This is a genomic window from Stenotrophomonas sp. a6, assembly GCF_030913325.1.
Classification (GTDB): Bacteria; Pseudomonadota; Gammaproteobacteria; order Xanthomonadales; family Xanthomonadaceae; genus Stenotrophomonas; species Stenotrophomonas maltophilia.
Genome location: NZ_CP133161.1, coordinates 3,800,648 through 3,856,326, shown reverse-complemented (window position 1 = coordinate 3,856,326; position 55,679 = coordinate 3,800,648). Strand labels below are relative to the sequence as shown.

At 66.8% G+C, this 55,679-nt stretch carries 51 protein-coding genes (2 of these 51 running past the window's edge); 33 read left to right on the top strand and 18 right to left on the bottom strand.

Annotation, left to right across the window (positions count from 1 at the left end; translation table 11 throughout):
* Together Q9Q79_RS17675 and Q9Q79_RS17670 are read right to left on the bottom strand one after the other, a co-directional pair.
* On the bottom strand, positions 1 to 156 hold the 5' portion of the coding sequence (locus tag Q9Q79_RS17675; RefSeq protein ID WP_065183197.1) for an ABC transporter ATP-binding protein. It extends 570 nt beyond the left edge of the window; 156 of the gene's 726 nt are visible here — the first part of the coding sequence; its start codon is at positions 154 to 156; its stop codon lies beyond the left edge, outside the window.
* A 42-nt stretch (positions 157 to 198) separates the two neighbouring features.
* Positions 199 to 1,476, bottom strand: coding sequence for an efflux RND transporter periplasmic adaptor subunit (locus Q9Q79_RS17670; protein WP_012481314.1), 1,278 nt, complete (start codon positions 1,474 to 1,476; stop codon positions 199 to 201).
* Between the two features lie 203 nt (positions 1,477 to 1,679).
* Between Q9Q79_RS17670 and glmS the strand changes: the two genes are divergently transcribed.
* Positions 1,680 to 3,518, top strand: coding sequence for a glutamine--fructose-6-phosphate transaminase (isomerizing) (glmS, locus tag Q9Q79_RS17665; RefSeq protein WP_012481313.1), 1,839 nt, complete (start codon positions 1,680 to 1,682; stop codon positions 3,516 to 3,518).
* A 446-nt stretch (positions 3,519 to 3,964) separates the two neighbouring features.
* Entirely contained in the window at positions 3,965 to 4,396 is a 432-nt protein-coding gene (locus tag Q9Q79_RS17660; protein WP_005411115.1) for a CBS domain-containing protein, read from the top strand.
* A 67-nt stretch (positions 4,397 to 4,463) separates the two neighbouring features.
* On the opposite strand, the gene Q9Q79_RS17655 is transcribed toward Q9Q79_RS17660, so the two are convergent.
* Together Q9Q79_RS17655 and gloA are read right to left on the bottom strand one after the other, a co-directional pair.
* Positions 4,464 to 4,892, bottom strand: coding sequence for a VOC family protein (locus Q9Q79_RS17655; protein ID WP_099524328.1), 429 nt, complete (start codon positions 4,890 to 4,892; stop codon positions 4,464 to 4,466).
* 94 nt (positions 4,893 to 4,986) lie between these two features.
* Positions 4,987 to 5,505: a lactoylglutathione lyase gene (gene gloA / locus Q9Q79_RS17650; protein WP_049397110.1), complete on the bottom strand. Its 519-nt coding sequence runs from the start codon at positions 5,503 to 5,505 to the stop codon at positions 4,987 to 4,989.
* Between the two features lie 125 nt (positions 5,506 to 5,630).
* Between gloA and Q9Q79_RS17645 the strand changes: the two genes are divergently transcribed.
* Complete coding sequence (locus Q9Q79_RS17645; RefSeq protein ID WP_005411112.1) at positions 5,631 to 6,743, top strand: PLP-dependent cysteine synthase family protein; 1,113 nt, start codon at positions 5,631 to 5,633, stop codon at positions 6,741 to 6,743.
* Between the two features lie 138 nt (positions 6,744 to 6,881).
* Here the strand turns inward: Q9Q79_RS17645 and Q9Q79_RS17640 are convergent, their stop codons facing one another.
* Positions 6,882 to 7,286, bottom strand: a complete 405-nt coding sequence (locus tag Q9Q79_RS17640) for a hypothetical protein (RefSeq protein WP_049461475.1) — start codon at positions 7,284 to 7,286, stop codon at positions 6,882 to 6,884.
* Between the two features lie 170 nt (positions 7,287 to 7,456).
* Here Q9Q79_RS17640 and Q9Q79_RS17635 point away from each other — a divergent pair, with 170 nt between their 5' ends.
* The gene (locus Q9Q79_RS17635; RefSeq protein WP_049461473.1) at positions 7,457 to 9,487 is read left to right on the top strand and encodes a M3 family metallopeptidase; all 2,031 of its coding nucleotides are present in this window, start codon (positions 7,457 to 7,459) and stop codon (positions 9,485 to 9,487) included.
* 103 nt (positions 9,488 to 9,590) lie between these two features.
* On the opposite strand, the gene Q9Q79_RS17630 is transcribed toward Q9Q79_RS17635, so the two are convergent.
* From Q9Q79_RS17630 to Q9Q79_RS17620, 3 genes are all read right to left on the bottom strand, one after another.
* Positions 9,591 to 10,394, bottom strand: coding sequence for an SDR family oxidoreductase (locus Q9Q79_RS17630; RefSeq protein WP_099561707.1), 804 nt, complete (start codon positions 10,392 to 10,394; stop codon positions 9,591 to 9,593).
* A complete protein-coding gene (locus Q9Q79_RS17625; RefSeq protein ID WP_060380790.1) occupies positions 10,391 to 10,957 on the bottom strand; it encodes a DUF1415 domain-containing protein in 567 nt (188 codons plus the stop codon). The genes Q9Q79_RS17630 and Q9Q79_RS17625 overlap by 4 nt, the downstream gene beginning before the upstream one ends.
* 101 nt (positions 10,958 to 11,058) lie before the next feature.
* Positions 11,059 to 11,541, bottom strand: a complete 483-nt coding sequence (locus Q9Q79_RS17620) for a YajQ family cyclic di-GMP-binding protein (RefSeq protein ID WP_005411107.1) — start codon at positions 11,539 to 11,541, stop codon at positions 11,059 to 11,061.
* A 126-nt stretch (positions 11,542 to 11,667) separates the two neighbouring features.
* On the opposite strand from Q9Q79_RS17620, the gene Q9Q79_RS17615 reads away from it, so the two are divergent.
* The 3 genes from Q9Q79_RS17615 (at position 11,668) to Q9Q79_RS17605 (ending at position 14,459) form a co-directional block, all read left to right on the top strand.
* Entirely contained in the window at positions 11,668 to 12,564 is an 897-nt protein-coding gene (locus Q9Q79_RS17615; RefSeq protein ID WP_005411106.1) for a DMT family transporter, read from the top strand.
* 201 nt (positions 12,565 to 12,765) lie between these two features.
* On the top strand, positions 12,766 to 13,773 hold the full coding sequence (locus tag Q9Q79_RS17610) for a methionine ABC transporter ATP-binding protein (RefSeq protein WP_005411105.1): 1,008 nt from the start codon (positions 12,766 to 12,768) through the stop codon (positions 13,771 to 13,773).
* Positions 13,770 to 14,459, top strand: a complete 690-nt coding sequence (locus tag Q9Q79_RS17605) for a methionine ABC transporter permease (protein WP_005411104.1) — start codon at positions 13,770 to 13,772, stop codon at positions 14,457 to 14,459. The genes Q9Q79_RS17610 and Q9Q79_RS17605 overlap by 4 nt, the downstream gene beginning before the upstream one ends.
* Positions 14,460 to 14,529: 70 nt before the next feature.
* Here the strand turns inward: Q9Q79_RS17605 and Q9Q79_RS17600 are convergent, their stop codons facing one another.
* Positions 14,530 to 15,132, bottom strand: a complete 603-nt coding sequence (locus Q9Q79_RS17600; RefSeq protein WP_005411103.1) for a lipocalin family protein — start codon at positions 15,130 to 15,132, stop codon at positions 14,530 to 14,532.
* 128 nt (positions 15,133 to 15,260) lie between these two features.
* On the opposite strand from Q9Q79_RS17600, the gene Q9Q79_RS17595 reads away from it, so the two are divergent.
* Both Q9Q79_RS17595 and Q9Q79_RS17590 read left to right on the top strand, forming a co-directional pair.
* A complete protein-coding gene (locus tag Q9Q79_RS17595; protein ID WP_049397116.1) occupies positions 15,261 to 15,587 on the top strand; it encodes a hypothetical protein in 327 nt (108 codons plus the stop codon).
* Between the two features lie 69 nt (positions 15,588 to 15,656).
* Positions 15,657 to 17,753 (top strand): prolyl oligopeptidase family serine peptidase, encoded by a 2,097-nt coding sequence (locus Q9Q79_RS17590; RefSeq protein WP_049419040.1) that lies wholly within the window; start codon positions 15,657 to 15,659, stop codon positions 17,751 to 17,753.
* A 128-nt stretch (positions 17,754 to 17,881) separates the two neighbouring features.
* On the opposite strand, the gene Q9Q79_RS17585 is transcribed toward Q9Q79_RS17590, so the two are convergent.
* On the bottom strand, positions 17,882 to 19,075 hold the full coding sequence (locus Q9Q79_RS17585; protein ID WP_171039730.1) for a pyridoxal phosphate-dependent aminotransferase: 1,194 nt from the start codon (positions 19,073 to 19,075) through the stop codon (positions 17,882 to 17,884).
* 220 nt (positions 19,076 to 19,295) lie between these two features.
* Here Q9Q79_RS17585 and Q9Q79_RS17580 point away from each other — a divergent pair, with 220 nt between their 5' ends.
* The 8 genes from Q9Q79_RS17580 to hslU all read left to right on the top strand — a co-directional run bounded on the left by Q9Q79_RS17580 (position 19,296) and on the right by hslU (position 26,860).
* The gene (locus Q9Q79_RS17580) at positions 19,296 to 21,407 is read left to right on the top strand and encodes a S9 family peptidase (protein WP_180872573.1); all 2,112 of its coding nucleotides are present in this window, start codon (positions 19,296 to 19,298) and stop codon (positions 21,405 to 21,407) included.
* A gap of 54 nt (positions 21,408 to 21,461) precedes the next feature.
* Positions 21,462 to 21,887: a YbaN family protein gene (locus tag Q9Q79_RS17575; RefSeq protein ID WP_024957059.1), complete on the top strand. Its 426-nt coding sequence runs from the start codon at positions 21,462 to 21,464 to the stop codon at positions 21,885 to 21,887.
* A gap of 161 nt (positions 21,888 to 22,048) precedes the next feature.
* Positions 22,049 to 22,321: a lipoprotein gene (locus tag Q9Q79_RS17570; protein WP_005411097.1), complete on the top strand. Its 273-nt coding sequence runs from the start codon at positions 22,049 to 22,051 to the stop codon at positions 22,319 to 22,321.
* Positions 22,314 to 23,165 carry a diaminopimelate epimerase gene (gene dapF, locus Q9Q79_RS17565; protein ID WP_033834522.1) on the top strand — a complete coding sequence of 284 codons (852 nt, stop codon included), beginning with the start codon at positions 22,314 to 22,316 and terminating at the stop codon, positions 23,163 to 23,165. The genes Q9Q79_RS17570 and dapF overlap by 8 nt, the downstream gene beginning before the upstream one ends.
* Positions 23,162 to 23,836 carry a DUF484 family protein gene (locus Q9Q79_RS17560; RefSeq protein WP_005411095.1) on the top strand — a complete coding sequence of 225 codons (675 nt, stop codon included), beginning with the start codon at positions 23,162 to 23,164 and terminating at the stop codon, positions 23,834 to 23,836. The genes dapF and Q9Q79_RS17560 overlap by 4 nt, the downstream gene beginning before the upstream one ends.
* Before the next feature lie 13 nt (positions 23,837 to 23,849).
* Positions 23,850 to 24,746, top strand: a complete 897-nt coding sequence (gene xerC, locus Q9Q79_RS17555) for a tyrosine recombinase XerC (RefSeq protein WP_005411094.1) — start codon at positions 23,850 to 23,852, stop codon at positions 24,744 to 24,746.
* Positions 24,747 to 24,831: 85 nt separating this feature from the next.
* Positions 24,832 to 25,383, top strand: a complete 552-nt coding sequence (gene hslV / locus Q9Q79_RS17550; protein ID WP_005411093.1) for an ATP-dependent protease subunit HslV — start codon at positions 24,832 to 24,834, stop codon at positions 25,381 to 25,383.
* 103 nt (positions 25,384 to 25,486) lie between these two features.
* Positions 25,487 to 26,860 (top strand): ATP-dependent protease ATPase subunit HslU, encoded by a 1,374-nt coding sequence (hslU, locus tag Q9Q79_RS17545; protein ID WP_005414521.1) that lies wholly within the window; start codon positions 25,487 to 25,489, stop codon positions 26,858 to 26,860.
* 96 nt (positions 26,861 to 26,956) lie between these two features.
* On the opposite strand, the gene Q9Q79_RS17540 is transcribed toward hslU, so the two are convergent.
* Both Q9Q79_RS17540 and smeT read right to left on the bottom strand, forming a co-directional pair.
* Positions 26,957 to 27,949 carry a Gfo/Idh/MocA family oxidoreductase gene (locus tag Q9Q79_RS17540; protein ID WP_049461456.1) on the bottom strand — a complete coding sequence of 331 codons (993 nt, stop codon included), beginning with the start codon at positions 27,947 to 27,949 and terminating at the stop codon, positions 26,957 to 26,959.
* Positions 27,950 to 27,994: 45 nt separating this feature from the next.
* Positions 27,995 to 28,654 carry an efflux transporter SmeDEF transcriptional repressor SmeT gene (smeT, locus tag Q9Q79_RS17535; RefSeq protein ID WP_005411090.1) on the bottom strand — a complete coding sequence of 220 codons (660 nt, stop codon included), beginning with the start codon at positions 28,652 to 28,654 and terminating at the stop codon, positions 27,995 to 27,997.
* 224 nt (positions 28,655 to 28,878) lie between these two features.
* On the opposite strand from smeT, the gene smeD reads away from it, so the two are divergent.
* From smeD to smeF, 3 genes are all read left to right on the top strand, one after another.
* Positions 28,879 to 30,063 carry a multidrug efflux RND transporter periplasmic adaptor subunit SmeD gene (gene smeD, locus Q9Q79_RS17530; RefSeq protein WP_005411089.1) on the top strand — a complete coding sequence of 395 codons (1,185 nt, stop codon included), beginning with the start codon at positions 28,879 to 28,881 and terminating at the stop codon, positions 30,061 to 30,063.
* A gap of 12 nt (positions 30,064 to 30,075) precedes the next feature.
* A complete protein-coding gene (gene smeE, locus Q9Q79_RS17525) occupies positions 30,076 to 33,198 on the top strand; it encodes a multidrug efflux RND transporter permease subunit SmeE (RefSeq protein ID WP_005411088.1) in 3,123 nt (1,040 codons plus the stop codon).
* Positions 33,199 to 33,290: 92 nt separating this feature from the next.
* The gene (gene smeF, locus Q9Q79_RS17520; protein ID WP_012481298.1) at positions 33,291 to 34,691 is read left to right on the top strand and encodes a multidrug efflux RND transporter outer membrane subunit SmeF; all 1,401 of its coding nucleotides are present in this window, start codon (positions 33,291 to 33,293) and stop codon (positions 34,689 to 34,691) included.
* 83 nt (positions 34,692 to 34,774) lie between these two features.
* Here the strand turns inward: smeF and Q9Q79_RS17515 are convergent, their stop codons facing one another.
* The 4 genes from Q9Q79_RS17515 to Q9Q79_RS17500 form a co-directional block, all read right to left on the bottom strand.
* The gene (locus tag Q9Q79_RS17515; RefSeq protein ID WP_005411086.1) at positions 34,775 to 35,197 is read right to left on the bottom strand and encodes a low affinity iron permease family protein; all 423 of its coding nucleotides are present in this window, start codon (positions 35,195 to 35,197) and stop codon (positions 34,775 to 34,777) included.
* Between the two features lie 67 nt (positions 35,198 to 35,264).
* Positions 35,265 to 35,600, bottom strand: a complete 336-nt coding sequence (locus Q9Q79_RS17510; RefSeq protein WP_005411085.1) for a hypothetical protein — start codon at positions 35,598 to 35,600, stop codon at positions 35,265 to 35,267.
* Positions 35,601 to 35,675: 75 nt separating this feature from the next.
* The gene (locus tag Q9Q79_RS17505) at positions 35,676 to 35,936 is read right to left on the bottom strand and encodes a hypothetical protein (RefSeq protein ID WP_005414515.1); all 261 of its coding nucleotides are present in this window, start codon (positions 35,934 to 35,936) and stop codon (positions 35,676 to 35,678) included.
* Positions 35,937 to 36,134: 198 nt separating this feature from the next.
* On the bottom strand, positions 36,135 to 36,587 hold the full coding sequence (locus Q9Q79_RS17500; RefSeq protein ID WP_005411083.1) for a nucleoside deaminase: 453 nt from the start codon (positions 36,585 to 36,587) through the stop codon (positions 36,135 to 36,137).
* A gap of 80 nt (positions 36,588 to 36,667) precedes the next feature.
* Between Q9Q79_RS17500 and ubiE the strand changes: the two genes are divergently transcribed.
* The 4 genes from ubiE (at position 36,668) to Q9Q79_RS17480 (ending at position 41,033) form a co-directional block, all read left to right on the top strand.
* Positions 36,668 to 37,429 carry a bifunctional demethylmenaquinone methyltransferase/2-methoxy-6-polyprenyl-1,4-benzoquinol methylase UbiE gene (gene ubiE, locus Q9Q79_RS17495; RefSeq protein WP_005411082.1) on the top strand — a complete coding sequence of 254 codons (762 nt, stop codon included), beginning with the start codon at positions 36,668 to 36,670 and terminating at the stop codon, positions 37,427 to 37,429.
* A gap of 193 nt (positions 37,430 to 37,622) precedes the next feature.
* Complete coding sequence (locus Q9Q79_RS17490) at positions 37,623 to 39,551, top strand: M1 family metallopeptidase (protein ID WP_150359287.1); 1,929 nt, start codon at positions 37,623 to 37,625, stop codon at positions 39,549 to 39,551.
* 127 nt (positions 39,552 to 39,678) lie between these two features.
* On the top strand, positions 39,679 to 40,410 hold the full coding sequence (locus Q9Q79_RS17485; RefSeq protein ID WP_043035519.1) for a lipoprotein: 732 nt from the start codon (positions 39,679 to 39,681) through the stop codon (positions 40,408 to 40,410).
* Positions 40,398 to 41,033 carry an HAD family hydrolase gene (locus Q9Q79_RS17480; protein WP_114618227.1) on the top strand — a complete coding sequence of 212 codons (636 nt, stop codon included), beginning with the start codon at positions 40,398 to 40,400 and terminating at the stop codon, positions 41,031 to 41,033. The genes Q9Q79_RS17485 and Q9Q79_RS17480 overlap by 13 nt, the downstream gene beginning before the upstream one ends.
* A gap of 319 nt (positions 41,034 to 41,352) precedes the next feature.
* Here the strand turns inward: Q9Q79_RS17480 and Q9Q79_RS17475 are convergent, their stop codons facing one another.
* Positions 41,353 to 42,291 (bottom strand): carbohydrate kinase family protein, encoded by a 939-nt coding sequence (locus Q9Q79_RS17475; RefSeq protein ID WP_005411078.1) that lies wholly within the window; start codon positions 42,289 to 42,291, stop codon positions 41,353 to 41,355.
* A 283-nt stretch (positions 42,292 to 42,574) separates the two neighbouring features.
* Between Q9Q79_RS17475 and Q9Q79_RS17470 the strand changes: the two genes are divergently transcribed.
* The 9 genes from Q9Q79_RS17470 to Q9Q79_RS17430 all read left to right on the top strand — a co-directional run bounded on the left by Q9Q79_RS17470 (position 42,575) and on the right by Q9Q79_RS17430 (position 54,534).
* Complete coding sequence (locus Q9Q79_RS17470; protein ID WP_005411077.1) at positions 42,575 to 43,621, top strand: rod shape-determining protein; 1,047 nt, start codon at positions 42,575 to 42,577, stop codon at positions 43,619 to 43,621.
* 121 nt (positions 43,622 to 43,742) lie between these two features.
* Positions 43,743 to 44,924: a rod shape-determining protein MreC gene (gene mreC / locus Q9Q79_RS17465; protein WP_114618226.1), complete on the top strand. Its 1,182-nt coding sequence runs from the start codon at positions 43,743 to 43,745 to the stop codon at positions 44,922 to 44,924.
* The gene (mreD, locus tag Q9Q79_RS17460; protein ID WP_005411075.1) at positions 44,921 to 45,406 is read left to right on the top strand and encodes a rod shape-determining protein MreD; all 486 of its coding nucleotides are present in this window, start codon (positions 44,921 to 44,923) and stop codon (positions 45,404 to 45,406) included. The genes mreC and mreD overlap by 4 nt, the downstream gene beginning before the upstream one ends.
* 3 nt (positions 45,407 to 45,409) lie before the next feature.
* The gene (gene mrdA / locus Q9Q79_RS17455; protein WP_114618225.1) at positions 45,410 to 47,485 is read left to right on the top strand and encodes a penicillin-binding protein 2; all 2,076 of its coding nucleotides are present in this window, start codon (positions 45,410 to 45,412) and stop codon (positions 47,483 to 47,485) included.
* On the top strand, positions 47,482 to 48,594 hold the full coding sequence (gene rodA / locus Q9Q79_RS17450; RefSeq protein ID WP_005411073.1) for a rod shape-determining protein RodA: 1,113 nt from the start codon (positions 47,482 to 47,484) through the stop codon (positions 48,592 to 48,594). Before mrdA ends, rodA (Q9Q79_RS17450) begins: the two co-directional genes overlap by 4 nt.
* A gap of 136 nt (positions 48,595 to 48,730) precedes the next feature.
* Positions 48,731 to 49,825 (top strand): rod shape-determining protein RodA, encoded by a 1,095-nt coding sequence (rodA, locus tag Q9Q79_RS17445; protein WP_201861709.1) that lies wholly within the window; start codon positions 48,731 to 48,733, stop codon positions 49,823 to 49,825.
* Positions 49,826 to 50,805: 980 nt separating this feature from the next.
* Positions 50,806 to 51,951, top strand: coding sequence for a lytic murein transglycosylase B (gene mltB / locus Q9Q79_RS17440; protein WP_012481291.1), 1,146 nt, complete (start codon positions 50,806 to 50,808; stop codon positions 51,949 to 51,951).
* On the top strand, positions 51,948 to 53,216 hold the full coding sequence (locus tag Q9Q79_RS17435; RefSeq protein WP_099527898.1) for a septal ring lytic transglycosylase RlpA family protein: 1,269 nt from the start codon (positions 51,948 to 51,950) through the stop codon (positions 53,214 to 53,216). The genes mltB and Q9Q79_RS17435 overlap by 4 nt, the downstream gene beginning before the upstream one ends.
* Positions 53,217 to 53,316: 100 nt before the next feature.
* Complete coding sequence (locus Q9Q79_RS17430; protein ID WP_099527897.1) at positions 53,317 to 54,534, top strand: D-alanyl-D-alanine carboxypeptidase family protein; 1,218 nt, start codon at positions 53,317 to 53,319, stop codon at positions 54,532 to 54,534.
* Between the two features lie 348 nt (positions 54,535 to 54,882).
* Here the strand turns inward: Q9Q79_RS17430 and Q9Q79_RS17425 are convergent, their stop codons facing one another.
* Positions 54,883 to 55,679: the 3' portion of a lipid A deacylase LpxR family protein gene (locus Q9Q79_RS17425; protein WP_005411068.1), read on the bottom strand. 262 nt of this gene lie beyond the right edge of the window; 797 of the gene's 1,059 nt are visible here — the last part of the coding sequence; its start codon lies beyond the right edge, outside the window; its stop codon occupies positions 54,883 to 54,885.

The following is a 55,679-nucleotide window of genomic DNA, read 5'->3' as shown; positions in this document are numbered from 1 at the left end:
GATGTTGAGGAAGGTGGTCTTGCCGGAGCCGGACGGGCCGGTGACCGCGACGAACTCACCTTCCTTGACCTGCAGTTCCAGCGAGCGCAGTGCGTGGGTTTCCACCTGTTCGGTGCGGAAGACCTTGGCGACCGAACGCATTTCGAGCATGTACATGGGGTGTCCTCTCTCCAGGATTCAGGTATTAGGTATCAGGTATCAGTTGACGGAGACGCGTTCGGCGTCCTTGAACAGGTCGCTGCCGGAGACCACGATGCGGTCGCCCGGCTGCACACCCGACTTGATTTCCACTTCGCCCAGGCTGCTGACGCCCAGTTCCACCGGACGGCGCACGGCGGTGCGGCCATCCATCACGTAGGCCATGCCGTTGCCCTGTTCGACGAACGGGCCACGCTCGACCTTCAGCACGTTCTTGCGGGTATCGAGCAGCACGCGCACCGACATCCGTTGGCTCTGGCGCAGGCCTTCCGGCTGCGCGCTGGCAAAGCGCACGCGCGCGTTGACCTCACCGTTGACCACTTCCGGCGACACCGCGCTGATCTCGCCCGGGAAGGGCTGGCCGTTGCCACCGGTCAGCTGTGCGGGCATGCCGATCGCCAGGTCGCGGGCGAAGCTCTCCGGCACCTTGATCTCGACTTCGAACTTGGACAGGTCGACCACGCCCAGCACCGGGGCATTGGCGGCCAGGTTGGTGGACTGTACCGCCTGCACCTGGCCGACCTGGCCATCGAACGGGGCACGCAGCGTCAGCGCATCGACCTGGCGCTGTACTTCGGCCACCACCGCCTTCTGGCGATCGGCCAGCAGGCGCTTGTTGCGGGCATCCAGGTCCGCGCCCTGGCTCTGCAGGCGGGCATCGGTGGTGGCGTTGGCCAGGGTGATGTCGGCCTTCTTCAGCGAGTCCTTGGCCTTGGCCAGGTCGATCTGCGGCACCGCCCCGCCGTCGTAGCCGCGCTGGTAGCGCTGCAGGTCGCGGTCGGCGGCCTGCCGTTCGATGGTGGCCTGGTCGGTTTCCTTGCGCGACTTGGCGCGGGCCAGTGTGGCGTCCAGCGCGGCACGGCTGGCCTCGGCCTCCAGGCCGGCCAGGGTGGCCTGTTCCTGGGCCAGCTTGCTGCGCAGTTCGGGGCTGTCGATGACCGCCAGCTCCTGCCCCTTCTTCACCACGTCACCGGCGACCACCTTCAGGTCCACGGTGCCCGCAGAGATGGCATACAGGACCGGGCTGTTGGCGGCGATCACGCGGCCGTCGGCGGCGATGTCACGGACCAGGTCGCCCCGCTTCACTTCGGCGATGCGCACGCGGCTGCTGTCGAAGGAACGGCTGGCGTTGGACCAGGCGTGCACGGCCCAGCCGATGCCGGCGAGCAGGGCGATCGTGCCCAGCGCCGGCCAACGGTAACGGAGCCAGTTGGCGCGCGGAGCGCTGGCCGGAGTGGAGGAAACGATCTGGTCCTGGGCGGAAGTGTCGCGGATCATCGGGTGCGTGCCTGACGGTGGTAGCCAGTACCAAGCACGTAGCGTGCCAACTTTAATTCCTTATGGGTCAATGAGTTGGGGCGTGATGTGAAGTGTCCGGGTGTCCGCGGACACCTTTCCGGACACTTTCATTAAGCGGACAGGAGGGGGAGCGCGGGCACGCAGGCTAGAATGCGACGATCGTCTTCAAGGAAACGCGTGACATGTGTGGAATCGTGGGTGCGATCGCTGATCGCGACGTAGTGCCGGTGCTGATCGAAGGCCTGAAGCGGCTGGAGTACCGTGGTTACGATTCCTCCGGCATCGCGGTGATCGACCAGGGTGAGCGCCGCGATGTACGTCGCGTGCGTCGTACCGGTCGTGTGTCGGAAATGGCCACGGCGGCCGAGGCCGAGGGCTTCAACGCGGTGCTGGGCATCGGCCACACCCGCTGGGCCACCCATGGGGGCGTCACCGAGGCCAACGCGCATCCGCACATCAGCCATGGCGTGGCGCTGGTGCACAACGGCATCATCGAGAACCACGAAGAGCAGCGCGAGAAGCTGCGTGCGCTGGGCTACACCTTCGAGTCGCAGACCGACACCGAAGTCATCGCACACCTGATCCACCATCACCTGAAGAGTGGTGACGACCTGCTGGTGGCGCTGCAGCATACGGTGAAGGAGCTGACCGGTGCCTACGCACTGGCCGTGGTCAGCCGCGCCGAGCCGGAACGCTTCGTCTGCGCGCGGATGGGCTGCCCGCTGCTGATCGGCCTGGGCGAGGGCGAGAACTTCGTTGCTTCCGACGTCTCGGCGGTGATCTCGGCCACCCGCAAGGTGATTTTCCTGGAAGAGGGCGATACCGCCGAGATCCGTCGCGATGGCGTGCGCATCTTCGACGAGCACGACCGGCCGATCGAGCGCGACGTGCATCTGTCCGATGTGTCGCTGGCATCGCTGGAGCTGGGCCCGTACCGCCACTTCATGCAGAAGGAGATCCACGAGCAGCCGCGCGCGCTGGGCGACACCATCGAGGCGGCGATCGACGCCGGTGGTTTCCCGGCCGGGCTGTTCGGCAAGAACGCCGAAGCGGTGCTGTCGGGCATCGAGGGTGTGCAGATCATCGCCTGCGGCACCAGCTACTACGCCGGCCTGACCGCGCGCTACTGGATCGAAGCCATCGCCGGCCTTCCGTGCAGCGTGGAGATCGCCAGCGAGTACCGCTATCGCGCGGCCTACGCGAACCCGAAGCATCTGATCGTCACCATCTCCCAGTCCGGCGAAACGCTGGATACGATGGAAGCGCTGAAGTACGCCAAGTCGCTCGGCCACAAGCACACGCTGTCGATCTGCAACGTGCCGGAAAGTGCGATTCCGCGCGCCAGCGAACTGGTGTGCTACACCCGTGCCGGTGCCGAGATCGGCGTGGCCTCGACCAAGGCCTTCACCACCCAGCTGGCGGCACTGTTCCAGCTGACCGTGGTGCTGGGCAAGCTGCACGGCCGCATCGACGCGGCGCAGGAAGCGGACTACCTCGAGCAGCTGCGCTTCCTGCCGGGCAGCGTGCAGCACGCATTGAACATGGAGCCGCAGATCGCTGCCTGGGCCGAGCGTTTCGCACGCAAGAGCAGCGCGCTGTTCCTGGGCCGTGGCCTGCATTACCCGATCGCGCTGGAAGGCGCGCTCAAGCTCAAGGAAATCTCCTACATCCACGCCGAGGCCTACCCGGCAGGCGAGCTGAAGCATGGCCCGCTGGCGCTGGTGGACGAGGACATGCCGGTGGTGGTGATCGCGCCGAACGACAGCCTGCTGGAGAAGGTGAAGTCGAACATGCAGGAAGTGCGCGCGCGTGGCGGTGAACTGTTCGTGTTCGCCGACCAGGACAGCAACTTCAACGAGTCCGAAGGCGTGCACGTGATCCGTACGCCGCGTCATGCCGGCGTGCTCAGCCCGATCGTGCACACCATTCCGGTGCAGTTGCTGGCCTACCACACCGCGCTGGCGCGCGGCACCGACGTGGATAAGCCGCGCAACCTGGCCAAGAGCGTGACGGTGGAGTAACACCCGTCAGCTCGGTTGGAGGTTGCAAGCGAAGGGGGCCGTGTGGGCCCCCTTTCGTTTGTGCCGGTGGCAGCGGCAAGTGGGACAGTCACAGGGTGTTCTGTCCACCGTCGGCAGCAGGCAATCAATCTTTAACGCGTGGCATCGCGTGTATTCAGCGGCGGTTTCAGCCGCGGTGCCATTCTCTGGATCGTCGGTTGGTTCCCACGACGAACTGTCCCATCGATGCCGGTAGTGACCGATGGTCGCAGTCGTAGAATCGATTTGACCGAGGTCCGGGTTGAGCGGTTGAACCCACCTCGTTCGCGTTGCAGCACGTCGTCTGCCGATCCATTCCAAGCGGCAGCCGGGTGCGCCAGACGTGCGCTGAAAGGTCTGTTCCCGGGGAGGGGGCGTATCGGAAGAGCACACTTTTTGACTTCAGTGACCTGCACCAGGAAACAAGAATGAACGTCCGCGAACTCCTGCAATCCAAGAAAGAAGCTGTCATCACCATCGATGCCGAAGACACCATTGGTGCCGCCGCCCACAAGATGAGCGCGAACAGGATCGCTGCACTGGTGGTGATGAAGGACGATGCCCCGGTCGGCATCATTTCCGAGAAGGACATCGTGCGTACCCTGGCCGACGACGGCCCGCAGGCCGGCCGCCGGGTGATTTCCAGCCTGCCGTCCACCGGCCTGGAGGGCATCGCCCCGGAGGCCACCCTGAAGCAGGCCATGTCGTTGATGACGTACTCGCGGCGCCGTCATCTGATGGTCACCGAAGGCACTCGTCTGGTCGGCATCCTCAGCCTGGGCGACATCGTGAAGAACCTGCTGGGCGAGCTGGAGCTGGAAAAGGCCGTGCTGCAGGACATCTACATGGCCGCCCACTGAGGGCTGCAGAGCTGGAAGCAGAGAAGCCGGGCATTGCCCGGCTTCTTCGTTCACGGCATCGGTGAAATCAGAAAGTGACCTTCACCGAGTCGGCGCTGTAGTTGGCTGGGCCGTGGTAGACCACTTCGATGTTGTTGCCATCCGGGTCGAGCACGAACGCGCCGTAGTAGCCCGGGTGGTAAGGGCGTTCACCGGGCGCGCCGTTGTCGGTGCCGCCGGCGGCGATCGCGGCGGTATGGAAGGCATCGACGGTGGCGCTGTCGCGGGCCTGGAAGGCCAGATGGTGGCGGCCGGTCAGCTGGCCGGTAGCGGCCGTGCTGCTGGCGCTGGAAATGAACAGCTCATCGGCCCAGAAGTAGTCATCGCCTTCACCGGCGATCGGGATGCCGATCGTATCGAACACCGCCTGGTAGAAGCGGCGGCTGGCCGCCAGGTCGTGCACTACCAGCTGGATGTGGTCGATCAGGCGGCCACGGTGCAGTTCCATCGTTTCCATACCAACCTCGCAGAAAAAGGGGACGGAGGGGATTAAGTCGCTTCCAGCCCAATAATGCCAGAAACGACTTAATCCCCTCCGTCCCCTTTTCGGGTCAGACGTTGGCGATGATCTCGACCCAGTAGCCGTCCGGGTCCTTGATGAAAGCCAGGTTCTTCATGCGGCCGTCGGTCAGGCGCTTCTGGAAGGTCACGCCCAGATCCTCGAAGCGCTGGCAGGCGGCCTCGATGTCCGGCACCGACACGCAGATGTGGCCGAAGCCGCGCGGGTCGCTGTTGCCGTCGTGGTAGACCGCGCCGTCCTGGGTTTCGGTGCCGTGGTTGTGGGTCAGTTCCAGCACGCCCGGCAGCCCGGCCATCCACAGGCGGCGGGCGTTGTCATCTTCCGGCACCGTGACGCCAGCGGGCACGTAGGCCAGGAAGTACAGGCTGAACTGGGCCTCGGGGAAGTCGCGCTTGTCGATCAGCTGGTAGCCGAGCACGCGGGTGTAGAAGTCCAGCGAAGTGGCAATGTCCTTCACGCGCAGCATGGTGTGGTTGAACACGAAGCCGGTGGTTTCGGCCGGGGCCTGGGCGGCGACGCCGGGAACATCGCGCAGGGCGGGAATGGTCATGGGGGAGGTCCTTCAGACAGGGCCGTTGCCGGCCGGATGGCGCCATTCTACCGGCCAGCACCTGACGGCACTGCGACGTACAATGGCCGGATCGCACCGTTCCGTCCTGACAACGATTGCCCGCCATGTCGCAGCGTGAATGGGTGGCTGCCGCCATCCGCAAGATCGAAGCTGATTTCAACCGTTCCGCCGATACCCACCTGATCCCGCTGGCGCTGCCAGGGTTCGAGGGCATCGACCTGTACCTGAAGGATGAGTCGAGCCATCCCACCGGCAGCCTGAAGCACCGGCTGGCGCGCTCGCTGTTCCTGTATGCGCTGGCCAATGGCTGGTTGCGTGAAGGGCGTCCGGTGATCGAGGCCTCCAGCGGCTCGACCGCCGTGTCCGAAGCCTATTTCGCGCGGCTGCTCGGCCTGCCGTTCATTGCGGTGATCCCGGCCTCCACCTCGCCTGAAAAGATCGCCGCGATCGAGTTCCACGGCGGCCGTTGCCACCTGGTCGAACGTGCCTGCGACCTCAACTGTGATTCGGAAAAGCTGGCCCGTGAAACCGGTGGCCACTTCATGGACCAGTTCACCTATGCCGAGCGCGCCACCGACTGGCGTGCCAACAACAACATCGCCGAGTCCATCTTCAAGCAGATGGCCGAGGAGCCCAGCCCGGTTCCGGAATGGATCGTGTGCAGCCCCGGTACCGGCGGTACCGCAGCGACGCTGGGCCGCTATGTCAGCTATCGCCGGCATGACACCCGCATCCTCTGTGCGGACCCGGAAGTGTCGGTGTTCTTCGATGGCTACAAAGCCGCCGTGGCCGGTGAGCAGGACTGGCGCGGCCTGACCTGCAGCGGTGGCTCGCGCGTGGAAGGCATCGGCCGGCCGCGGGTAGAGGCGAGCTTCATCCCGACCAGTGTCGATGCGATGGTGAAGGTGCCCGATGCGCTGAGCCTGGCCGCGATGCGCCATGTCAGCCGCCAGCTGGGCCGCCGTGTCGGTGGCTCCACCGGCACCAACTTCATCGGTGTGCTGCAGGCGGCGCAGTGGATGCGCGAGGCGGGCCACCAGGGCAGCATCGTCAGCATCCTGTGCGACAGCGGCGAGCGCTACGCGCAGAGCTACTACGACCCGTCGTGGTATGCGCGCCAGGGCATCGATGTCGACGGCGCCGATGCGCAACTGGCGGCGGCGGTGGCCGGGCAGGGACTGCCCGAATTGCCGTGGTGCAGCCTGGAAGCGTTGTAACGCGGCAACGCACGGCCGGCTGTGCGTCGGCTGGGTAGAGTCGACTGTTAGTCGACTGCTCCGGGTTCAGGTCACGAAAATCCCGCGCTGCGCGCGAAAGTCGACTAACAGTCGACTCTACCCGGTCGCCGGGGCGGCTCAATATCCCGCTGCAGTGAACGCGTCCAGCACCGCGTCGCGCAGTGCATCGGGCAAGGCCTCGATGTCCATCGCGCGATCATCCAGATGCAGGCTCGGGTCCAGGATGCTCGCTCGGCCCTGGGCCAGCGCCTGCAGCCACAGCAGCACGCAGATCGCGAACTCGCGCTCATGGCCCAGCCGCAGCTGGCTGGCGCCGCGTTCGATCACCTCGAACGGGTACCACTCCTGCGCATCGTTGAACGTGCCGCCCTGCTGCAGCACTGCCTGCAACTGCTGCAGATGGCGCGGGGCGTCATCGCCGGCATCGCACAATGCGGCGATCCAGGTCAGTTCGGCCGGGCTGGCGGACAATGCCAGTGACCGGGCCGGTGAGGCGGATGCAACTGCAGCCAGACCTTCCATGTAGGGCCTCATTCGGTGCGTACCGCTGCGGACTCCCCCGCAGCCAGAGCTTCGGTGCGCGACCGTAAGGCCGACGTGAATGCCGGGCCGTGCCCCCTTGTCAGCCCCGCCTGCCAGCGCCATATCCTGCATGCTGCCCGCCTGCCGGGCCCGTACCCTGGAGATCTGCCGTGACCGTTGCCAACCCCCTGCTCGATTTTTCCGGCCTGCCGCGCTTCGAGGCCATCCGCCCCGAGCACGTGGCGCCGGCGCTGGACGTGCTGCTGGCCGAGGCCGAAGCCGCCGTCAGCGCCGCCGAGCAGCTGCAGCCGGTCACCTGGCAGACCTTCGTTGCCCCGCTGGATGACGCCACCGAGCGCCTGTGGCGCGCCTGGGGTCTGGTCGGCCACCTGCAGGGCGTGGTCAACACCCCGGAACTGCGTGAGGCCTACAACAGCAACCTGCCGCGGGTGACCCGCTTCGCCAGCGCGCTGGGCCAGAACCTGGCGTTGTACCGCCAGTACCAGACGCTGGCCGCCAGTGCCGAGGCGGCGCGCTTCGACGCGGCCCAGCGCAAGGTGCTGGACAACACCCTGCGCGATTTCCGCCTCGGTGGTGCCGAGCTGGCGCCGGAGGCGCAGCAGCGCTTCGCGGCGATCAAGGAGGAACTGTCGGCGCTGTCGGCGAAGTTCTCGCAGAACGTGCTCGACGCTACCGATGCCTGGTCGCTGATCATCGAGGACGAAGCGCGGCTGAAGGGCCTGCCGGAAGACGTGAAGGCCGCCGCGCATGCCGCAGCACAGAAGGACGGCAAGGCCGGCTGGAAACTGACCCTGCAGATGCCGTGCTACCTGCCGGTGCAGACCTGGGGTGAGGACCGCGACCTGCGCGAGATCCTGTACCGCGCCAGCGCACAGCGTGCGTCCGAATTCGGCGATGAGTCCCTGGACAACAGCGGCAACATCGATCGGATCCTCGCCCTGCGCGCTGAACTGGCCGCGCTGCTCGGCTTCGATTCGTATGGCGATTATTCGGTAGCGACCAAGATGGCGCAGGACCCGGCCGAAGTGCTGGGTTTCCTGCGTGACCTGGCCGCGCGCGCCAAGCCGTTCGCGGCCAGGGACCGGGCCGACCTGGAGCAGTTCGCACGCGAGCAGCTGGGCATCGACAGCCTGGAGGCCTGGGACCTGGCGTTCGCCGCCGACCGCCTGAAGCAGGCCCGTTACAGCTATTCCGAACAGGAAGTGAAGCAGTACTTCACCGAACCGAAGGTGCTTGGCGGCCTGTTCTCGGTGATCGAGCAGCTGTACGGCCTGCGCGTGCAGGAGGACAGCGCACCGGTGTGGCATGACGACGTGCGCTTCTTCCGTCTGGTCGATGCGCAGGGCGCGCTGGTCGGCCAGTTCTATCTGGACCTGTATGCGCGCGAGGGCAAGCGTGGTGGCGCGTGGATGGACGATTGCCGCAACCGTCGCGTGCGCGCGGACGGCAGCGTACAGACGCCGCTGGTCTACCTGGTGTGCAACTTCGGCCGCGGTGCCAACGGCAAGCCGGCGACCTTCAGCCACAACGAAGTGACCACGCTGTTCCATGAGATGGGCCATGGCCTGCACCAGCTGCTGACCCGCATCGGTGAGCTGGGCGTGGCCGGCATCAATGGCGTGGAATGGGATGCAGTGGAACTGCCCAGCCAGTTCATGGAGAACTTCTGCTGGGAGTGGGAGCACCTGCAGGCCATGACCGCGCACGTGGACACGGGCGAACCGCTGCCGCGCGGGCTGTACGAGCGCATGCTGGCCGCGCGCAACTTCCACAGCGGCATGGCCACGGTGCGCCAGCTTGAGTTCGGCCTGTTCGACATGCTGTTGCACAGTCAGTTCGAACCGGCGCAGGACAGCGTGTTGGCGCTGCTCGATCGCGTGCGTGCGGAGGTGGCGGTGAACCATCCGCCGGCCTGGAACCGCTTCCCGCACCAGTTCAGCCACATCTTCGCGGGCGGTTACGCCGCCGGCTACTACAGCTACAAGTGGGCCGAAGTGCTCAGTGCCGACGCCTATGCGGCGTTCGAGGAAGCGCCGCAGGCACTGGCCGAGACCGGTGCACGCTTCCGCGATGAGATCCTGTCGCGCGGTGGCAGCCGCCCGGCGGCGGAGAACTTCAAGGCCTTCCGTGGGCGCGCGCCGCAGATCGACGCGCTGCTGCGCCACTCGGGCATGGCGTAAACCGTTGTGGTGGGTGCCAACCCTGGTTGGCACTTCACCGCCATCCACGCATGGCGTGGGTCTACCGGAATGCCGGCCAGCGGCCGGCACCACCGAAGACAGGTCATTCGGCGTAGATCATCTGCCGGGTCATGCCGCCGTCGACGATGAAGTCCTGGCCGGTGCTGAAACCGGACAGCGACGACAGCAGGTACACCGCCAGTGCACCGATATCTTCAGGGCGGCCGACCCGGCCGACCGGATGCTGTGCGTGGTCGATGGCCGAGTACTCTGGTTCATGGCGCCGTGAGGGTGCCTGCCACGCAGTGGTACCGACCCAGCCGGGGCTGATGCTGTTCACCCGCACCGCCGGGCCGGCGCTGATCGCCAGCGCATGGGTGAAGGCCACCAGGCCACCCTTGGCCGCCGTATAGGCCTCGCTGTGCGCTTCGGATTGCCAGGCGCGGGTGGAGGCGATGTTGATGATCGCGCCCGCAGCACTGGCCGTCAGCGCTGGCAGCGCGTGCTTGCTGCACAGGAACGCGCCGTGCAGCGAGGACAGGCGGCGCTGCCACTCGTCCCAGTCCATGTCCTGCAGCAGCGTGCCGTGCGGGCCGGCGATCCCCGCGTTGTTGACCAACCCGTCGATGCGGCCGAAACGCTGCAGGGCCACGGCGATGAAGTCGCGCACGCTGGCCTCATCGGTGATGTCCAGGCGCTGGAACGCGGCGTCATCACCGCGCTGCCATTCGTCCAGGCAGGCCTGGCCGGCCTCCCTATCGAGGTCGCCGATCAGCACGCGTCCACCGGCACCGAGAACGGCCTGGGCAATACCGCGACCGATGCCGTTGGCGCCGCCGGTGACCAGCACCACCTTGCCCGACAGTGGCGCGGCCGGCCATGCGGCAATCGGCGGCACCGTGCTCACGTCAGGTCTTCGCCGCGCAGGCGACGATGCCAGCCATCCACGCCGATGCGGTCCAGGGTCTGGATGTTGCGCTCGACAATCACGTCCGGGTCCGGATACACATCCACCGCACGCGCCACGCTGTCTTCGCGCAGCAGGTGCAGGGTGGGGAAGGGCGCGCGGTTGGTGTAGTTGCTGGCGTCGTCGGCGGCCACGCCCTCGAACTGGTAATCCGGATGGAAGCTGGCCACCTGCAGGATCCCCTGCAGGTCCAGTGCCTCGATCGCCGCATCGGCATTGTCGAGGAAGTCGTTGTAGTCGAGGAAATCGGTCAGCACCTGCGGGTGCACGATCAGCGTCGTGTCGATCTGCTCGGCCGGCGTGTCGCGCAGCAGCACCAGCTCCTCGGCCAGCTGTTCAACCAGCGCTTCTGTCGTGGTCGCATCGCTGAGCACGATGCGGACCTGGTCCTTCACGTATACCGCCTTGGCGAACGGGCACAGGTTCAGGCCGATGACGATGCGCTCCAGCCACAGGCGGGTGGCGGCGATCGGGTCATCGGTGGGCAGGTCGGAATCGGTCATGGCGGGCACGTCGGCTGGCGGGGCCGACATTGTAGGCGCGTCGCTGGCAACGCGCCGTCGTACCTGCGGCTGGCAGCGCCGGGGGATTCCCGGCAGGTGGCTCAGTCGCGGAAATTGTTGAACTGCAGCGGCAGCTCGAACTTGCCGGCCTTGAGCACGGCGATGGCGTCCTGCAGGTCATCGCGCTTCTTGCCCTGCACGCGCAGCTTGTCGCCGTTGATCTGGCTTTCCACCTTCAGCTTGGCGTCCTTCAGGGCCGCCGCGATCTTCTTGGCGATCTTCTGCTCGATGCCCTGCTTGACGGTGATCTTCTGCCGGGCCTGGGCCAGGTTGGTCTCGATGTCGCCGAACTCCAGGCTGAGCACGTCGATGCCGCGCGCGGCCAGGCGAGCACGCAGGATGTCGTTCATCTGCTTGAGCTGGAATTCGGTCGGCGCGAACTGATTGATGACATCGCCGTCGCGCTCGAACTTTGCGTCCACGCCCTTGAAGTCGAAGCGGGTGGCCAGTTCGCGGTTGGCCTGGTCGATGGCGTTGGTCAGCTCGTGGGTGTCGACTTCGGACACGACGTCGAAGGAAGGCATGGGCGATGCTCCGCAGGTTTCAGTGGCGATCATTCTATCGTGCCGGCCCGCGTGCCCGCTTTCTGTGGAGCCCGGCCCATGCTCGGCGGCCGCCCTACAATCCGGTGCGGTCGGCGATAATGGGCCATGAACGTGCAACGCTCCCCTTCGCGTGCGGTGGCCTGGATGGTCGCTGCGGTCGCCTGTTTCTCGCTGATGGACGCTGGCATGAAGCAGCTGTCGGCCAGCTATCCGACCCTGGAAGTGACTTTCCTGCGTGGTGCGGCCTCGTTGCCGTTCGTGCTGGTGTGGGTGCTGGTCAGTGCCGGCCCACGTTCGCTGGTGCCGCGGCGCTGGGGCCTGCACCTGCTGCGTGGCGCGTTGGGCATGGCGATGATCGGCTGCTTCGTGTTCGCCCTGCGCGACCTGCCGCTGTCCACCGCCTACACCATCTACTTCGTTGCCCCGCTGCTGATCGCCGCGCTGTCGGTGCCGTTGCTGGGCGAGCGGGTCGGGCCGCGGCGCTGGGTCGCCATCGGCATTGGCCTGGTGGGCGTGCTGGTGGTGCTGCGGCCGGGCGTGGATGGCTTCATTTCGGTGCCCGGCCTGATGGTGCTGGCGGCGGCAACGGCCTATGCCGTGGCGGCGATCACGGTCAGCCTGCTGACCCGCACCGATACCTCGCAGTCGATGGTGGTCTGGTTCCTGGTGATCATGGCCATCGGCGCCGGCCTGCTCGCCATTCCCGGCTGGGTACCGCTGCAGCTGGCACACGCGCCTTTGATTGCCGGCATGGGCCTGGCCGGGGCGCTGGGCCAGATTGCCCTGACCAAGGCCTTCCAGCTGGGCGAGGCCTCGATGATCGCGCCGCTGGAGTACAGCGGCCTGGTCTGGGTGATCGGCTGGGATCTGGCCTTCTGGGGCCAGCTGCCGGACGGCTATACCTGGGTGGGAGCGGCGATCATCGTCGCCTCGGGGCTGTACCTGCTGCATCGCGAGCGGGTAAACCGGCAGGAACCGCCGAAGCCGCTGGATCATCCCTGAGCCCGGGGGTAGTGCCGGCCGCTGGCCGGCAACCCCTTGCGCCGGAGGGACCGCTGCAGGTGCCGGCCAGCGGCCGGCACTACCGGGGACAGTTTCTTAGAACCAAAAGGAATAACATTCTGGGCCATGGCGCGGGCGCGCGACCGCCTGCGCTGGTAGGCTGCACGCCCCCTTCCGTCACCCAGCCGGTGAGCCACGCCCGTGATCGAGTTCCAGCGCCTGCACAAATCCTATGCCGTTGCCGGCCGCGAAGTCAGCGCGCTGCAACCGTTGGACCTGACCATCGAGGCCGGTGAGGTTTTCGGCATCATCGGCCATTCCGGCGCCGGCAAGTCGACACTTATCCGCATGATCAACCGCCTGGAAGAACCCAGTGGTGGCCGGCTGCTGATCGGCGGTGAGGATGTCACCGCGCTGGACGCGGACGGCCTGCGCGCGCTGCGCCGGCGCATCGGCATGATCTTCCAGCACTTCAACCTGCTGTCCTCGCGCACGGTGGCCGGCAATGTCGCCTTCCCACTGGAACTGGCCGGCACGCCGAAGACGGAGATCGACGCGCGCGTGGCCGAGCTGCTGCAGACTGTGGGCCTCGAAGCGCATGCGCAGAAGTATCCGGCGCAGCTGTCCGGTGGCCAGAAACAGCGCGTCGGCATCGCCCGCGCGCTGGCGACCCGTCCGCAGATCCTGCTGTGCGACGAGGCCACCAGTGCGCTCGACCCGCAGACCACCGCTTCGGTGCTGTCGCTGCTGTCGAAGATCAATCGCGAGCTGGGCCTGACCATCGTGCTGATCACCCACGAGATGGACGTGATCCGCCGTGTCTGCGACCGCGTTGCGGTGCTCGATGCCGGCCAGATGGTCGAAACCGGTCCGGTCACCCGGGTGTTCCTGCACCCGCAGCACCCGACCACGCGCCGTTTCGTCAGCGAATCGGAGCATGTGGACGAGGGCACGCTGCACCGCGATTTCGATGCCGTCGGTGGCCGCATCGTGCGCCTGACCTTCCTCGGTGGCGACACCTACGAACCCCTGCTCGGCCGCGTCGCGCGCGAGACCGGGGTCGACTACAACATCCTGTCCGGCCGCATCGACCGGATCAAGGACACCCCGTATGGCCAGCTGGTGGTCGCCCTGGTGGGCGGCGACCAGTCCGCCGCGCAGGCCGCGTTCGTGGCCGCCGGCGTGCATGTTGAGGAGCTGCGTCGATGATCATCGCTACTGCCGGCGGATTCTTCCGCCACCTGGACGCGGGCAAGTGGGCCGACATCGGCCAGGCCACCATCGACACCCTGCTGATGCTGCTCGGTTCGCTGCCGCTGACCCTGGCCATCGGCCTGCCGCTGGGCGTGCTGCTGTACCTGTTCGGTGCACCGCAGATGAAGCGCCGTCCGTTCGCCTATGGCGTGCTGGCGCTGGTGGTGAACCTGCTGCGCTCGGTGCCTTTCATCATCCTGATGATCGTGCTGATCCCGGTCACCCTGTTCCTGATGGGGACGTCGCTGGGTGTACGCGGTGCGATCGTGCCGCTGGTCATCGGTGCCGCGCCGTTCTACGCGCGCCTGGTCGAGACCGCACTGCGCGAAGTGGACCGTGGCGTGATCGAAGCGACCCAGGCGATGGGAGCCACCACCTGGCAGCTGGTCACCCGCGTGCTGCTGCCGGAAGCGCGCCCGGGCCTGATCGCTGGCGCAACGGTCACCACCGTCGCGCTGATCGGCTTCACCGCGATGGGCGGTGCGATCGGCTCCGGTGGCCTTGGCGACCTGGCCTTCCGCGACGGCTACCAGCGCTCGCACACCGACGTGGCGCTGGTCACCGTGGTCCTGCTGCTGATCCTGGTGCAGCTGCTGCAGATGCTTGGCGACCGCCTGGTCGCGCATTACAGCCGCAGATAACAGAATGCCGGGCGGCGCCCGGCATCTCGTTCGGGTAGTGCCGGCCGCTGGCCGGCAATCCCACGTGCGGTCAACGCACGTTCGGTACTTCGTAACCCAGCTTCCCGACCTGCTCCGGGTGCTGCGGCACGCGCTTGAGCTTGTCGGTGTTCACCCCGTACTCGTCCCGCAGGCGTTCGGCCAGCTCCTTGTACAGGGCTTTGTCCATGTCCGGCGTACGCGAGAAGATCCAGGCCATCTCGCGGCCCGGGTAACCGATCAGTGCCCACGAGTAATCCGGTGCCACTTCCAGCACCCGCGAATGGGTAGGCACGACGCGGTAGAACCAGGTGCGCCAACCGTGGTTGCCGCTGTCCGGGTCGACGCTGGCGCGGGCACGCACTTCCTGCAGCGGTTCGCCGAAGCCATCACGGTAGCGGTAGGTGATGCCGACCTTGTGCTCGTCGCGCAGTTCGTAGTCGTTGACGCTGGCCACATGGCCACGTTCGATGAAGTTCGGCACGCGGCCGATCACGTACCAGGTGCCCATGAAGCGCTTCAGGTCGATCGGCGCATCCGGGTCGGTCGCGCGCGGGGTGCTGGCGCGGGGCGATGGCGGCTCACTGGCGGCCACGGCGGGGCCCGCCAGGGACAGGGCCAACAGCATGGCGCAGAGCGGGCGGATCGAAGTCATGCGGGAGCGGGCTCAGAAGGGCTTTGCCTGAGCATGGTCGACTGAGCGTGCGCGATCCGTCAATGGTGTCGCAACCTGTGAGAAGGGCCTTGCCCAAGCTGTGTTGCATTGTCCACCGGAGAAGCCCCATGAACGCACGTTCCGTCCGCCGCCCTGCAACTGAACGCGTCATCATTGACCGCGCCGATCCGCGCCTGCTGCGCAGCGTGCGACAGGTGGCCCTGGCCGGCCTGGCGCTGGTACTGGTCTGGCCAGCCGCGCGCGGCAGCAACGCCTGGCTGGGCTGGCTGCCGATGTGGCTGGTGGGCATGCCGCTGGTGGCCTGGTGGGCGCTGCTGCGCTTCCCTGTGCCGCGCCTGTCGTGGCTGCGGCTGGCCCGTCGCACCGGTGGACAGGCACATCGTCGCACCGCCGGGACGCCCCGCCGTCGCCGCCGCGCTACGGCCACGGCCTGACCTTCGACACGGGGGCGGCTGCAGCGATCCATGCTAGCGTTCCACGGCTTATGACTGCCTGGAGCTGCAATGTCTCGACTCGCTTCCGCCTGCCTGCTGGCTGGCATGATGACCGCTGCCTCGGTGGGGACCGCCGTGGCTGCTGAAGACACCGATCGCTACGCCTGGCTGGAGGACGTCACCGGCGACAAGCCGCTGTCCTGGGTCAAGGAACAGAACGCCAAGTCCGAGGCGCGCCTGGCGCAGACCCCGGCCTTCAGGCAGATGGAGACCAGCATCCGCGAGGTGCTCGACTCCGATGCCAAGATTCCCGCCGTGCAGAAGATCGGCGACTACTATTACAACTTCTGGAAGGACCAGCAGCACGAGCGTGGCCTGTGGCGCCGCACCACGCTGGCCGAGTACCGCAAGGCCTCGCCGCAGTGGGAGACCGTGCTTGACCTCGATGCCCTGAACAAGGCCGAGGGCGAGAACTGGGTCTGGCACGGCGCCGACTGCCTGCGCCCGGATTACAGCCGCTGCCTGATCGCGCTGTCGCGCGGTGGTGCCGACGCCGACGTGACCCGCGAGTTCGACCTGGCCAACAAGACCTGGATCAAGGACGGCTTCTTCCGTCCGGAGTCGAAGGGCGGCCTGAACTGGATCGATCGCGACACCGTATTCGTCTACACCGACTTCGGTGCCGGCTCGATGACCACCTCCGGCTACCCGCGCGTGGCCAAGCTGTGGAAGCGTGGTACGCCGATGGCCTCCGCCAGCGTAGTGTATGAAGGCAAGCCGGAAGACATGTACATCGCGGCGATGCACGATGACACCCCGGGCTTCGAGCGCAACCTTGTCAGCCGCACGCTGGCGTTCTACAACAACGAGATCTACCTGCGTGGCGACGATGGCACGCTGACCAAGATCGATGCGCCGAACTCGGCCGAGAAGGGCCTGCACAAGCAGTGGCTGACCCTGGAGCTGCGTGATCCGTGGACCGTGGGTGGCAAGACCTATGCGTCCGGTTCTCTGCTGGCGACCAGGCTGGATGACTTCCTGGCCGGCAAGCGTGAGTTCGACGTGCTGTTCACCCCGACCGCGACCACCTCGCTGGCCAGCGCCACCTGGACCAAGAGCCACCTGGTGCTGAACGTGCTGGATGACGTCAAGAACCGCCTGTCGGTGCTGACCCCGGGCGCCAATGGCTGGCAGACCAGCCGCTTCGTCGGCGCGCCGGCCTTCGGCACGCTGGGCGTGGCTGCGGTCGACAGCAACGACAGCGACGCGGTGTGGCTGACCGCCACCGACTACCTGACCCCGACCACCCTGGCGCTGGCCGAGATCGGGCAGGCCCCGGAAACGCTGAAGACCATGCCGGCCTTCTTCGATGCCAAGGGCAAGGTGATCGAGCAGCACTTCGCCACCAGCAAGGACGGCACCCGCGTGCCGTACTTCGTGGTGCACGACAAGGCGATGAAGCTGGACGGTTCCAACCCGACCCTGCTGTACGGTTACGGTGGTTTCGAGATCTCGCTGACCCCGGGCTACTCCGGTGGCATGGGCCGCGCTTGGCTGGAGAAGGGCGGCGTGTACGTGGTTGCCAACATCCGTGGCGGCGGCGAATACGGCCCGCGCTGGCACCAGGCGGCGCTGAAGCAGAACCGCCACAAGGCCTATGAAGACATGGCCGCGGTGGCACGCGATCTGGTCAAGCGCAAGATCACCAGCGCCAGTCACCTGGGCGTGCAGGGCGGCAGCAACGGTGGCCTGCTGACCGGCAACATGCTGACCCAGTACCCGGAACTGTTCGGTGCGGTGGTGGTGCAGGTGCCGCTGCTGGACATGAAGCGCTACAGCCACCTGCTGGCCGGTGCCTCGTGGATGGCCGAGTACGGCAACCCGGATACCAGCGACTGGGCGTTCATCAAGACCTTCTCGCCGTACCACCTGTTCGACGCGAAGAAGAAGTACCCGCCGGTGCTGTTCACCACCTCCACCCGCGATGACCGCGTGCACCCGGGCCACGCCCGCAAGATGGCGGCGAAGATGATCGACGCCGGCAAGGACGTGACCTACTACGAGAACATCGAAGGTGGCCACGGCGGTGCAGCCAACAATGCGCAGGCCGCACACATGTCGGCGCTGGCCTACAGCTTCCTGTGGGAGCGGTTGGGCGGTAAGTAAGCAGACAGGCAGAACGGAAAACGCCGCCCCCGGGGCGGCGTTTTTCTTTATCCGGTAGTGCCGGCCGCTGGCCGGCAACCGCATCATTCACGCATTCCCGGGTTGCCGGCCAGCGGCCGGCACTACCGTCAACGTGATCCCTGCCAACGCTGCAACCCACGCGCGATCCGTGCCACCGCCTCCTGCAACCGCGGCACTTCCTGGGTATAGGCCAGGCGCACGTGCTGGTTGGCGCGATGGAAGCCGAAATCCAGCCCGGGCGTGAATGCCACGTGCTCGGTTTCCAGGAAATGGGCGCAGAACGCCTGTGCGTCATCGGTGAATGCGCTGACATCGGCGTACAGGTAGAACGCACCCTGCGGCTCGACTTCGATGCGGAAGCCCAGCTCGCGCAGCGCGGGCAGCAGGAAGTCGCGGCGCTGGCGGAACGCTTCGCGACGCTGCTCGAAGATCGCCATCGACTCCGCGCTGAAGCAGGCGAGCGCGGCATGCTGGGCGATGCTCGACGCGCTGATGTACAGGTTCTGCGCGAGTTTCTCCAGGTCCGGCACGGCTGCTGGCGGTGCCACCAGCCAGCCCAGCCGCCAACCGGTCATGCCGAAGTATTTGGAGAAGCTGTTCAGCACGAATGCGCTGTCATCCACCTGCAGCACGCTGGGTGCATCCAGGCCATAGGTGAGGCCGTGGTAGATCTCGTCCACCACCAGGTGACCACCGCGCGCGTGCAGGGTCTTCGACAGGGCGGCCAGTTCGTCGGCGGAGAGCACGGTGCCGGTCGGGTTGGCCGGTGAGGCAACCAGCGCGCCGACGCTGTCGGCATTCCAATGCTGTTCCACCAGCGACGGTGTGAGCTGGTAGGCAGTGTCCGGGCCGACCGGCACCAGCTGTGCGCCGCCTTCAACGAGGCGCAGGAAGTGGCGGTTGCACGGATAACCCGGGTCGGCCAGCAGCCAGTGGCGGCCGGGATCGACCAGCAGGCTGCTGGCCAGCAGCAGCGCACCGGAGCCGCCGGGGGTGACCAGGATGCGTTCGGGGTCGATGTCCAGCCCGTAGTGGCTGCGGTAGAAGCCGCTGATCGCCTGGCGCAGGGCGGGCAGGCCACGTGCGGCGGTGTAGCGGGTATGGCCGGCGGCCAATGCGGCCTGGCCGGCACGCACGATCGGTTCGGCGGTGGTGAAGTCCGGTTCGCCGATTTCCAGGTGGATCACGTCGTGGCCGGCCTGTTCCAGCGCCTGCGCGCGGGCCAGCAGGGACATCACGTGGAACGGAGCGATTTCATGGCTGCGCCGGCTGTAGCCCGGCGTATGGGGCAGGGTACTCATGCAGCCCATGGTACGCCGCGCACCGGGGTCACGCGCTCTGGCAGTGCCGACCGCTGGCCGGCAACCGACCCACCCGCAGGCCGTGAGGGTGCCGGCCAGCGGCCGGCACTACCGACAGGCATGGCCACCATGACGTTCCGCAGGGTTGCCCACCGTCCTTCCGCAACCCAGACTCGGGCGCAAGGACGCCATTGCATTGCCCCTCAAGGAGCCCTATCTCATGAATTCCACCCTCTGCCTGTTGCTTGCCAGCCTGATGACCACCACTGCCACCGCCGCCACTCCGCCCGTTCCGCCGGATGCCGCCAAGCATCCGCATGTGGTCAAGGCGCCGTTCGGCGCGACCCGCAACGATGACTATTACTGGCTGCGCGACGACAAGCGCGGGAACAAGGACATGCTGGCCTACCTGCAGGCCGAGAATGCCTATGCCGACCAGCTGCTGGCGCCGCTGAAGCCGCTGGAAGACACCCTTTACAAGGAGATCGTCGGCCGCATCAAGCAGGACGATTCCAGCGTGCCGGCGCGCGAGCGTGGCTACTGGTACTACAGCCGCTTCGAAACCGGCCAGGACTACCCGATCCACGCACGCCGCAAGGGCAGCATGGAGGCCGCCGAGGAAATCCTGCTGGACGTCAACGCGATGGCTGCCGGCAAGGGCTATTTCAGCGTCGGCTCGATGGAAGTCAGCCAGGACAACCAGCTGCTGGCCTGGGCCGATGATGATGTCGGCCGCCGCCAGTACACCATCCGCTTCAAGGACCTGGCCACCGGCAAGGTGCTGCCCGATGTGATCACCGGCAGCTCGGGCGACCTGGTCTGGGCCGACGACAACCGCACCGTGCTGTATGTCGAGAACGATCCGGAAACGCTGCTGACCGTGCGCGTGAAGAAGCACGTGCTGGGCACCCCGGCCAGCGCCGACACCGTCGTATACGAAGAGAAGGACGACAGCTTCTACATGGGCATCGGCCGCACCCGCGACGATCGCTTCATCACCATCGGCGTGCACAGCACCGTGTCCTCGGAAGAGCGTTACGCGCCGGCCAGCGACCCGACCCACTTCACCGTGCTGGCGCCGCGCCAGCGCGATGTCGAGTACGACGCCGACCACTACGATGGCCGCTGGGTGATCCGCACCAATGACGGTGCGAAGAACTTCAAGCTGGTCACCGCACCGACCGATGCGACCTCGCGTGCGCAGTGGAAGGACTGGATCGCGCACGACGATGCGGTGTTCATCGAAGGCTTCGAACTGTTCGATGGCTACACCGCCATCGCCGAACGCTCCGAGGGCCTGGAACGCATCCGCCTGCTGTTCAAGGATGGCCGCAGCGACTACGTGAAGGCCGACGAGCCGGCGTACTCGATGGGCCTGGGCGACAACACCGAGGCCGATACGCCCTGGTTGCGCTACGTCTACACCTCGATGACCACCCCCACCACCGTGTTCGAACTGAACACCGCCACCGGTGAGCGCCGCCAGCTGAAGGTGCAGCCGGTGATCGGCTATGACGCGTCGAAGTACGAAACCGACCGCGTCTGGATCACCGCGCGCGATGGCGTGAAGGTGCCGGTGTCGCTGGTCTACCGCAAGGGCTACCAGAAGGATGGCAAGGGCGCGTTGTTCCAGTACGCCTATGGCAGCTACGGCATGTCGATGGACCCGTACTTCAACCAGACCGCGGTGAGCCTGCTCGACCGCGGCGTGGTGTATGCCATCGCCCACATCCGCGGTGGCCAGGAAATGGGCCGCGACTGGTACGAGAACGGCAAGCTGCTGCACAAGCAGAACACCTTCAACGACTTCATCGACGTCACCCGTGGCCTGGTGGCGCAGGGCTGGGCGGCGAAGGATCGCGTGGCGGCATCCGGCGGCAGTGCCGGTGGCCTGCTGATGGGCGCGGTGGCCAACCAGGCGCCGCAGGACTACCGCGTGATGGTGGCCCAGGTGCCGTTCGTCGATGTGGTGACCACCATGCTCGACCCGACCATTCCGTTGACCACCAACGAGTACGACGAGTGGGGCAACCCGGAGCACAAGCAGTTCTACGACTACATGCTGTCCTACTCGCCCTACGACAACGTCAGCAAGCAGGCCTATCCGGCGCTGTTCGTGGGCACCGGCCTGTGGGATTCGCAGGTGCAGTACTGGGAACCGGCCAAGTGGGTGGCCAAGCTGCGTGACAACAACACCGGCCACTACCCGATCCTGTTCCGCACCAACATGGAAGCCGGCCACGGCGGCAAGTCGGGGCGCTTCCAGCGCTACCGCGAGCTGTCCGAGTCGTACGCATTCGTGCTGCAGCAGCTGGGCATCGCCCAGCCGTGATCGCGACAGGGTGCCGGGCACTGCCTGGCACCCTGAACCGGTATCCTTGCGGCCATGAGCGCGCCAGATCCTTCCGTCCCTCGCGATGCCACCACGCCTCCGCGCGTGGTGCGTTTCCGCTGGGCGTGGTGGCTGCTGGCCTATGTCAGCCTCGGCACCGGCATCGTCGGCATCTTCGTGCCGGGCCTGCCGACCACCGTATTCATCCTGATTTCGGCCTGGGCCGCCTCGCGTGGCTCCGAGCGCCTGCACAACTGGCTGCTGCAGCATCCACGCTTCGGCCCGGCCATCGCCAACTGGCAGGCACACGGGGCGGTCAGCCGCTACGGCAAGTGGATGGCCACGATCACCATGGCGGTATGCGCCGGCATCATGCTCTGGTGCGTGCCGATTGCCTGGGTGAAGTGGTTCTCGATCGGCAGCATGACCGTGGTGGCGATCTGGCTGTGGACCCGGCCGTTGCCACCGCCGGAAGGCTGAACATGGCCCGCCCCGGGGCGGCCCGTGGGGCGGTCAGGGGGGTAGAGTCGACTGTCAGTCGACTATCGCGCGCAGCGCGGGTTTTTCACGGCCGTTGCAGGAGCAGTCGACTCACAGTCGACTCTACCAACCGCTCAGCCGCCAATGGCTATACTCGGGGCATGAAGATCCCCCATCGAAACGCCATCCTGATTCCGCTGGCAGCGGCTTCGCTGCTGTTCCTCGCCGCCTGCGGCAACAAGGGCCCGCTGGTACTGCCGCAGAAGCCGGTGCCGGTGGAAGAAACCGTCGAACCTGTTGCCGAGCCCGCTACCGAAGCGACCCCGGCGCAGACCGAAGGCAGCGGCACCCCGGCCACGACCGTGGAGCCGGCTGCACCGACCACGCAACCGGCGCCTGCGCCTGCGAAGAAGGTGGGCGGCGGGAATGAGTAAGGCCGGTTCCAAGGCCCTGCGCTTCAGCAAGATGCATGGCGCGGGCAATGATTTCGTAGTGATCGACCTGCGTGACGGCACCGCGCCGCCCACGCCTGAACTGGCCGCGCAGCTGGCCGACCGCCACACCGGCGTCGGCTGCGATCAGATCCTGACCATCGAAGCGCCGCGTGCGGAAGGCTCGGTGGCGTCGTACCGCATCTGGAATGCCGACGGCTCCAATTCCGAACAGTGCGGCAATGGCGCGCGCTGCATCGCCGCCTGGCTGGTGCGCGAAGGCAGTGCGCAGGGCGACCGCTTCGTCATCGACAGCCCGCTGGCCAGCCATGAGGTGGAAGTGCTGGGCGATGGCCAGTTCGCGGTGACCATGGGCGTGCCGGCGTTCGAGCCGGCCAACGTGCCGCTGGTGGGTTTCGCCCACGCGCGCGAGGAATACCTGCTGCCGCTGCAGGGCGAAAGCGTGCGTTTCGCTGCGGTGTCGATGGGCAACCCGCATGCAGTGATCGAAGTGGGCCTGATCGATGCTGCACCGGTCGAGCGCGTCGGTGCGCTGCTGCAGCAGCATGCCTCGTTCCCGCGCTCGGTGAACGTGGGCTTCGCCCAGGTGATGGGCCCGGCGCATGCACGTCTGCGTGTGAATGAACGCGGCGTCGGCGAAACCCTGGCCTGCGGCAGTGGCGCCTGCGCCGCTGCGGTGACCCTGATGCAGCGCGGCCGCCTGCAGCGTGATGCACGCATCAGCCTGCCCGGTGGTGACCTGCGCATCCAGTGGCCGGGCGATGGCCAGCCTGTGGTGATGGCCGGCCCGACCGCATTCGTCTTCGAAGGGGAGTGGATGGCATGACCGAAACCGTCGACAAGCTCGGGGCCCACGAAGTCGCTGCCTGGTTGCGGCGACATCCCGGCTTCCTCAAGCAGTTCCCGGACCTGGCCCTGACCCTGGTGGTGCCGCGTGACGACGGCCCGACCGCGTCGCTGGCCAGCTACCAGCTGGAAGTGCTGCGCGAGAAGAACCGCGAGCTGGCACGACGGTTGGCCGACCTGGGCGCGACTGCCCAGGTCAACGAACGCCTGGCGGTGCGCACGCACCAGCTGACCCTGGCGTTGATGAAGCAGGACAACGCCGCCGACACCCTGCGTGCGATGGCGGCCTCGCTGCAGGAAGATTTCGCCGGCGACCTGGTGCGATTGGTGGTGCACACGCCGGTGGCCGGGCTGGAACAGGCCGACTGGTTGCAGGTGATCGCCGCCGATGATCCGCAGCTCGGCCCGTTCCGCGACTGCCTGAAGGACGGCGAGCCGATCTGCGGCCGCCTGCAGCCGGAAAAGAATGCCGTGCTGTATGGCGTGCGCAGCGAGGAAGTGCAGACCACCGCGCTGCTGCCGTTGCCGGGCGTGGGCCTGATTGCGGTGGGCAGCCACGATCCGAACCGTTTCTATCCGGGCATGGGCACGCTGTTCCTGCGCATGATGGGCGACGCCCTGGTCGCCGGCCTGAAGCGCTTCCCGGGCTGAGCAGGACACGACGATGAGCGCGGTACAGGCCTTCCTGCAGCATCTGCAGGTAGAGCGGCGGATGTCGGCGCATACGCTCGATGCCTACCGCCGTGACCTGGACGCGCTGTCGGTCTGGGCCGAGCCGCGCGGTGTTGCGGTGGAGGCACTCGATGCCGACGCGCTGCGCCAGTTCGTCGCCGATGAGCACCGCCGTGGCCTGTCGGCCAAGAGCCTGCAGCGCCGCTTGTCCGCCTGCCGCAGCTTCTATGCCTGGCTGCTCAAGCACGGCCGCATCGAGGTCAGTCCTGCAGCAACGCTGAAGGCGCCGCGCGCGCCGCGCCGGTTGCCACAGGTCCTCGACGCCGATGAGGCCGTGCAGCTGGTCGAGCTGGAGCCGGAAGGTGAACTTGGCCGCCGTGACCGCGCGCTGCTGGAACTTTTTTATTCTTCCGGCCTGCGCCTGAGCGAAGTCTGCGCGCTGACCTGGCGCGATCTGGATTTCGACAGCGGGCTGGTCAACGTGCTGGGCAAGGGCAATCGGCAGCGCCGCGTGCCGTTCGGCCGGCCGGCGCGCGAAGCGCTGCAGGCGTGGCGCGCCGAAAGTGGCGGTGGTCCGGCCTCACCGGTATTTCCCGGCCGCAACGGACCGATCAGCCAACGCGCGGTGCAGATCCGCATCCGCCAGCTGGCGCAGCGCCAGGGCCTGTTCAAGCACGTGCACCCGCACATGCTGCGGCACAGTTTCGCCAGCCATATCCTGGAATCATCCGGTGATCTGCGCGGCGTGCAGGAGCTGCTGGGCCATGCCGACATCGCCACCACCCAGATCTACACCCATCTGGATTTCCAGCACCTGGCCAAGGTCTACGACGCGGCGCATCCGCGCGCGAAGCGTCGAAGCAGCAGCGAGGGCAGCGGAGAAAGCTGAACGTTGCCCGTGCGGCAGCCGGTCGCGGGTGGCTTGAAGGGCGCAGGGCAGTCCCCACCTCTGGTTCTGTCACCCCGGAGGCATCATGGACCCCAGTCAGAACCCCAACGTTTTCCACGCCACCACCATCGTCTGCGTCCGTCGCGGCGAGCACGTGGCCATTGCCGGCGACGGCCAGGTCACGCTGGGCCACACCGTGATGAAGGGCAATGCGCGCAAGGTGCGCCGCCTCGGTCGTGATGGCCAGGTGCTGGCCGGCTTTGCCGGTGCCGCCGCCGATGCCTTCACCCTGTTCGAGCTGTTCGAGGCCAAGCTGGAAAAGCACGGCCAGTTGCAGCGTGCTGCGGTCGAACTGGCCAAGGATTGGCGCACCGAGCGCCGCCTCGGAAAGCTTGAAGCCCTGTTGGCCGTGGCCGACAAGGAAACCTCGCTGATCATCAGCGGCACCGGCGATGTGATCGAACCGGAGGATGGCATCATCGCCATCGGCTCGGGTGGTTCCTATGCGCTGTCGGCTGCACGCGCGTTGATGGCACACACCGAACTGGATGCGCGCACCATCGCCAGCGAAGCGATCGGCATTGCCGGCGATATCTGCATCTACACCAACCGCAACGTGGTGGTCGAGGAACTCTGAGGGTCGCGCCGGCTGCTGGCCGGCAACCTCATGATCCCCCACACGCGTGCCTGGTTGCCGGCCAGCGGCCGGCGCGACCGACAACGAATTCGTGAGCACATCCATGTCGAAGATCGAAGTTTCCTCCGCCACCATGACCCCGCGCGAGATCGTGCAGGAACTGGACCGGCATATCGTGGGCCAGCACGACGCCAAGCGCGCCGTGGCCATCGCCCTGCGCAACCGCTGGCGCCGCATGCAGCTGGTGCCTGAGCTGCGCAATGAAGTGATGCCGAAGAACATCCTGATGATCGGCCCGACCGGCGTCGGCAAGACCGAGATCGCGCGTCGCCTGGCCACGCTGGCCAACGCGCCGTTCGTGAAGGTCGAAGCCACCCGCTTCACCGAAGTCGGCTACGTCGGCAAGGACGTCGAGCAGATCATCCGCGACCTGGCCGATACGGCAGTGAAGCTGTACCGCGAACAGGCCAAGGTGCGCGTGCGTACCCAGGCCGAGGAACGCGCCGAAGACCGCATCCTCGATGCGCTGCTGCCGCGCCGCAGCGGCGGCATCGGCTTCGATCCGGAAGTCGCCCGCAACGAACCGTCGGCGCAGGACAACGAGACCCGCATCAAGTTCCGCAAGATGCTGCGCAACGGTGAGCTGGACGAGCGCGAGATCGAACTCGACCTGGCCGCCAATGTCAGCATGGACATCATGACCCCGCCGGGCATGGAGGAAATGGGCCAGCAGCTGAAGTCGATGTTCGCCAACCTTGGCGGCGGCGCGAAGGCGCACAAGCGCACGCTGACCATCAAGGCCGCGCGACCGCTGCTGATCGAGGAAGAGGCCGGCAAGCTGGTCAACGAGGACGATATCCGCACTGCGGCGATCGAGGCCTGCGAGCAGCACGGCATCGTCTTCATCGACGAGATCGACAAGGTCGCCAAGCGTGGCGATAACGTGGGCGGCGGCGATGTCTCCCGCGAAGGCGTGCAGCGCGACCTGCTGCCGCTGGTGGAAGGCTCCAACGTGTCCACCAAGTACGGCACGATCAAGACCGACCACATCCTGTTCATTGCATCCGGTGCGTTCCACCTGGCCAAGCCCAGCGATCTGATTCCGGAGCTGCAGGGTCGCTTCCCGATCCGCGTTGAACTGGGTGCGCTGAGCAAGGGTGATTTCGTGCGCATCCTGACCGAGCCGAAGGCCGCGCTGACCAAGCAGTACGAGGCGCTGCTGGCTACCGAGGGCGTCAAGGTCAGCTTCACCGCCGACGCCATCGAGCGCCTGGCCGAAATCGCCTTCCAGGTGAACGAGCGCCAGGAGAACATCGGTGCCCGTCGCCTGCATACGGTGCTGGAGCGCCTGCTGGATTCGCTCAGCTACGAGGCACCGGACCGCGATGGCGAAAGCCTGGCGATCGACAGCGCCTACGTCGACAAGCACCTGGGTGAGCTGGTGCAGGACCCGGACCTGAGCCGCTACATCCTGTAATGCCCGTTGGGGTCGGATCCCTCGCCCCAGCGAGGGCTCTGACCCCGCCCGCTGCAACAGAAAGGGCCGCCGCAGGGCGGCCATTTTCTTGTGCGGTCAGCGCGATTGCCGGGTGCGGTAGTCCCGCAGCACCTGGTCGATCACCGCACTGGTGCGGGCGGCGCTGATGCCGGTCGAGGGCGAACGGCCGTTGCCGCGCAGCTCGTCCACGAGGGAGGCGATCAATGGCTGCTGGACCGATGGCGGGTTCGGGATGTCGAATGCCTGCATGCCCGCTTCGGTCTCCAGAACCACTGGAACGTCCTCGAAGGTGGAAAAGCGCAGCTGCCCGCGGTCGCCGGTGATCCCGACCTCATCCTGGCGGCGGAACGCGCAGAAGCTCCATTGCGCGATGCCGTGCGCCCCGCTGCCGGTACGGAAGCACATCGAGACACTGTCCTCGGCGGCGTAGGCGCCGGTCAGCGAACTGGCCAGGCCACGCACGTCGCCCAGCGGCCCCAATAGATGGTCGAGCAGGTCCAGGGTATGCGAGCCCAGATCGACGAACAGTCCGCCGCCGGCGATCGACGGATTGGTCCGCCAGAAGTCGGGCGATGCGGCATTCGCCGAATGCGGCCGATGCAGGGTAGCGCGCACGCTGCGTGGCGTTCCGATCGCGCCGCTGTCCAGCAGCTGCTTCACCTGTGCGAAGCGGGGCAGGGCACGGCGGTAGTAGGCCACGAACACGGGCACGCCGCTGCGGGCGCTGGCCGCGATGATGCGCTGGCACTCGTCGTGGTCCATGGCCATCGGCTTTTCGATGTAGACCGGCTTGCCCGCGGCGATCGCCTGCAGCGCGTACTGCATGTGCGTCGAGGGCGGCGTTGCGACGTAGACCGCGTTCACTTCGGGATCGGCGATGAGCGCATCGGCGTCGGCGTACCAGCGCGGAATCGCGTGGCGCCGCGCATAATCCTCGGCCAATCCCGCATTGCGGCGCATGACCGCTGCCACCCGTGAGCCGGGTGTGCTGGCCAGGGCGGGGCCGCTCTTCTTCTCGGTGACGCTGCCACAGCCGATGAAGCCCCACACCACGTTGTCCAGGATCACGGGGCTGTCCTCAGATGGGCGCGGCGGTGGCGGCAGCAGCGCCACTCACGCTTCGGGCAGCGGCTCGGGCACAGTGCCCGGCACGAACACGCCGTCCTTCACGTAGGCGGCCAGGGTCATGTCCAGTGCGAGCATGCCGTCGCGCTTGAGGTCCATCAGGTCCGGTTCGACCATCGCCCCGTGCAGCACGCCCAGCACGGTGGCATGCAGCATGCGCGCGGCGATCTTGGGGTCGGCGCCTTCGCGCAGCTGGCCCAGATCGCGCGCGCGGCGCAGGGCACGCTCCATCCGGTCCAGCGCATCGCGGAATCCGGCCTGCTGCATTTCGGTCAGCACCCTGGTGTCGGCCGAGGCATCGCTGCGCAGCATGATCTCCATGGTCTTGCGCAGGCGCTCGTCTTCGGACAGCTCGATGAAGGAGTGGATCATCACCGCGCGCAGGTCGTGCACGGGGGTGTCGCGCTGGTCGGTCGAGGTGCGCTCCAGTTCCTGCATGAAGGGCAGGTGCACCCGTTCGACGATCGCGGCCAGCACCTCGCTCTTGTTCTTGAAGTGCCAGTAGACCGCGCCACGGGTATAGCCGGCGCGGGCGCCGATCATCTCCAGCGTGGTACGGGCCACGCCGTGTTCATGGAAGCAGGCTTCGGCGGCGTCAAGGATGCCTTCCCGGGTTGCCTGGGTGTCCTCTTTGGTCTTGCGGGCCATGTAGGTACGAGTGCGGGTGAAACGTGGCTGAATTGTACCGGTTTACAAACAAACAAGCATGTATGTATATTTCGCTCCCATCATTCCCGTCGTGTGCGTGGCAGGCCGGTCCGGCTCCCGCTCCACCCGGGTGGGCGCTGTTCTCACGGTCTTCACCTTTACCGGTCGAAGGGTCCGCCGTATCAGCGCCGGCTGAGATCCTTTCCTTCAAGAGCCTTTCCGTCATGTTGCTGAGCCGAATCCGACCCTTTGCACTGTCGCTGGCCATCGCCGCAGCCGTGGCTGCCTGCGGCGGCCAACCCCAGGCCCCCGAGCAGGGCCCGGGTGACGTCACCGTGGTCACGCTGAAGTCCGAGACCGTGGGCCTGACCCGCGAACTGCCGGGCCGTACCAACGCCTTCCTGGTCGCCGAAGTGCGCCCGCAGGTCAACGGCATCGTTGCCAAGCGCCTGTTCACCGAAGGCGGCATGGTCAAGGCCGGCGAGCCGCTCTACCAGATCGAGGACGCCAGCTACCGCGCCCAGGCCAACAGCGCCCGCGCCCAGCTGGCCCGCGCCGAAGCCACGGCCAACGCCGCGCGCCTTAGCGCCAAGCGCATCACCGAGCTGGCCAAGGTCGACGCGGTCAGCCAGCAGGATCTGGAAAACGCCGTGGCCGCGCAGAAGCAGGCCGAGGCCGATGTCGGTGCCGCCAGGGCCTCGCTGGACGCGGCCAACGTCACCCTCGGCTATGCCCGCATCACCGCGCCGATCAGCGGCCGCATCGGCAAGTCCAGCGTTACCCAGGGTGCGCTGGTCAGCGCCGGCCAGGCCAATGCACTGGCCACCGTGCAGCAGCTGGACCCGATCTACGTCGATCTGACCCAGTCCTCGGCCGAGCTGCTGCAGCTGCGCCGCGAACTGGCTGCCGGCCGCCTGCAGGACAACCAGACGCTGCCGGTCAGCATCCTGATGGAAGACGGCAGCACCTTCGAGCACAAGGGCACGCTGGAGTTCTCTGAAGTGAGCGTCGATCCAGCCACCGGCAGCTTCGGCCTGCGCGTGAAGGTGGACAACCCGGACGGCCTGCTGATGCCGGGCACCTACGTGCGCGCGGTGATCGGCGGCGGCGTGCGCAGCGATGCGGTGCTGGTACCGATGCAGGGCATCGCCCGCGATCCGAAGGGCGACACGACCGCGATGGTGGTCGGCAAGGACAACAAGGTCGAAGTGCGCCCGGTCAAGGTCAGCCGCACGGTCGGCGACAAGTGGCTGGTCGAGGACGGCCTGAAGGCCGGCGACAAGGTCATCGTCGAAGGCCTGCAGAAGATCGGCCCCGGCATGCCGGTCAAGGCCACCGAGAAGGGCGCTGCTCCGGCCAAGCCGGCAGCGGCCGCCCAGCCTGCCGCCCCGGCCGGCGACGCGAAGTAAGCGGAGAACCCCATGGCACGCTTTTTCATCGATCGACCCATCTTCGCGTGGGTGATCGCCATCATCATCATGCTCGCCGGCGGCCTGGCCCTGTTCAAGCTGCCGGTCTCGATGTACCCCAACGTCGCACCGCCGGCGGTGGAAATCAGCGCCACCTACCCGGGTGCATCGGCCAAGGTGGTCGAGGACTCGGTGACGCAGATCATCGAGCAGAACATGAAGGGCCTTGATGGCCTGATCTACTTCTCCTCCAACAGCTCGTCCAACGGCCAGGCCACCATCACCCTGACCTTCGAGAGCGGCACCAACCCGGACATCGCCCAGGTGCAGGTGCAGAACAAGCTGCAGCTGGCCATGCCGCTGCTGCCGCAGGAAGTGCAGCGGCAGGGCATCAACGTGGCCAAGTCCAGCTCGGGCTTCCTGAACGTCATCGCGTTCGTGTCCGAGAACGGCAGCATGGACGCCAACGACATCGCCGACTACGTCGGTTCCAATGTTGTCGATCGCCTGAGCCGCGTGCCAGGCGTGGGCAACATCCAGGTGTTCGGTGGCAAGTACGCCATGCGCATCTGGCTGGATCCGAACAAGCTGCATACCTATGGCCTGTCGGTTGCGGAAGTGACCGCAGCGATCAAGGCACAGAACGCGCAGGTGGCCATCGGCCAGCTTGGCGGTGCACCGTCGATCAAGGGCCAGCAGCTCAACGCCACCATCAACGCGCAGTCGCGCCTGCAGACCCCGGAACAGTTCCGCAACATCATCGTGCGCGGTGCGCAGGACGGTGCCGAGCTGCGCCTGGGGGATGTCGCCCGCGTCGAGCTGGGTGCCGAGTCCTACGACTTCGTCACCCGCTACAACGGCCAGCCGGCCAGCGGCCTGGCGGTGACCCTGGCCACCGGCGCCAACGCGCTGGATACCGCTGCTGGTGTGAATGCCGCGCTGGAAGACATGAAGAGCTTCTTCCCGGCCGGGCTGAAGGCGGAGGTCCCGTACGACACCACCCCGTTCGTGCGCGTGTCGATCAAGGGCGTGGTGCAGACCCTGATCGAAGCGATCGTGCTGGTGTTCGTGGTGATGTACCTGTTCCTGCAGAACTTCCGCGCCACCCTGATCCCGACCATCGCCGTGCCGGTGGTGCTGCTGGGTACCTTCGGCGTGCTGGCCATGCTCGGCTTCTCGGTGAACATGCTGACCATGTTCGCGATGGTGCTTGCGATCGGCCTGCTGGTGGACGATGCCATCGTGGTGGTGGAGAACGTCGAGCGCATCATGTCCGAGGAAGGACTGTCGCCGCTCGAGGCGACCCGCAAGTCGATGGGCCAGATCACCGGCGCGCTGGTGGGCATCGGCCTGGTGCTGTCGGCGGTGTTCGTGCCGATGGCCTTCATGAGTGGCTCCACCGGCGTGATCTACCGCCAGTTCTCGGCCACGATCGTCTCGGCGATGGCATTGTCGGTGCTGGTCGCGATCGTGCTGACCCCGGCGCTGTGCGCGACCATGCTCAAGCCGCTGAAGAAAGGTGAGCACCACGTCGCCCACCGCGGCCTGGCCGGTCGCTTCTTCAATGGCTTCAACCGTGGATTCGACCGCACCAGCGAAAGCTACCAGCGTGGCGTGCGCGGCATCATCCATCGCCCGTGGCGCTTCATGGGCATCGTGGCGGCGCTGTTCGTGCTGATGGGCGTGTTGTTCGTGCGCCTGCCCAGCTCATTCCTGCCCAACGAAGACCAGGGCGTGTTGATGGCGCTGGTGCAGGCCCCGGTGGGTGCCACCCAGGAACGTACGCTGGAATCGATCGCGGCGCTGGAAAACCACTTCCTGCAGAACGAGAAGGATGCGGTGGACTCGGTGTTCTCGGTGCAGGGCTTCAGCTTCGCCGGCATGGGCCAGAACGCCGGCATGGCATTCGTCAAGCTGAAGGACTGGAGCGAGCGTGACGCCAACAATGGCGTGATGCCGATCACCGGACGCGCGATGGCGGCCCTGGGCCAGATCAAGGATGCCTTCATCTTCGCCTTCCCGCCGCCGGCCATCCCGGAACTGGGCACCGCCTCGGGCTATACCTTCTTCCTGAAGGACAACAGCGGCCAGGGCCACGAGGCACTGGTGGCCGCGCGCAACCAGCTGCTCGGCCTCGCCGCCGGCAGCAAGAAGCTGGCCAACGTGCGCCCGAACGGCCAGGAGGACACGCCGCAGTTCCGCATCGACATCGACGCGGCCAAGGCGACCTCGCTGGGGCTGTCGATCGACCAGATCAACGGCACGCTGGCCGCCGCGTGGGGCAGCTCGTACATCGACGACTTCGTCGATCGTGGCCGCGTCAAGCGTGTGTTCGTGCAGGCCGACCAGCCGTTCCGCATGGTGCCGGAGGACTTCGATCTCTGGTCCGTGAAGAACGACAAGGGTGAAATGGTGCCGTTCAGTGCCTTCGCTACCAAGCACTGGGATTACGGTTCGCCGCGCCTGGAACGCTACAACGGTGTGTCGGCCATGGAAATCCAGGGCGAACCGGCCCCGGGTGTCGCCTCCGGTGATGCCATGGCCGAGATCGAACAGCTGGCCAAGCAGCTGCCGGCGGGCTTCGGCATCGAATGGACGGCGATGTCGTACCAGGAGCGCCAGGCTGGCTCGCAGACGCCACTGCTGTACACGCTCTCGCTGATGATCGTATTCCTGTGCCTGGCCGCGATGTACGAAAGCTGGAGCGTGCCGACCGCAGTGCTGCTGGCGGCCCCGCTGGGCATCCTCGGCGCGGTGCTGGCCAATACCTTCAAGGGCCTGGAACGCGATATCTACTTCCAGGTGGCGATGCTGACCACGGTGGGCCTGACCAGCAAGAACGCGATCCTGATCGTGGAGTTCGCCAAGGAGAACCTGGAGAAGGGCGCAGGCCTGATCGAATCGATCATGCATGCCGTGCGCGACCGCCTGCGTCCGATCGTGATGACCTCGCTGGCCTTCGGCATGGGCGTGGTACCGCTGGCGATCTCCACCGGTGCCGGTTCCGGCGCCAAGCAGGCGATCGGCACCGGCGTGCTCGGCGGCATGATCGTCGGCACCGTGCTCGGTGTGTTCTTCGTGCCGCTGTTCTTCGTGGTGGTGCAGCGCGTGTTCAAGCGCAAATCCACGACGTGACCTGAAACGGTCATGCCGGCCTCAGGCTGGCGTTGTCGAAACGGTAGTGCCGGCCGCTGGCCGGCATGACCTCCTGCCATCCGGCAGTACCGATGGAAGTCATTCCCATGAAAAGTGCATCCCTGTTCCTTTCCATTGCCGCTGTGCTCGCGCTCGCCGGCTGCTCCACCCTGGTGCCGAAGAACACCGCTGTCGCCCCGGCGATCCCGGCGCAGTGGCCGGCCGAAGCCGCGCAGGGCGAGGTGGCCGATGTCGCCGCCGTCGGCTGGCGCGACTTCTTCACCGATGCGCGCCTGCAGCAGGTGATCGACCAGTCGCTGCAGAACAACCGCGATCTGCGCGTGGCCGTGCTCAACGTTGAGCGCGCGCGCGGCCAGTACCGTGTGCAGCGCGCTGATCGCGTGCCCGGCGTGGCCGTTACCGGCCAGATGCAGCGCCAGGGCACCGACGCCGGTGTCAACGAACAGTTCACCGCCGGTGTCGGCGTGGCCGAGTTCGAGCTGGATCTGTTCGGCCGCGTGCGCAATCTCAGTGAAGCCGCGCTGCAGCAGTACTTCGCCGTCGCCGCCAACCGCCGCAACGCGCAGTTGAGCCTGGTGGCCGAGACGGCCACCGCATGGCTGACCTACGGTGCCGATGCGCAGCGGCTGAAGATCGCCGATGCCACGCTGAAGACCTACGAGGATTCGCTGCGCCTGGCCGAGGCCCGCCACGAACGTGGTGGCAGTTCGGCGCTGGAGCTGACCCAGACCCGTACCCTGGTCGAGACCGCGCGTACGGACGCCGCACGCCTGCGTGGCCAGCTGGCCCAGGACCGCAACGCGCTGGCGCTGCTGGCCGGTGGCCAGCTGGATCCGGCGCTGCTGCCGGACAGCATCGAGCCGCAGCTGCTTGCACTGGCACCGCCGCCGGCCGGCCTGCCCAGCGACGTGCTGCTGCAGCGCCCGGACATCATGGCCGCCGAACACCAGCTGCTGGCGGCCAACGCCAATATCGGTGCGGCACGCGCGGCGTTCTTCCCGAGCATCTCGCTGACCGGCAGCATCGGCAGTGGTTCGAGCGAACTGTCCAACCTGTTCGACAGCGGTACGCGCGTGTGGAGCTTCCTGCCGAAGATCACGCTGCCGATCTTCCAGGGCGGCAAGCTGCGCGCCAACCTGGCCATCGCCAACGCCGATCGTGATATCGCTCTGGCGCAGTACGAGAAGTCGATCCAGGTGGGTTTCCGCGAAACCGCCGATGCGCTGGCGTTGAATGTCAGCCTGGACGAGCAGGTGAGTTCACAGCAGCGCCTGGTGGAAGCGGCCGAACAGGCCAACCGCCTGTCGCAGGCGCGCTACGACGCGGGCCTGGACAGCTTCGTGACCCTGCTTGATGCGCGGCGTACGGCCTACAACGCACAGCAGACCCAGCTGCAGGCGCAGCTGGCGCAGCAGGCCAACCGCATCACCCTGTACAAGGTGATGGGCGGTGGCTGGCACGAGCGCAGCTGAAGGACAGCCGGCCAGCGGCCGGCTCTACCTTGATGATCGATGGTAGTGCCGGCCGCTGGCCGGCATTGTCATTTCAGGACCTGCTACACCGCTTCATCGTCGCGCCGCGCTGCATGGCAGGCGCGCACCCGCGCGAGCGCATCGCCGGCTTCGCGCGCCATCTGCTCGTACTCGGCGCGGATCTCTTCCAGGCGCGCTTCGTCCAGTTCTTCCAGATCCAACAGTTCGTTGTTGGCTTCGGCCGTCGCCCGGATCAGCTCGTCCAGCTTGATCTGCATCGCGGCGGTGTCCGCGTTCTGCGTGTGCTGGATCAGGAACACCATCAGGAAGGTGATGATGGTGGTGCCGGTGTTGATCACCAGCTGCCAGGTGTCGTTGAAACCGAACACCGGGCCACTGATACCCCAGATCACCACGATCGCTACTGCAGCCAGGAAGGTCCACGGCGAGCCGGTGGCGGCCGCGGCCTTCTTGGCGATCGTATTGAACAGGTTTCGTACTTTCATCGTCGTCGTCCCACTCAGGTGACGAGGATGATCAGCAGTGGCCCGTGCAGGCGCCGTGCAGCGGCGGTCAGGCGCGCATGCGCTGCAGCCGCGGTGCCTGCAGGCTGCGCACCGGACTGCTCTGGTAGACGTGCTGCCAGCAACGGTCGACGAATTCGCGGGCCTGGGCTTCACTCAGTCGCGGCATGATCTGCAGGGCGTACTGGGTCTGGAACATCTCGTCACGTTCGGCCTCGCTGGCGCGCGGCTGGGTGATCAGCGAATCGCAGGCAAACTTGATCCACGGCACGTACGAGCCGAACGAGTTGTGCGGCAGTGCGCCTTCGGCATGTTGGCGGCGCCAGTGATCCAGCTCGGCGTCAACGTTGATGACCGGAGGAATGGTGGGGACTTCAGCGTGCATGACAATCCAGTTCGGTTGAGTGGAAAGGGAGTGGGGGTTCATCGGAGTGTGGCGTATGTGGCGGTGCATGCCGCGTCAGCGCGATGTGGAGCTGGCGTTGGCATGTCCAATCAACTGCGCGTGCTCGACGGCACCGAGATCTTCGGCCAGGGTAGCCATCGCGTTGCACAGGCGCTCGTGGTCGAGCGGATGGCGACGGACCAGCTCCAGTTGCATGCGCTGGTAGGCGGTCCAGAACAACGCGCCGCGCCGGTGCAGTGCATATTGCCGCTGCAGGCGTTCGCGGATCGGGTCGAGGATCGAGTCTGGTGCAGGTCGTACGGCGTGCGCGCACATGGCTGGCTCCGCCGGGGAAAGAAGTCCCGGTAACCCCACCCTAGGCGCGGCAGCCGGGCGGGGTGTTATCGCAGCGTGTGCACGTTGCGCAGCTGACTGTGCACTGGTTCACGGCAATGGCCGCAAACGCTGCCGGCACTAGGGCGTGCCGGCACTGAAGCGTTCATTAAACGGGTTCAACAGGACACTGCGTGGTGATCATTCACCGATGTCTTCATTCCAGATCTCCGGGTGCTGCGCAATGAAGCCGCCCAGCAGGTCCACGCATTCCTGGCTGTCCAGGTCGATCACGTTGACGCCATTTTCCCGCAACCAGTCGATGCCGCCCTGGAAGGTGCGCGATTCGCCCACCACCACGGTGCCGATGTTGAACTGGCGCACCAGGCCAGAGCAGTACCAGCACGGTGCCAGGGTGGTGACCATGATCGTGTCCTGGTAACGGCGCTGGCGGCCGGCCTTGCGGAACGCATCGGTCTCGCCGTGCACCGACGGGTCGCCTTCCTGCACGCGGCGGTTGTGGCCGCAGCCAAGCAGGCGGCCGTCGTTGTGGTACAGGGCTGCGCCGATCGGCACGCCGCCCTCGGCCAGGCCCTGGCGGGCTTCGGCGATGGCGGTCTGCAGCAGGGCCTGGTAGTCGGGCGTGGTGATCATGCGGGGCTCCGGTAAGTCGTGGCCCGCCATGATACGGGCAGGGGGTGCCGCTGGCCCCCGGCGGTGCGATAATCGGGGCCATGAGCGAATCCCCCTACAAAGCCGGTACCACCCATTTCGGGTTCCGCGACGTCGCCGCCAAGGACAAGCAGAAGCTGGTCGGCCAGGTGTTCACCTCGGTCGCGCGCAACTACGACCTGATGAACGACCTGATGAGCCTGGGCGTGCACCGGGCGTGGAAGCGCTACTACGTGGCCACCGCGCAGGTGAAGCCGGGCGACCGCGTGCTCGATCTGGCGGGCGGCACCGGCGACATCGCCGCCCTGCTGAAGGAGCGCGTCGGCGCCGAGGGCTCGGTGGTGCTGGGCGACATCAACGCCGGCATGCTGTCGGTCGGCCGTGATCGCCTGACCAACCGCGGCCTGGTGCTCGGCCTGGACTACGTGCAGTGCAACGCCGAGGCCCTGCCGTTCCCGGACAACAGCTTCGACCTGGTCACCATCGCCTTCGGCCTGCGCAACGTGACCGACAAGGACGCCGGCCTGCGCGAGATGTACCGCGTGCTGAAGGTCGGGGGCCAGGCCCGCGTGCTGGAGTTCTCCGAAGTCACCGCGGACTGGTTCAAGCCGATCTACGACTTCCACTCGTTCAAGATCCTGCCGAAGCTGGGCAAGCTGTTCGCCAATGACTCGGACAGCTACCAGTACCTGGCCGAGAGCATCCGCAAGCACCCGCCGCAGGATGAACTGAAGGCGATGATGGGACAGGCCGGGTTCGAGCGCTGCCACTACAAGAACCTGACCGGCGGCATCGTTTCGATCCACTCCGGCTACAAGCTGTAAGCCCCGCTCTGGTGGGTGCCAACCGTGGTTGGTGCTCGCCCGCTGCGGTGATCCGATCTGGTAGCTGCCGACCTTGGTTGGCATGCGCCCGAGGCGCAGGATCGGCTTGCCTGCCATTACCCCGCACCGCGCAACGCCTGCCGGGCCGGAGGGAGGTACCATTGGGGTTTGATCCCCGTAACGGTCCCGATTCATGCGTAATCCGCTGATGCTCCTTCCGCTGGCCGTGGCCCTGGCCGCCGGCTGCTCCCAGGAGGCGGCCGCGCCCGCCGCCGCCCCGACTGCCGCAAAGGCCCCTGCCGCCCCCGTGAACGCCGAGAACCGCAGCCACGACGAAAGCTCGTACGCCGAGCCGGACAAGGTCGTCATCAAGGACATCGCGCTGGATCTGAAGCTCGACTTCGACCAGAAGCAGATTGGCGGCACCGCCACCTACACCCTGGAATGGAAGCAGAAGGACGCCAGGCAGCTGGTGCTCGACACCCGCGAGCTGACCGTGTCCAAGGTCGAGGCCGTCGCCGCCGATGGCGCGCGCAGCCCGCTGAAGTTCGAGCTGGCCGCCGCTGACAAGGTGTTCGGCAGCAAGCTGACCATCGAGGCCCCGGAACAGCCGGCCAAGGTGGAAGTGACCTACCACACCGCGCCGACCGCATCGGGCCTGCAGTGGCTGGCACCGTCGATGACCGAGGGCAAGAAGCTGCCCTTCATGTTCAGCCAGTCGCAGGCCATCCATGCCCGCTCCTGGGTGCCGCTGCAGGACACCCCGAGCGTGCGCTTCACCTACAGCGCGCACGTGGTCTCGCGCCCGGACGTGATGGTGCTGATGAGCGCCGACAACGATCCGAAGGCCGCGCGTGATGGTGACTACACCTTCAAGATGCCGCAGCCGATTCCGTCCTACCTGCTGGCCATCGCCGCCGGCGACCTGGTGTTCGAGCCGATCTCCGGCCGCTCCGGCGTCTGGGCCGAGCCGACCATGGTCAACAAGGCCGCCAAGGAATTCGAAGACACCGAGAAGATGATCGGTGCCGCCGAGAAGCTGTACGGCGAATACCGCTGGGGCCGCTACGACATGCTGGTGCTGCCGCCGTCGTTCCCGTTCGGCGGCATGGAAAACCCGCGCCTGACCTTCGCCACCCCGACCGTGATCGTCGGCGACAAGTCGCTGGTCTCGCTGGTCGCCCACGAACTGGCGCACAGCTGGTCGGGCAACCTGGTGACCAACGCCAGCTGGAAGGACATCTGGCTCAACGAAGGCTTCACCACCTACGTCCAGGGCCGCATCACCGAAGCCCTGTACGGCAAGGAGATGGCCGAGATGGAGAAGCAGATCGACCAGACCGACCTGCTGGCCGAAGTGAAGGACATGAGCCCGGCCGACCAGGCACTGGCGCTGCCGCCGCTGAACGAGCGTGACCCCGATGAAGCCCTCAGCCAGGTCGCCTACGTCAAGGGTTCGTGGTTCCTGGAGTTCCTGGAACAGCGCTTTGGCCGCGAGACCTTCGATCCGTTCCTGCGGGGCTGGTTCGATGACCACGCCTTCCAGAGCGCGAACACCGACCAGTTCGTCGCGTACATGAAGAAGAACCTGCTGCCGAAGAATCCGTCGGCCGTGACCGAGGCCGAACTGAAGGCGTGGCTGGACGAGCCGGGCATCCCGGCGTTCGCGGCCAAGGCGCAGTCGCGCAACTTCAGCAGCGTCGATACCGCGCGCATCGCATTCGCCAGCGCCGGCACCGTGCCCAGCAGCCAGGTCATCGCCGACTGGAGCACCCAGGAATGGGTGCGCTTCATCGACGGCCTCGGTGCGACCCAGCCGCTGGACAAGCTGGCCACGCTGGACAAGGCCTTCCACTTCACCGGCACCCCGAATGGCGAGATCGCCATGCGCTGGTACCCGCTGGCGATCCGCAGCGGCTACGAGCAGGCCAATGAAGGCGCGGCTGCATTCATCGAGCGCGTCGGCCGTCGCAAGCTGATCATGCCGATCTACGCCGAACTGGTGAAGACCCCGAAGGGTCTGGAACTGGCCAAGCAGGCCTTCGAAAAGGCCAAGCCGGGCTACCACCCGATCACCACCGCCTCGGTCCAGGACATGCTGGCCAAGGCTGAAGCCAAGTAAGCGGTAGTGCCGGCCGCTGGCCGGCAACCGGTCACTGCTTCACCACCAACGGCGGGGAAACCCGCCGTTGGTGTATCCGCTTTTCGCTGCCGATAGAATCGGGATGCACTCGCATAGGACCTCCGCCATGAAACGACTGATCCTGCTCACCGCCTGCACCTTGGCCCTGGCCGCCTGCAGCAACCCCGAGGAAGAGCGCAAGGCGCAGGAAGCCGCCGCGGCCGCCGTGCAGGCGCAGAAGGAGGCCAAGGCCGAAGACGTGGCCAAGCAGTACGACATGGCCGTGGCCGCGCAGGACTGGGAACGCGCACGCCTGCATGGTGCCTCGCTGCTGGACCAGTACAAGGACACCGCTGCCGCCGACCGCATCGCCGCAGGCTTCGACGAGGTCAAGGCCAAGGGCGACGCCGCGCGCGACCTGCGCCGCATGCAGGGGCTATGGCAGTACAACCAGATTCCGGTGGGCAGCAAGGGCAACCAGGTCTCGGCGCAGATCTACAGCAAGGAACGGGTGGACGTGGATGGCAGCGGCGCCAAACCGGTGCAGCTGGTGTTCCGCGATCATCCGGAGTGGAAGCGGCATGCCTACCTGGTGCTGCAGGCCGGTGATTTCCGTTGCCCGCAATGCACGGTGAAAGTGACCGTGGATGACGGCAAGCCGGTACCAATGGCGGCCTGGCGCCCGAAGACTGATGAAGCCATCGCCCTGTTCATCACCGATCAGAAGGCACTGTGGAAACTGGCGCGCAAGGGCAAGTCGATCAGCATCGAGTTCCCGGTCAAGGCCGGTGGCACGCGAACGGCCGTGTTCGAAACCGGCGGTGTCGACGCCAGCCGCATGCCGCAGTGGTGGCAGTGAAGGTTGCGACGGGCAGCGCAGTGCACGCGTTGTCCGCGATCCGGCACTGGGTGTTCGACATGGACGGCACGCTGACGGTGGCCGTGCATGATTTCGCCGCGATCCGCCGAGCGCTGGAGATCGCCGCGGAGGAAGACATCCTCGACCATATCGCGGCATTGCCCGACGCACCGGCGCAGGCCAAGCGCGCGTGGCTGCTGGATCACGAGCGCGCCCTGGCCGAGGACGCGCTGCCAGCGCCGGGGGCGGTGAAGCTGCTGCGCGCGCTGTCGGCGGCAGGTTGCCGGCTGGGCATCCTGACCCGCAACGACCATGCGCTGGCGAAGCTGACGCTGGAGGCGATCGGGGTCGGGGCGTTGTTCGACGACGCCGACATCATCGGCCGCGATGAAGCGGTGCCCAAGCCCTCGCCGGATGGCCTGCAGCAGCATCTTCGTCGCTGGGGCATCGGGGCTGCGCACGCGGTGATGGTCGGTGACCACGCCTACGACCTGGAGTGCGGGCGCGCCGCGGGCACCCACACCGTGCTGGTCAATCTGCCGGAGAACCCGTGGCCCGGCAGCGCCGACTGGCATTTCGCCGATTGCCGCGCCTTGCTGGCGGCCTGGCAGCAGAAGGGGTAGTGCCGGCCGCTGGCCGGCAGTGTCGACCAAGGTCGACGCCTACCAGAACACCCGTGGCCAGGCTGGCGGCCTGGCAGAAGGGGTAGTGCTGGCCGCTGGTCGGCAGTGTCGACCAAGGTCGACACCTACCAGAACACCCGTGGCCAGGCTGGCGGCCTGGCAGCAGAAGGGGTAGTGCCGGCCGCTGGCCGGCAGTGTCGACCAAGGTCGACACCTACCAACAGCATTCCCAGCAGCGCATCGGGTGGAAAGCCCCCTTGTTGTTCAAGGGGGCGCGCCGAAGGCGCGGGGACAAGAGTGGGATGCGCGGGCAGTTCGTTTACGCGCCCAGCGCGTAACCGAACTGCTGCTTGAACTGCTCGTTGAACTCATCGAAGGTGAAGCGCTGGTTCTGCGTGCCCGGGTGCTCGACCTTCAGCGCGCCCATCAGGTTGCCCATGCGGCCGATGGTCAGCCAGTCGTAGCCCTTCTGGATGCCGTAGATCAGGCCGGCGCGGAAGGCGTCGCCACAGCCGGTCGGATCGACCACGCGGCGCTCGTGCGCCGGCGGGATGTCGTAGCTCTTTTCCGGGGTGTGGATGACCGCACCCTTCGGGCCACGGGTGGTGATGTAGGCCTTGACCCGGCTGACGATCTCCTTCTCGTCCCAGCCGGTGCGCTCCTGCAGCAGGTTCGACTCGTAGTCGTTGACCACCACGTAGTCGGCCTGATCGATGAAGGCGCGCAGCTCGGGGCCGTTGAACAGCGGCATGGCCTGGCCCGGGTCGAAGATGAACGGAATGCCGTCCTCGTGGAATTCCTGCGCGTTCTGGATCATGCCTTCGCGGCCGTCCGGGCCGACCAGGCCCAGGGTCACGCCCGGCACGCCGCGCACATGGTTCTCGTAGGAGCGCATCATCGCGCCCGGGTGGAAGGCGGTGATCTGGTTGTTGTCGTGGTCGGTGGTGATGAACGCCTGCGGGGTGAACAGCTCGTCGATCACGCGCACACGCGACAGATCGATGCCCAGGCCTTCGAAGTATTCGCGGTACGGGCCGAAGTCCGAACCCACGGTGCCCATCGGGATCGGCTGGCCGCCCAGCAGGTGCAGGTTGTAGGCGATGTTGCCGGCGCAGCCGCCGAACTCGCGGCGCATGCGCGGCACGAGGAAGGACACGTTCAGGATGTGCACCTTGTCCGGCAGGATGTGATTCTTGAACTGGTCCGGGAACACCATGATGGTGTCGAAGGCAAGAGAACCACAGATCAGAGCGGACATCGATGTAAGCCTATGCGGTGAATTTTGGGGTGGGCCGGCCCGGTTCAGCGGGCAAGCAAACGGCGCCCTTGGGCGCCCGACGGCGCAAAGGTTACCCGCTGGTGCCGCTCAGGGCCAGAACCGGGTGATGCCCGATCAGGCCGAAAGCCTGTGAAGACGCGGGTTCAGCTAGTTTTTTCCTTGCTCGGCGGCAGGCGGGTTGCTAGGCTTGTCGGCCTCGATTTCTGCCCATTTTTTCGCCATCCCGCGGCGGGCACGACACCCCTCAGGACTCCTTCCTCAGATGTTCAAGAAACTCCGTGGCATGTTCTCCAACGACCTGTCCATCGACCTGGGCACGGCCAACACCCTCATCTACGTGCGCGGGCAGGGGATCGTGCTGAACGAGCCGTCGGTCGTGGCCGTGCGCCAGGACCGTGCCATCGGTGGCACCCGCTCGGTGGCAGCCGTTGGCGCCGAGGCCAAGCAGATGCTCGGCCGTACCCCGGGCCACATCACCACCATCCGCCCGATGAAGGACGGCGTCATCGCCGACTTCACCTACACCGAGGCGATGCTCAAGCACTTCATCAAGAAGGTGCACAAGTCGCGCGTGCTGCGCCCGAGCCCGCGCGTGCTGGTCTGCGTGCCGGCCGGTTCGACCCAGGTCGAGCGCCGCGCGATCAAGGAATCGGCCGAGGAAGCCGGTGCCCGTGACGTGTACCTGATCGAAGAGCCGATGGCTGCCGCGATCGGCGCCGGCATGCCGGTCACCGAAGCCCGTGGCTCGATGGTCATCGACATCGGCGGCGGCACCACCGAAGTGGCGGTGATCTCGCTCAACGGCATCGTCTATTCGGCCTCGGTCCGCATCGGCGGTGACCGCTTCGACGAATCCATCACCAACTACGTGCGCCGCAACCACGGCATGCTGATCGGTGAAGCCACCGCCGAGCGCATCAAGGTCGAGCTGGGTTGTGCCTACCCGCAGGCCGAGGTGCAGGAGCTGGAGATCTCCGGCCGCAACCTCGCCGAGGGCGTGCCGAAGATGATCAAGATCAGCTCCAACGAGGTGCTTGAAGCCCTGCACGAACCGCTGTCGGGCATCGTCAGCGCGGTCAAGCTGGCGCTGGAGCAGACCCCGCCGGAACTGTGTGCCGACGTTGCCGAGCGCGGCATCGTGCTGACCGGCGGCGGCGCCCTGCTGCGTGACCTGGACCGCCTGATCTCCGAAGAAACCGGCCTGCACGTGCAGGTGGCCGACGATCCGCTGACCTGCGTGGCCCGCGGTGGCGGTCGTGCGCTGGAACTGGTGGACATGCACGGCAACGAGTTCTTTGCGCCGGAATAAGCCGTCCCGGCCGTTCCTGCCCGCCGCGCCCTTCCGGGGTGCGGCCCGCCGCGATGGCGGGCCGGCACCGGCGGGGCGTCCGCGTGTTTCCCTTCCGCCTTCTGCCAGTTGAATCGTTGCCGTGCCGCCCTACGCCGGTCCTCCCGTTGCCTCCCGATCCGGTGATGCCGCCAGCCCCCTGCGGTTGCTGGCCTATCTTGCATTGGCCATCACACTGATCGTCCTTGACGATCAGGCGGGTTGGCTGGCGCGCCTGCGCGAGCAGGCCAACAGCCTGGTGCAGCCTGTGTGGGCACTGGCGGGTCTGCCCGGCAAGCTCGGCAACCAGGTCAAGGATTCCGCGGCCAGCCACACCCAGCTGGTCACCGAGAACCGTGAACTGCGCAACCAGCTGCTGCTGGCCAACGCGCGCCTGACCCGTCTGCAGACCGCGGCGCTGGACAACGCCCAGCTGCGCGAACTGCTGAACGTGGCCGAGCGCAGTGGCCTGGACGTGCAGCTGGCGCCGATCCTGGATATCGACCTGGACCCGGTGAAGCAGCGCCTGGTGCTCGACGCCGGCAGCCGCGAAGGCGTGCACGTCGGGCAGGCGGTGATCGATGCCGGTGGCCTGATGGGGCAGGTGATCAGCGTCACCGGCGGTACCTCCACCGTGCTGCTGCTGACCGACCCCGACCACGCGGTGCCGGTCACCGTGGCCCGCAACGGCGTACGCCTGATCGTCTACGGTCGCGGCGACACGCTGGAGCTGCGCGACATCCCGCTCAGCGCCGGTGTGGAAGTGGGCGATGAGATCGTCACCTCCGGCCTCGGTGGCCGCTTCCCGGCCGGCTTCCCGGTCGGCACCATCACCGGCCTGCGCCCGGACGACACCCATGCCTTCCTGGTCGGCGAACTGAAGCCAGCCGCCCAGCTGGATCGTGGCCGTGATGTGCTGCTGCTGCGCCCCGGTGCGGCGATCCGCATTCCGCCGGAACTGCGCCTGCAGCTGGAAGAAACCACTCCGGGTGGCCCGGCCACCGGCGCCACCGTGCCTGCGGGAGCCGCGCCAGCGACAACGACGCCAGCTCCGGTCAGCTCCCCGGTAGTGCCGGCCGCTGGCCGGCAACAGCCCTCGTCGCAAACGAGGACTGTTGCCCCCGCATCCTCGCTTGATCCTGCCGCTCCGGTAGTGCCGGCCGCTGGCCGGCAACAGCCCTCGTCGCAAGCGAGGACTGTTGCTCCCGCATCCTCGCTTGATCCTGCCGCCCCGGTAGTGCCGGCCGCTGGCCGGCAACCGACCACGCCGGAGGCCCAGCGATGAGCCGCCTGCGCGACAACCCGTGGGTATTGCCGGCCAGCCTGGTCGTAGCCCTGCTGCTGGGCCTGCTGCCGTTGCCGGCGCTGCTGCAGCCGCTGCGCCCGTACTGGCTGGCGCTGGTGCTGGCGTACTGGGTGATCGAGACGCCCGAGCGCGTCGGCCTGGGCATCGCTTTCGCCAGCGGCGTGGTCGCCGACCTGCTGTACGGCGGCGTGCTCGGCGAACAGGCGCTGCGGCTGGTGATGCTGGCCTTCATCCTGCAGCGTTTCCGCGCCCGCATCCGCTTCTTCCCGATGTCGCAGCAGATGCTGGCCATCGGTGGCCTGTTGTTCAACGACCGCATCGTCAGCGCGCTGGTCCACATCCTGGTGGGCGAGCCGACCCTGCCGTGGTCGTACTGGTGGGCCCCGCTGTTGGGCATGGGCCTGTGGCCGCTGGTGTTCGTGCTGCTGGACGCAGTGCGCTTCGGCAAGCGCGGGCGCTGAGCCATGATCCCGCGCCGCCAGGTCAAGAACCCGCACGCCGAAGCCGAACAGTTCCGCCGCCGTGCGGCGCTGGGTTTCCTGGGCGTGCTGGTCTGCCTGCTGGGCCTGGGCGGCTGGTACTTCAAGCTGCAGGTGCTGGATCACGACGTCTACGCCACGCGCTCGGAAGCCAACCGCATCAAGCCGCGGCCGGTGGTGCCCGGGCGCGGCATGATCTACGACCGCAACGGTCGCCTGCTGGCCGAGAACGTGCCAGCGTTCCGCCTGGACGTGACCCCGGACAAGGTCAAGGACATGGACGCCACCCTGGAAGGGCTGGCGAAGATCATCAGCATCAGCCCGGAAGAGCTGGAAGCGTTCAACAAGTCGCGCAAGGCGCGCCGCAAGTTCCTGCCGGTCACGCTGAAGCTGCGCATGAGCGACGAGGAGATGGCGCGCTTCGCCGTCGACCGTTGGCGCTTCCCCGGCGTCGAGCTTGAGCCCTACCTGACCCGGCGTTATCCGTACGGTGACCTGTTTGCGCACATCATCGGCTATGTCGGCCGCGTCGACGACAAGGATCTGGAGATCCTCGGCGAAGGCAATGCCGCGCTGACCCACATCGGCAAGTCCGGCCTGGAGCGCTATTACGAGCAGCAGCTGCGCGGCAAGGTCGGCTACGAGCAGGTCGAAACCAACGTGCAGGGCCGTGCCATCCGCACCATCGGCCGGGTGGCCGCGCAGTCCGGCGCCGACCTGCGGCTGTCGATCGACGCGGACCTGCAGCGTGCCATGGTGGCGGCCTTCGGCGACCAGGAGGGCTCGGCAGTGGCGATGGACCCGCGTACCGGCGAGGTGCTGGCGATGGTCAGCCTGCCGTCCTACGACCCCAACCTGTTCGTCAACGGCATTTCCCATGCCGACTTCAAGGCGCTGAACGAGAACCCGTCGCGGCCGCAGTTCAACCGCCTGGTGCTCGGCGGCGTCGCTCCCGGTTCCACGCTGAAGCCGCTGATCGGCCTGGCCGGCCTGGACTCGGGCGTGCGCCGCCCGGAAGACAAGGTGCTGTCCACCGGCATGTTCTACCTGCCCGGCACCAGCCGTGGCTGGGGTGATGCGCATCGTGGCGGCCATGGCTGGACCGATCTGCGCAAGTCCATCGCCGAGTCGGTCAACACCTACTACTACAAGCTGGCGCTGGACCTGGGCATCGAGCGCTTCGACCATTACATGGAGTACTACGGCTTCGGCCAGCCGACCGGTATCGACCTCACCGGCGAAATCGGCGGCATCCTGCCGTCGCCGGCCTACAAGCGGAAGACCCGCAAGGAAGCCTGGTACCCCGGCGATACGGTCAACATCAGCATCGGCCAGGGCGACTGGAAGGTCACCCCGCTGCAGTTGGCGCGCGGCGTCAGCGCGCTGGCCGACGGGCAGCTGCGCACCCCGCACCTGGTGATCCAGCAGCGCGACGGCTTCGACAGCGACTGGACCGCGACGCCGCCCGGCGAGAGCAAGCCGGTCAGCCCCAACCCCAACAACGTGCAGGCGGTGCGCGAGGGCATGATGGCGACCATGCGGCCGGGCGGCAGCGGCTGGCGCGTGGCGGTCGGTGCGCCGTACGTGATGGCCGGCAAGACCGGTACCGCGCAGGTCATCAGCCGCAAGGGCACCGCAGCGGTGAACCCGAAGAGCCTGCCGATGCACCTGCGCCACCGCGCGCTGTTCGTCGGCTTCGCGCCGGTCGAAAACCCGGTGATCGCGATCGCGGTGGCGGTGGAGGGCGGTGGCTATGGTGGTTCGGCTGCTGCGCCGATCGCCCGCAAGGTGTTCGATGCCTACCTGCTGGGCAAGATGCCCGAGGGCATGCAGCCGCTGGACAGCGAGCGTGGTACCACCGCCATCGGTGCCACCGCGTTCGACAACGAAGACGCCGGCGCACGCCAGGCCGGTGATCTGGCGGCCGCGCAGCTGGGCGAACACCCGGTGCAGGTGGGTGCCCCCACCCCCGAACCGGCCCCTGCGCCGCAGCCGGGCACGCCGGCCGCTGCCGCAGTGCCGGCCACGCCACGCCCGGCGGTTGCGGAGCCCGCACGATGAAAGTGTTCCTGCGCTGGGCCGGCGACATGCTGCGCCGCTTCTTCAGCACGCTGGACTGGGTGTTGTGCCTGGCCCTGGGCGCGCTGATGGTGATCGGCCTGGCCACCTTGAAGAGTGCCGGTGGCGACGGCCTGGTGATGGCCCAGGGCGCGCGTTTCGCGGTGGGCATGGCTGCACTGTGGGGCATCTCGCGGGTGCCGATCCTGCGCATCCGCTCGGCCACGCCGATGATCTATGCGATCTCCATGATTCCGCTGCTGGCGGTGTTCGTGCTCGGCACCGGCAAGTACGGCCGGCAGTGGCTGGACCTGAAGTTCTTCTACCTGCAGCCGGCCGAGCTGCTGAAGGTCAGCCTGCCGATGATGGTGGCCTGGTACCTGCACAAGATGCCGCTGCCGCCGCGCTTCAACACCGTGCTCGTGGCCTTGATCATCATCGGCGTGCCGACCGGCCTGGTGATGTTGCAGCCCGACTTTGGTACCGGCGTGCTGATCGCCGCCAGCGGCGTGTTCGTACTGCTGCTGGCAGGCCTGCCGTGGTGGTGGGTCGGGCTGGGCGTGGGCGGCGTGGCTGCGGTCGCGCCGGTGGCCTGGTTCTGGCTGCTGCGGCCGTACCAGAAGGACCGCATCATGATGTTCCTGGACCCGGAGATGGATGCACTGGGGGCCGGCTGGAACATCATCCAGTCGAAGATCGCGATCGGCTCCGGCGGCTTCGATGGCAAGGGCTGGGGCGAGGGCTCGCAGTCGCACCTGAACTTCATTCCCGAACAGACCACCGACTTCGCGTTCTCGGTGCTGAGCGAGGAATTCGGCTGGATGGGTGTGGCCCTGGTGCTGACCCTGTACCTGGTGGTGATCGGGCGTTGCCTGTGGATCGCCAGCCAGTCGCGCGATTCCTATTCGCGCCTGTTGGCCGGCGCTACCGGCCTGGCGTTCTTCGTCTATGTACTGGTGAACGGCGGGATGATTTCCGGCCTGCTGCCGGTGGTGGGCGTGCCGATGCCGCTGATCAGCTACGGCGGTACCTCGGCGGTGTCACTGCTGGCCGGCTTCGGCCTGGTGATGGCCGTGCGCAGTCACAACCCGGTGCACGGCGGCTACGGCTAGCACCGGTCGCGCGCTTCGTCGCGTTTCCATCTGCTCGATTGCTTCCGCTGTTCTGTAGAGTCGAGCACGGCTTGACTCTGCAAGCGCACGCGCACCCTGACAGCTTCACGCAAGCACGCATTGCTACCGTGCCCGCGTGGAATGGAAACGACTGCTTGGTGGCTGCCGTGAGGTGGCGCGCACGATCGATCTGCCATTGCTGATCGCGCTGCTGATCCTGATGGGCGCGGGCCTGGCGGTGCTGCACAGCGTGTCCGGTCCGGTGGCTGGGCAGGCGGCGCGTTTTGCCGGTGGCCTGGCGTCGATGTGGCTGCTGTCCCGCGTTTCGCTGCTGCGGCTGCGCGCGTGGACGCCTGCAATCTATGCGCTTTCGTTGCTGCCGCTGATGGCGGTGTATGTGATCGGTACAGGCAAGTACGGGCAGCGCTGGCTCAATCTCGGCGTGTTCTACCTGCAGCCGTCCGAACTGCTCAAGCTCAGCCTGCCGCTGATGATGGCCTGGTACCTGCATCGGCAACCGCTGCCACCGTCGCCGCGCACCGTACTGACCACCACCGTGCTGATCGGCGTACCCGCCGTGCTGATCCTGATGCAGCCCAACCTGGGCACCGCCACGCTGGTTACCGCCAGCGGCGTGTTCGCGCTGCTGCTGGCCGGATTGCACTGGGGCTGGGTGGCCACTGGCGCGACGGGCCTTGCCGTTGCCGCGCCGCTGGCCTGGTTCGGCCTGCTGCGGCAGTACCAGAAGGATCGCGTGCTGACCTTCCTTGATCCGTCGGCGGATCCGCTTGGCACCGGTTGGAACATCCTGCAGTCGCGCATCGCGATCGGCTCCGGTGGCTGGGACGGGCGCGGCTGGGGGCAGGGCACCCAGGCCACGCTGGACTTCCTGCCTGAGTACACCACCGACTTCGCGTTCTCGGTGCTGGCCGAAGAGTTCGGCTGGATCGGCGTGGCCACCGTGTTTGCGCTGTACCTGTTCGTGGTCGGCCGCTGCCTGTGGATCGCGGTGCACGCCCGCGACACGCACGCACGGTTGCTGGCCGGCAGCCTGGGCTTGGCGTTCTTCGTGTACGTACTGGTGAACAGCGGGATGATTTCCGGCCTGCTGCCGGTGGTGGGCATTCCGATGCCGTTGATCAGCTATGGCGGCACCTCGGCGGTGTCGCTGCTGGCGGGTATCGGGCTGGTGATGGCGGTGCGCGGGCACCGGCCCGTGCACGGGGGATAGGGTTTCCAGCCAACGGCGCAGCCCCTCGTGGGTGGTCGCGAAAAGTAGTTAACGGGTGAGGCCAGGTAGATGGGCTGCGCAGGGGCCGCTGCAAGTACGTCCATGTAAGCTCGGTCGCCGCATCCATGCGGCTCACGCCCCTGCGCAGCCCATCTACCCGGCCACGGACAGGTTCCGTGCGCGTCTACCCACGGAGAAGAAAGAGAAGATCAAAAGCAAAAGCGGCTTGGCGGGTCGCTTCATTGCCTTGTGTGGAGCCGAGTCATGCTCGGCTCACAAGCAAGCGCAGCGCCGCGACCCGCTTTTGATTTTCTCTTTCTTCTCCGTGGGTGGCAGACCGCCAAAATCTGTCAGAGGGCGGTCGGGTTGGGTACGCGGGGGTGCCAGCCGCATGGATGCGGCTGACAAGCCTCCAGGGACGGATTCACGGCGTCCCCCGCGTACCCAACCCGACCGGCCCACCCGCGGCTTCTGCTTTTCGCGACCACCCACGAGGGGCTGCGCCGTTGGCTGGAAACTTCCTGACTCTGCGCAACGCTCGCTGTGGAAGCGTTCTCACAACGATGCAGGACAGCACACTCGCTGACCAAAGTCCGAAAAAAACGTTAGCTGGTTCACACTTTTACGCCGCGTTGATCTTGATCAATGGACTTGTCGTAATCGGCCTGCACAATGGCGGCCCGTTCGGCACGGCGCGCCGTCAATCGTTGCAGCGCGAGGGGGCGTCGGGCGGGAAGCAGTACTGATCCAACGGGTACAGGGAGCGCGGAGCACTGCCACTGGGGAGCGGCAGCCGCGCGGGTACCGACCGGATCCGGTCGCCGGTTGCGTCTGCGGGGATGGGGACGCAACCGGCAACCTCTATCTGAATGGGGAAGTGCGATCACGACGTCTTCACATTTCCCGCTGAACACGGGCAAATCGTTGTGATTCATGGTGTTAGGGGTTTTAATTCATCCATGACCTGCTAACCTGCGACGATGATTCGACGCACTCTGGCCTGCATGCTCACCCTCGGCCTGGTCGCCTGCGCGACCCAGCCGAAGTCCCCACCGTCTTCACCCCAGGCCAGCAGTACGCCGCGCCAGCCCGCCACCAAGGCCCATGGGCCGGCCGAGGCTGCACCCGAAGCAACTGCGGCTACCGCGCCGCCGGTGGATCTCACCCCGGTGCCGTTCGAGGTCGCGCGGGCCCGCTTCATTGCCGATACCGCCAAGCGCTATGGCCTGAAGCCGGAGCAGATCAGCAGCGTGCTCGACCAGGCGCAGGTGCGCCAGCCGATCATCGCCGCGATGTCGCGCCCGGCCGAGCGGGTCAAGCCGTGGAACGAATACCGGCCGATGTTCATCAGCAAGGCACGCATTGATGGCGGTCGCGCGTTCCTGGCCGAACACCGTGCCGAACTGGATCGCGTGCAGCAGCGCACCGGCGTGCCGGCCGAAGTGATCGTGGCGATCATCGGCGTGGAAACCAGTTACGGAAAGAATGCCGGCAGCCATCGCGTGCTCGATGCGCTGTACACGCTGGCGTTCTACTACCCACGCAGCGGCGACCCGGCCAAGCTCGAACGCGAAGTGCGCCGCGAACTGTTCTTCCGCGATGAGCTGGCCAAGCTGTTCGAGCTGGGCCGCGAAGAAAAACTGGACATCACCACGCTCAAGGGCAGTTATGCCGGTGCGATGGGCATGGGCCAGTTCATGCCGTCCAGTTACCTCGATTACGCGGTGGACGGCAACGGTGATGGTCGTCGCGACCTGTTCAACAGCTACGACGACGTGTTCTCCTCCATCGCCAACTACTTCGTGAAGAAGGGGGGCTGGGTGCGTGGTGGCCAGGTTGCGGTACCGGCGACGCTGGCCCCGGGCCGCGAGGAGTTCAACCCGACCGAATGGATGCCCACCTGGTCGCTGGCCGACCTCGCACAGCGCGGCTACCAGCCGAGCACGCCGGTGCAGCCGGGCGCCACCGCCACCCCGATCACCCTGGAAGGCAGCACCGGCAAGCAGTACTGGCTGGGCTTCCAGAACTACTACGCGATCACCCGCTACAACCTCTCGAAGATGTACGCGATGGCCGTGTTCCAGCTGTCCCAGGCCATCGCCGGACAGGAGTTGCCCCCGGCATGAACATCAGATGGCTGGTCCCGAGCTTGATCGTCTTCGCGCTGGCGGCCTGCAGCAGCGCGCCGAAGAAGCCGGCCACGGCCGGCCATGGTGGCAAGTCCAGCGGCACGCTGGTGCAGGGCCGTGGTTCGCGACCGGCGCACTGCCCGGAAGGTTCGCCGTATGCAGCGGCCAAGGAAGACCTCAGCACCCGCGGCAATTACACCGCTGGTGGCCTGTACAAACCAGGCGTGCGTGACAGCACGCCCGACTACATTCCCAACGTGGCCTGCATCCCCGAGCCGGAAGTGACCGCCGAGGAACGTTCGGCCATCGGCAACAAGTCGCCGTACGTGGTGCTGGGCAAGTCGTACAAGGTGCTCGACGACACCCATGACTACGTCGAGCGCGGCACCGCGTCGTACTACGGGGCCAAGTTCCACGGCCGCCTGACCTCCAATCGCGAGGTCTACGACATGTACCAGTTCACTGCCGCGCACAAGACGCTGCCGCTGCCCAGCTTCGCCCGCGTGACCAACCTGGACAACGGCGAGTCGGTGATCGTGCGTGTCAATGATCGTGGCCCGTTCCATGACGGCCGCGTGGTCGATCTCAGCTATGCCGCCGCCGTGCGCCTGGGCATCACCCAACGCGGTACCGGCAATGTCGAGGTGCGCGCGCTGCAACCGGGCGAGAGCAACCTGATGGCGCAGAAGCCGTCGCGTCGCGAGCGTCGTGCGGCTGAAGCGGCCGCCGCCACTGCAGTGGCCAGCGCGCGCCCGGTGCCGGCGCCACGTGCTTCCACCGACAGTGATATCGATCGCCTGGTCAACCGCTTGCCGACCGATGGCGCCCCGGCGCGCGGCCAGCCGGCCACCACCCGGGGCGTGGCCAGCACCGCGCCGGATGTGGCGGTCAGCAGCCTGCCGCCAAGCGCGCCGGTGGTGCGCACCTCCGCGCCGGCTCCGGCGGTTGTCGCCAGCACGGCCCCGCGCGCGGTGGCACCGGCACCGGTGCGTGCCGCCGCGGCGGCGCCGAGCCTGTCGCAGCAGGTGGTGGGCGCGGTGATGGTGCAGGTCGCCAGCTTCTCCAGCCGCGACAATGCCAACCGCGCAATGGGCCAGCTCAACGCCGCCGGCATCGTCGGCGCGACCATCAGCGACATCGCCGCCGGTGGCCGCACCCTGTTCCGCCTGCGCGTTCCCGCCAGCGACCATGCCAGTGCCGCGGAACTTGTCGGCCGCATTGCCGGTCTGGGCCTGGGTTCGCCGCAGATCGTCAAGGATTGACCCACCCGGGCCGGTGCTGCCGGCCCATGCTGCCCCGGCCTTACAATGGCCACTACGTTCCACCCTCCATTCCTGGCCGTCCCCTGGAGCCTGCTGTCCAATGAATTTCCGTTCCGCCGCCACCGCCCTGGCCGCCACCCTGGTGGTGGGCCTGGCTTCCGCCCAGACCCCGCTGCCGACCCCGGCCACGCCGGCGCCCGCCGCCGCTGCCGCCCCGGCCACTGTTGCCACCCCGCCGGCGCCGGTGCCGAGCGTATCCAAGGCCTGGGTGCTGATGGACTACGCCACCGGCCAGGTGCTGGCCGGCGAGAACATCCACGAGCAGTTGGCCCCGGCCAGCATCACCAAGGTGATGACGTCCTACGTGATCGCCGCCGAGGTCAAGAACGGCAAGGTCCGTGCGGATGACCAGGTGATGATGAGCGAACGCGCCTGGCGCGAAGGCGGCGCGGGTACCGACGGCAGCTACAGCGGCTTCCCGGTCAACCAGACCGCACGCCTGGAAGACATGGAAAAGGGCATGGCGATCCAGTCCGGCAATGACGCCGCGATCGCCCTGGCCGAGCACGTGGCCGGCAGCGAAGAAGCCTTTGCGTCGCTGATGAACAGCTACGCCGCCAAGATCGGCATGAAGAACTCCCACTTCGTCAACGCCCACGGCCTGACCGCCGAAGGCCACCACAGCACCGCCTACGACCTGGCGCTGCTGGGCCGCGCGATGGTGCGTGATTACCCGGAAACCTACGCGTACAACAAGATCAAGGAATTCCAGGTCGGCAACATCAAGCAACCGAACCGCAACTTGCTGTTGTGGCGCGACGGCAGCGTGGACGGCATCAAGACCGGCCACACCTCCGAAGCCGGTTACTGCCTGATGAGTTCGGCGCAGCGTGGCGACCAGCGCCTGATCGCCGTGGTATTGGGGGGGGAGTCGGAAAAGCAGCGTGCCGATGACAGCCTGGCGCTGCTGAACTGGGGCTTCCGCTTCTTCGAGACCCACCGTCTGTATGAACCGGGCAAGGCCGTGGCCGAGCACAAGGTCTGGAAGGGCACCACCGACAAGGTGCAGCTGGGGGTGGCCCAGCCGATGCTGGTGAGCGTGCCGCGCGGCCGCTACAACGACCTGAAGCCGAGCATCGATGTGCCCAAGACCCTGGAAGCACCGTTCACCGCCGGCCAGCAGATCGGCACCGTGAAGGTCACCCTGGATGGCAAGGTCGTCGCCGAAGCGCCGCTGGTGGCCGTGGCCGCCGTTGAGCAGGCCGGCTTCTTCAAGCGCCTGTGGGACAGCTTCTGGATGTGGTGGGAATCGGAATGATCCACGCCCTGGCGTGGTGAACGAAAAGGCCGGCGAATGCCGGCCTTTTCCGTTTCGGGATGCCGGCTCCGCATGATTCCCGCCGGATGTGGGTAGTGCCGGCCGATGGCCGGCTCCCCATGAACCCATCCGGATGTGGGTAGTGCCGGCCGCTGGCCGGCTCCTCATGGACCCATCCGGATGTGGGTAGTGCCGGCCGCTGGCCGGCTCCCCATGAAGCCATCCGGATATGCCGGCAGCCGGCCAGCGGCCGGCACTACCCTCAGCCCCTCGCTTACAGCGAGCCATGCAATAACCGGTGTGCCGACCAACGGTCGGCACCTACCCGCTTCACCCTCAGCCACTCGCTTACAGCGAGCGGCTGATGGTGAAGCTGCCGAACACCGGTGCTTCGCGCTGGCCGTTGAACTCGCGTGTGCTGTGGTAGCGCGCCGCGGCGAACTTCCAGCGCCCGTACATCACGGCCACGCCGTAGCCGCCGTAGGCCACCACATGGCGCTTGTCCACGCTGTGACTGTTGCGGAACGTGTTGCCATCCAGCGTGATGTCGCGGATCACCCAGGCCGCGTCCGAGGTCGCGAACAGGTGCCAGGACCAGCCATTGGGACGGCCGCCGCGGGTCGGCGCAGTGTTCTCGCCGGCCGGGCGCAACGGCGTGCTGCCGAAGTCGTCCGGCAGCTTCCAGCCGAAGCGCACCTCACCGCCGAGGTTGGCCTTGGTTTCCAGGTTGCCGATCGACCCGCCGTAGTGGCTGATCGCGTCCCAACCCCAGCCGTCGGCATTGACGCTGGCATCGCCCGGCCAGCGGCGCATGCGCTCATGGGTGAGCATGAACAGGGGCTCGTTGTGCAGCTGGTTGTCCCATCCCTTGAATTTCTCGTCGCCCAGCACTTCGTGCACGGCATTCTGCACCTGCTTGCCCTGTGCCCACGGGCCGACCACGCCCAGCGTCAGCTGGGTGGTCTGCAGGCGGTCGCCGCTGCGCGCATTGAAACCGAAGTTTGCGATCAGTACGCCGGCGTAAGGACGGTCGTCCTCGATCAGGTCCCTGCGGCTGAAATCGGTCGGGGTGAAGATGCCCTGGCCGATGCTGAAGATCATGTTCTGCTGTTCGAACCTGCCCGGATGCAGCCCTTCCAGGTACT

What these genes read in the sequence shown, in the direction of transcription:
- Q9Q79_RS17670 (WP_012481314.1), bottom strand. Translation starts at nt 1,476, where the DNA reads ATGATCCGCGACACTTCCGCCCAGGACCAGATCGTTTCCTCCACTCCG.
- glmS (WP_012481313.1), top strand. Translation starts at nt 1,680, where the DNA reads ATGTGTGGAATCGTGGGTGCGATCGCTGATCGCGACGTAGTGCCGGTG.
- Q9Q79_RS17660 (WP_005411115.1), top strand. Translation starts at nt 3,965, where the DNA reads ATGAACGTCCGCGAACTCCTGCAATCCAAGAAAGAAGCTGTCATCACC.
- Q9Q79_RS17655 (WP_099524328.1), bottom strand. Translation starts at nt 4,892, where the DNA reads ATGGAAACGATGGAACTGCACCGTGGCCGCCTGATCGACCACATCCAG.
- gloA (WP_049397110.1), bottom strand. Translation starts at nt 5,505, where the DNA reads ATGACCATTCCCGCCCTGCGCGATGTTCCCGGCGTCGCCGCCCAGGCC.
- Q9Q79_RS17645 (WP_005411112.1), top strand. Translation starts at nt 5,631, where the DNA reads ATGTCGCAGCGTGAATGGGTGGCTGCCGCCATCCGCAAGATCGAAGCT.
- Q9Q79_RS17640 (WP_049461475.1), bottom strand. Translation starts at nt 7,286, where the DNA reads ATGGAAGGTCTGGCTGCAGTTGCATCCGCCTCACCGGCCCGGTCACTG.
- Q9Q79_RS17625 (WP_060380790.1), bottom strand. Translation starts at nt 10,957, where the DNA reads ATGACCGATTCCGACCTGCCCACCGATGACCCGATCGCCGCCACCCGC.
- Q9Q79_RS17620 (WP_005411107.1), bottom strand. Translation starts at nt 11,541, where the DNA reads ATGCCTTCCTTCGACGTCGTGTCCGAAGTCGACACCCACGAGCTGACC.
- Q9Q79_RS17615 (WP_005411106.1), top strand. Translation starts at nt 11,668, where the DNA reads ATGAACGTGCAACGCTCCCCTTCGCGTGCGGTGGCCTGGATGGTCGCT.
- Q9Q79_RS17605 (WP_005411104.1), top strand. Translation starts at nt 13,770, where the DNA reads ATGATCATCGCTACTGCCGGCGGATTCTTCCGCCACCTGGACGCGGGC.
- Q9Q79_RS17600 (WP_005411103.1), bottom strand. Translation starts at nt 15,132, where the DNA reads ATGACTTCGATCCGCCCGCTCTGCGCCATGCTGTTGGCCCTGTCCCTG.
- Q9Q79_RS17595 (WP_049397116.1), top strand. Translation starts at nt 15,261, where the DNA reads ATGAACGCACGTTCCGTCCGCCGCCCTGCAACTGAACGCGTCATCATT.
- Q9Q79_RS17590 (WP_049419040.1), top strand. Translation starts at nt 15,657, where the DNA reads ATGTCTCGACTCGCTTCCGCCTGCCTGCTGGCTGGCATGATGACCGCT.
- Q9Q79_RS17585 (WP_171039730.1), bottom strand. Translation starts at nt 19,075, where the DNA reads ATGAGTACCCTGCCCCATACGCCGGGCTACAGCCGGCGCAGCCATGAA.
- Q9Q79_RS17580 (WP_180872573.1), top strand. Translation starts at nt 19,296, where the DNA reads ATGAATTCCACCCTCTGCCTGTTGCTTGCCAGCCTGATGACCACCACT.
- Q9Q79_RS17575 (WP_024957059.1), top strand. Translation starts at nt 21,462, where the DNA reads ATGAGCGCGCCAGATCCTTCCGTCCCTCGCGATGCCACCACGCCTCCG.
- Q9Q79_RS17570 (WP_005411097.1), top strand. Translation starts at nt 22,049, where the DNA reads ATGAAGATCCCCCATCGAAACGCCATCCTGATTCCGCTGGCAGCGGCT.
- dapF (WP_033834522.1), top strand. Translation starts at nt 22,314, where the DNA reads ATGAGTAAGGCCGGTTCCAAGGCCCTGCGCTTCAGCAAGATGCATGGC.
- Q9Q79_RS17560 (WP_005411095.1), top strand. Translation starts at nt 23,162, where the DNA reads ATGACCGAAACCGTCGACAAGCTCGGGGCCCACGAAGTCGCTGCCTGG.
- xerC (WP_005411094.1), top strand. Translation starts at nt 23,850, where the DNA reads ATGAGCGCGGTACAGGCCTTCCTGCAGCATCTGCAGGTAGAGCGGCGG.
- hslV (WP_005411093.1), top strand. Translation starts at nt 24,832, where the DNA reads ATGGACCCCAGTCAGAACCCCAACGTTTTCCACGCCACCACCATCGTC.
- hslU (WP_005414521.1), top strand. Translation starts at nt 25,487, where the DNA reads ATGTCGAAGATCGAAGTTTCCTCCGCCACCATGACCCCGCGCGAGATC.
- smeT (WP_005411090.1), bottom strand. Translation starts at nt 28,654, where the DNA reads ATGGCCCGCAAGACCAAAGAGGACACCCAGGCAACCCGGGAAGGCATC.
- smeD (WP_005411089.1), top strand. Translation starts at nt 28,879, where the DNA reads ATGTTGCTGAGCCGAATCCGACCCTTTGCACTGTCGCTGGCCATCGCC.
- smeE (WP_005411088.1), top strand. Translation starts at nt 30,076, where the DNA reads ATGGCACGCTTTTTCATCGATCGACCCATCTTCGCGTGGGTGATCGCC.
- smeF (WP_012481298.1), top strand. Translation starts at nt 33,291, where the DNA reads ATGGAAGTCATTCCCATGAAAAGTGCATCCCTGTTCCTTTCCATTGCC.
- Q9Q79_RS17515 (WP_005411086.1), bottom strand. Translation starts at nt 35,197, where the DNA reads ATGAAAGTACGAAACCTGTTCAATACGATCGCCAAGAAGGCCGCGGCC.
- Q9Q79_RS17510 (WP_005411085.1), bottom strand. Translation starts at nt 35,600, where the DNA reads ATGCACGCTGAAGTCCCCACCATTCCTCCGGTCATCAACGTTGACGCC.
- Q9Q79_RS17505 (WP_005414515.1), bottom strand. Translation starts at nt 35,936, where the DNA reads ATGTGCGCGCACGCCGTACGACCTGCACCAGACTCGATCCTCGACCCG.
- Q9Q79_RS17500 (WP_005411083.1), bottom strand. Translation starts at nt 36,587, where the DNA reads ATGATCACCACGCCCGACTACCAGGCCCTGCTGCAGACCGCCATCGCC.
- ubiE (WP_005411082.1), top strand. Translation starts at nt 36,668, where the DNA reads ATGAGCGAATCCCCCTACAAAGCCGGTACCACCCATTTCGGGTTCCGC.
- Q9Q79_RS17490 (WP_150359287.1), top strand. Translation starts at nt 37,623, where the DNA reads ATGCGTAATCCGCTGATGCTCCTTCCGCTGGCCGTGGCCCTGGCCGCC.
- Q9Q79_RS17485 (WP_043035519.1), top strand. Translation starts at nt 39,679, where the DNA reads ATGAAACGACTGATCCTGCTCACCGCCTGCACCTTGGCCCTGGCCGCC.
- Q9Q79_RS17475 (WP_005411078.1), bottom strand. Translation starts at nt 42,291, where the DNA reads ATGTCCGCTCTGATCTGTGGTTCTCTTGCCTTCGACACCATCATGGTG.
- Q9Q79_RS17470 (WP_005411077.1), top strand. Translation starts at nt 42,575, where the DNA reads ATGTTCAAGAAACTCCGTGGCATGTTCTCCAACGACCTGTCCATCGAC.
- mreD (WP_005411075.1), top strand. Translation starts at nt 44,921, where the DNA reads ATGAGCCGCCTGCGCGACAACCCGTGGGTATTGCCGGCCAGCCTGGTC.
- mrdA (WP_114618225.1), top strand. Translation starts at nt 45,410, where the DNA reads ATGATCCCGCGCCGCCAGGTCAAGAACCCGCACGCCGAAGCCGAACAG.
- rodA (WP_005411073.1), top strand. Translation starts at nt 47,482, where the DNA reads ATGAAAGTGTTCCTGCGCTGGGCCGGCGACATGCTGCGCCGCTTCTTC.
- mltB (WP_012481291.1), top strand. Translation starts at nt 50,806, where the DNA reads ATGATTCGACGCACTCTGGCCTGCATGCTCACCCTCGGCCTGGTCGCC.
- Q9Q79_RS17435 (WP_099527898.1), top strand. Translation starts at nt 51,948, where the DNA reads ATGAACATCAGATGGCTGGTCCCGAGCTTGATCGTCTTCGCGCTGGCG.
- Q9Q79_RS17430 (WP_099527897.1), top strand. Translation starts at nt 53,317, where the DNA reads ATGAATTTCCGTTCCGCCGCCACCGCCCTGGCCGCCACCCTGGTGGTG.